Source organism: Cumulibacter soli, from assembly GCF_004382795.1.
Lineage (GTDB): Bacteria > Actinomycetota > Actinomycetes > Mycobacteriales > Antricoccaceae > Cumulibacter > Cumulibacter soli.
Map to the genome: position 1 here is coordinate 571,974 of NZ_SMSG01000001.1, position 57,393 is coordinate 629,366.

At 65.3% G+C, this 57,393-nt stretch carries 58 protein-coding genes, 1 tRNA gene and 1 riboswitch (2 of these 60 running past the window's edge); of the genes, 26 read left to right on the forward strand and 33 right to left on the reverse strand.

Annotation, left to right across the window (positions count from 1 at the left end):
• The 3 genes from E1H16_RS02760 to E1H16_RS02770 form a co-directional block, all read left to right on the forward strand.
• Positions 1–756, forward strand: partial view of a LysR family transcriptional regulator gene (locus tag E1H16_RS02760; RefSeq protein WP_134322139.1) — the 3' portion only. 123 nt of this gene lie to the left of the window's left edge; 756 of the gene's 879 nt are visible here — the last part of the coding sequence; the start codon falls outside the window, past its left edge; its stop codon occupies positions 754–756.
• A gap of 92 nt (positions 757–848) precedes the next feature.
• Complete coding sequence (locus E1H16_RS02765) at positions 849–1,706, forward strand: exodeoxyribonuclease III (protein ID WP_134322140.1); 858 nt, start codon at positions 849–851, stop codon at positions 1,704–1,706.
• 67 nt (positions 1,707–1,773) lie between these two features.
• Complete coding sequence (locus E1H16_RS02770) at positions 1,774–2,439, forward strand: NAD(P)H-binding protein (RefSeq protein WP_134322141.1); 666 nt, start codon at positions 1,774–1,776, stop codon at positions 2,437–2,439.
• A 35-nt stretch (positions 2,440–2,474) separates the two neighbouring features.
• Here E1H16_RS02770 and E1H16_RS02775 read toward each other — a convergent pair whose 3' ends face one another.
• On the reverse strand, positions 2,475–3,176 hold the full coding sequence (locus E1H16_RS02775; RefSeq protein ID WP_134322142.1) for a DUF998 domain-containing protein: 702 nt from the start codon (positions 3,174–3,176) through the stop codon (positions 2,475–2,477).
• A 41-nt stretch (positions 3,177–3,217) separates the two neighbouring features.
• Between E1H16_RS02775 and E1H16_RS02780 the strand changes: the two genes are divergently transcribed.
• Entirely contained in the window at positions 3,218–4,273 is a 1,056-nt protein-coding gene (locus tag E1H16_RS02780) for a sulfurtransferase (RefSeq protein ID WP_134322143.1), read from the forward strand.
• A gap of 561 nt (positions 4,274–4,834) precedes the next feature.
• Here E1H16_RS02780 and topA read toward each other — a convergent pair.
• Both topA and E1H16_RS02790 read right to left on the reverse strand, forming a co-directional pair.
• Positions 4,835–7,741, reverse strand: coding sequence for a type I DNA topoisomerase (gene topA, locus E1H16_RS02785; protein WP_424948520.1), 2,907 nt, complete (start codon positions 7,739–7,741; stop codon positions 4,835–4,837).
• Positions 7,742–7,880: 139 nt separating this feature from the next.
• A complete protein-coding gene (locus tag E1H16_RS02790) occupies positions 7,881–8,456 on the reverse strand; it encodes a hypothetical protein (RefSeq protein WP_134322145.1) in 576 nt (191 codons plus the stop codon).
• Between the two features lie 194 nt (positions 8,457–8,650).
• Here E1H16_RS02790 and E1H16_RS02795 point away from each other — a divergent pair, with 194 nt between their 5' ends.
• Both E1H16_RS02795 and E1H16_RS02800 read left to right on the forward strand, forming a co-directional pair.
• On the forward strand, positions 8,651–11,029 hold the full coding sequence (locus E1H16_RS02795; protein ID WP_243837590.1) for a DEAD/DEAH box helicase: 2,379 nt from the start codon (positions 8,651–8,653) through the stop codon (positions 11,027–11,029).
• A gap of 224 nt (positions 11,030–11,253) precedes the next feature.
• On the forward strand, positions 11,254–12,051 hold the full coding sequence (locus E1H16_RS02800) for an alpha/beta fold hydrolase (RefSeq protein WP_134322146.1): 798 nt from the start codon (positions 11,254–11,256) through the stop codon (positions 12,049–12,051).
• Between the two features lie 333 nt (positions 12,052–12,384).
• Here the strand turns inward: E1H16_RS02800 and E1H16_RS02805 are convergent, their stop codons facing one another.
• The 6 genes from E1H16_RS02805 to E1H16_RS02830 form a co-directional block, all read right to left on the reverse strand.
• Positions 12,385–13,254 carry an Rv3654c family TadE-like protein gene (locus E1H16_RS02805; protein WP_134322147.1) on the reverse strand — a complete coding sequence of 290 codons (870 nt, stop codon included), beginning with the start codon at positions 13,252–13,254 and terminating at the stop codon, positions 12,385–12,387.
• Positions 13,254–13,559 (reverse strand): DUF4244 domain-containing protein, encoded by a 306-nt coding sequence (locus E1H16_RS02810; protein ID WP_243837592.1) that lies wholly within the window; start codon positions 13,557–13,559, stop codon positions 13,254–13,256. The genes E1H16_RS02805 and E1H16_RS02810 overlap by 1 nt, the downstream gene beginning before the upstream one ends.
• A gap of 69 nt (positions 13,560–13,628) precedes the next feature.
• Positions 13,629–14,321 carry a type II secretion system F family protein gene (locus tag E1H16_RS02815; protein ID WP_134322148.1) on the reverse strand — a complete coding sequence of 231 codons (693 nt, stop codon included), beginning with the start codon at positions 14,319–14,321 and terminating at the stop codon, positions 13,629–13,631.
• Positions 14,318–15,130, reverse strand: a complete 813-nt coding sequence (locus tag E1H16_RS02820) for a type II secretion system F family protein (protein ID WP_134322149.1) — start codon at positions 15,128–15,130, stop codon at positions 14,318–14,320. Before E1H16_RS02820 ends, E1H16_RS02815 begins: the two co-directional genes overlap by 4 nt.
• Complete coding sequence (locus E1H16_RS02825; protein ID WP_166741596.1) at positions 15,127–16,275, reverse strand: TadA family conjugal transfer-associated ATPase; 1,149 nt, start codon at positions 16,273–16,275, stop codon at positions 15,127–15,129. Before E1H16_RS02825 ends, E1H16_RS02820 begins: the two co-directional genes overlap by 4 nt.
• Positions 16,272–17,393, reverse strand: a complete 1,122-nt coding sequence (locus E1H16_RS02830) for a CpaE-like family protein (RefSeq protein ID WP_134322151.1) — start codon at positions 17,391–17,393, stop codon at positions 16,272–16,274. Before E1H16_RS02830 ends, E1H16_RS02825 begins: the two co-directional genes overlap by 4 nt.
• A gap of 190 nt (positions 17,394–17,583) precedes the next feature.
• Here E1H16_RS02830 and E1H16_RS02835 point away from each other — a divergent pair, with 190 nt between their 5' ends.
• Positions 17,584–18,405, forward strand: a complete 822-nt coding sequence (locus E1H16_RS02835) for an HAD family hydrolase (RefSeq protein WP_243837593.1) — start codon at positions 17,584–17,586, stop codon at positions 18,403–18,405.
• Between the two features lie 68 nt (positions 18,406–18,473).
• Positions 18,474–19,232 carry a short-chain dehydrogenase/reductase gene (locus E1H16_RS02840; protein WP_134322153.1) on the forward strand — a complete coding sequence of 253 codons (759 nt, stop codon included), beginning with the start codon at positions 18,474–18,476 and terminating at the stop codon, positions 19,230–19,232.
• 135 nt (positions 19,233–19,367) lie between these two features.
• On the opposite strand, the gene mftD is transcribed toward E1H16_RS02840, so the two are convergent.
• Genes mftD through mftA form a run of 4 tightly spaced genes read right to left on the reverse strand, consistent with a single transcriptional unit; the run spans position 19,368 to position 22,238 of the window.
• A complete protein-coding gene (gene mftD, locus E1H16_RS02845) occupies positions 19,368–20,582 on the reverse strand; it encodes a pre-mycofactocin synthase MftD (protein WP_243837595.1) in 1,215 nt (404 codons plus the stop codon).
• 35 nt (positions 20,583–20,617) lie between these two features.
• Entirely contained in the window at positions 20,618–21,814 is a 1,197-nt protein-coding gene (gene mftC / locus E1H16_RS02850) for a mycofactocin radical SAM maturase (protein WP_134322154.1), read from the reverse strand.
• A complete protein-coding gene (mftB, locus tag E1H16_RS02855) occupies positions 21,811–22,107 on the reverse strand; it encodes a mycofactocin biosynthesis chaperone MftB (protein WP_134322155.1) in 297 nt (98 codons plus the stop codon). Before mftB ends, mftC begins: the two co-directional genes overlap by 4 nt.
• Before the next feature lie 17 nt (positions 22,108–22,124).
• Positions 22,125–22,238: a mycofactocin precursor MftA gene (gene mftA / locus E1H16_RS02860; protein WP_134322156.1), complete on the reverse strand. Its 114-nt coding sequence runs from the start codon at positions 22,236–22,238 to the stop codon at positions 22,125–22,127.
• 91 nt (positions 22,239–22,329) lie between these two features.
• On the opposite strand from mftA, the gene mftR reads away from it, so the two are divergent.
• The 5 genes from mftR to mftE are packed head-to-tail and all read left to right on the forward strand — an operon-like array spanning position 22,330 to position 27,817.
• Positions 22,330–22,971: a mycofactocin system transcriptional regulator gene (gene mftR / locus E1H16_RS02865; RefSeq protein WP_134322157.1), complete on the forward strand. Its 642-nt coding sequence runs from the start codon at positions 22,330–22,332 to the stop codon at positions 22,969–22,971.
• Positions 22,971–24,710, forward strand: a complete 1,740-nt coding sequence (locus tag E1H16_RS02870; protein ID WP_134322158.1) for a DUF6403 family protein — start codon at positions 22,971–22,973, stop codon at positions 24,708–24,710. Before mftR ends, E1H16_RS02870 begins: the two co-directional genes overlap by 1 nt.
• Complete coding sequence (locus E1H16_RS02875) at positions 24,707–25,615, forward strand: hypothetical protein (protein ID WP_134322159.1); 909 nt, start codon at positions 24,707–24,709, stop codon at positions 25,613–25,615. The genes E1H16_RS02870 and E1H16_RS02875 overlap by 4 nt, the downstream gene beginning before the upstream one ends.
• Complete coding sequence (locus tag E1H16_RS02880) at positions 25,612–27,165, forward strand: glycosyltransferase (RefSeq protein ID WP_134322160.1); 1,554 nt, start codon at positions 25,612–25,614, stop codon at positions 27,163–27,165. Before E1H16_RS02875 ends, E1H16_RS02880 begins: the two co-directional genes overlap by 4 nt.
• On the forward strand, positions 27,152–27,817 hold the full coding sequence (gene mftE, locus E1H16_RS02885) for a mycofactocin biosynthesis peptidyl-dipeptidase MftE (RefSeq protein WP_134322161.1): 666 nt from the start codon (positions 27,152–27,154) through the stop codon (positions 27,815–27,817). The genes E1H16_RS02880 and mftE overlap by 14 nt, the downstream gene beginning before the upstream one ends.
• A 113-nt stretch (positions 27,818–27,930) precedes the next feature.
• Here mftE and E1H16_RS02890 read toward each other — a convergent pair whose 3' ends face one another.
• From E1H16_RS02890 to E1H16_RS02905, 4 genes are all read right to left on the reverse strand, one after another.
• Complete coding sequence (locus E1H16_RS02890; protein ID WP_208378811.1) at positions 27,931–28,764, reverse strand: vWA domain-containing protein; 834 nt, start codon at positions 28,762–28,764, stop codon at positions 27,931–27,933.
• Between the two features lie 104 nt (positions 28,765–28,868).
• Positions 28,869–29,759 (reverse strand): AAA family ATPase, encoded by an 891-nt coding sequence (locus tag E1H16_RS02895; RefSeq protein ID WP_243837596.1) that lies wholly within the window; start codon positions 29,757–29,759, stop codon positions 28,869–28,871.
• A 204-nt stretch (positions 29,760–29,963) separates the two neighbouring features.
• Positions 29,964–31,046, reverse strand: a complete 1,083-nt coding sequence (locus E1H16_RS02900) for a metal ABC transporter substrate-binding protein (protein ID WP_134322163.1) — start codon at positions 31,044–31,046, stop codon at positions 29,964–29,966.
• Positions 31,047–31,248: 202 nt separating this feature from the next.
• Positions 31,249–31,632, reverse strand: coding sequence for an FKBP-type peptidyl-prolyl cis-trans isomerase (locus tag E1H16_RS02905; protein WP_134322164.1), 384 nt, complete (start codon positions 31,630–31,632; stop codon positions 31,249–31,251).
• A gap of 156 nt (positions 31,633–31,788) precedes the next feature.
• Between E1H16_RS02905 and E1H16_RS02910 the strand changes: the two genes are divergently transcribed.
• From E1H16_RS02910 to E1H16_RS02920, 3 genes are all read left to right on the forward strand, one after another.
• On the forward strand, positions 31,789–32,547 hold the full coding sequence (locus E1H16_RS02910; RefSeq protein WP_243837598.1) for a Fic family protein: 759 nt from the start codon (positions 31,789–31,791) through the stop codon (positions 32,545–32,547).
• 191 nt (positions 32,548–32,738) lie between these two features.
• The gene (locus E1H16_RS02915) at positions 32,739–33,089 is read left to right on the forward strand and encodes a YciI family protein (RefSeq protein WP_134322165.1); all 351 of its coding nucleotides are present in this window, start codon (positions 32,739–32,741) and stop codon (positions 33,087–33,089) included.
• 3 nt (positions 33,090–33,092) lie between these two features.
• Complete coding sequence (locus E1H16_RS02920) at positions 33,093–34,322, forward strand: RNA polymerase sigma factor (protein WP_208378812.1); 1,230 nt, start codon at positions 33,093–33,095, stop codon at positions 34,320–34,322.
• Between the two features lie 107 nt (positions 34,323–34,429).
• Here E1H16_RS02920 and E1H16_RS02925 read toward each other — a convergent pair whose 3' ends face one another.
• Both E1H16_RS02925 and E1H16_RS02930 read right to left on the reverse strand, forming a co-directional pair.
• Complete coding sequence (locus E1H16_RS02925) at positions 34,430–35,200, reverse strand: TIGR03943 family putative permease subunit (protein ID WP_134322166.1); 771 nt, start codon at positions 35,198–35,200, stop codon at positions 34,430–34,432.
• 22 nt (positions 35,201–35,222) lie between these two features.
• The gene (locus tag E1H16_RS02930) at positions 35,223–36,236 is read right to left on the reverse strand and encodes a permease (RefSeq protein WP_134322167.1); all 1,014 of its coding nucleotides are present in this window, start codon (positions 36,234–36,236) and stop codon (positions 35,223–35,225) included.
• A 145-nt stretch (positions 36,237–36,381) separates the two neighbouring features.
• Between E1H16_RS02930 and acs the strand changes: the two genes are divergently transcribed.
• The 3 genes from acs to E1H16_RS02945 all read left to right on the forward strand — a co-directional run bounded on the left by acs (position 36,382) and on the right by E1H16_RS02945 (position 39,921).
• Positions 36,382–38,349: an acetate--CoA ligase gene (gene acs / locus E1H16_RS02935; RefSeq protein ID WP_134322168.1), complete on the forward strand. Its 1,968-nt coding sequence runs from the start codon at positions 36,382–36,384 to the stop codon at positions 38,347–38,349.
• A gap of 191 nt (positions 38,350–38,540) precedes the next feature.
• The gene (locus E1H16_RS02940; protein WP_134322169.1) at positions 38,541–39,002 is read left to right on the forward strand and encodes a phage holin family protein; all 462 of its coding nucleotides are present in this window, start codon (positions 38,541–38,543) and stop codon (positions 39,000–39,002) included.
• 4 nt (positions 39,003–39,006) lie between these two features.
• Positions 39,007–39,921 carry an alpha/beta fold hydrolase gene (locus E1H16_RS02945; protein WP_243837600.1) on the forward strand — a complete coding sequence of 305 codons (915 nt, stop codon included), beginning with the start codon at positions 39,007–39,009 and terminating at the stop codon, positions 39,919–39,921.
• 156 nt (positions 39,922–40,077) lie between these two features.
• Here the strand turns inward: E1H16_RS02945 and E1H16_RS02950 are convergent, their stop codons facing one another.
• The 5 genes from E1H16_RS02950 to nth form a co-directional block, all read right to left on the reverse strand.
• A complete protein-coding gene (locus E1H16_RS02950) occupies positions 40,078–41,268 on the reverse strand; it encodes a MarP family serine protease (protein ID WP_134322171.1) in 1,191 nt (396 codons plus the stop codon).
• The gene (locus tag E1H16_RS02955) at positions 41,265–41,630 is read right to left on the reverse strand and encodes a cupredoxin domain-containing protein (protein ID WP_134322172.1); all 366 of its coding nucleotides are present in this window, start codon (positions 41,628–41,630) and stop codon (positions 41,265–41,267) included. Before E1H16_RS02955 ends, E1H16_RS02950 begins: the two co-directional genes overlap by 4 nt.
• Positions 41,631–41,728: 98 nt before the next feature.
• Positions 41,729–42,418, reverse strand: a complete 690-nt coding sequence (locus E1H16_RS02960) for an NUDIX hydrolase (protein WP_134322173.1) — start codon at positions 42,416–42,418, stop codon at positions 41,729–41,731.
• Positions 42,415–43,005, reverse strand: a complete 591-nt coding sequence (locus E1H16_RS02965; RefSeq protein ID WP_166741597.1) for a TlpA family protein disulfide reductase — start codon at positions 43,003–43,005, stop codon at positions 42,415–42,417. The genes E1H16_RS02960 and E1H16_RS02965 overlap by 4 nt, the downstream gene beginning before the upstream one ends.
• 195 nt (positions 43,006–43,200) lie before the next feature.
• A complete protein-coding gene (gene nth / locus E1H16_RS02970) occupies positions 43,201–43,986 on the reverse strand; it encodes an endonuclease III (protein ID WP_243837602.1) in 786 nt (261 codons plus the stop codon).
• Between the two features lie 240 nt (positions 43,987–44,226).
• Here nth and E1H16_RS02975 point away from each other — a divergent pair, with 240 nt between their 5' ends.
• Together E1H16_RS02975 and E1H16_RS02980 are read left to right on the forward strand one after the other, a co-directional pair.
• A complete protein-coding gene (locus E1H16_RS02975) occupies positions 44,227–44,460 on the forward strand; it encodes a hypothetical protein (protein WP_134322175.1) in 234 nt (77 codons plus the stop codon).
• A 49-nt stretch (positions 44,461–44,509) separates the two neighbouring features.
• On the forward strand, positions 44,510–45,184 hold the full coding sequence (locus E1H16_RS02980; RefSeq protein WP_134322176.1) for a Crp/Fnr family transcriptional regulator: 675 nt from the start codon (positions 44,510–44,512) through the stop codon (positions 45,182–45,184).
• Positions 45,185–45,273: 89 nt separating this feature from the next.
• On the opposite strand, the gene E1H16_RS02985 is transcribed toward E1H16_RS02980, so the two are convergent.
• The 7 genes from E1H16_RS02985 to sp36 form a co-directional block, all read right to left on the reverse strand.
• A complete protein-coding gene (locus E1H16_RS02985) occupies positions 45,274–45,789 on the reverse strand; it encodes an OsmC family protein (RefSeq protein WP_134322177.1) in 516 nt (171 codons plus the stop codon).
• Positions 45,786–46,898: a dimethylsulfone monooxygenase SfnG gene (gene sfnG, locus E1H16_RS02990; protein WP_134322178.1), complete on the reverse strand. Its 1,113-nt coding sequence runs from the start codon at positions 46,896–46,898 to the stop codon at positions 45,786–45,788. Before sfnG ends, E1H16_RS02985 begins: the two co-directional genes overlap by 4 nt.
• Positions 46,899–46,978: 80 nt before the next feature.
• Positions 46,979–47,494: a flavin reductase family protein gene (locus E1H16_RS02995; RefSeq protein ID WP_134322179.1), complete on the reverse strand. Its 516-nt coding sequence runs from the start codon at positions 47,492–47,494 to the stop codon at positions 46,979–46,981.
• A 306-nt stretch (positions 47,495–47,800) separates the two neighbouring features.
• Positions 47,801–47,892, reverse strand: a riboswitch (SAM riboswitch).
• Between the two features lie 129 nt (positions 47,893–48,021).
• A complete protein-coding gene (locus tag E1H16_RS03000; RefSeq protein WP_134322180.1) occupies positions 48,022–48,810 on the reverse strand; it encodes an MBL fold metallo-hydrolase in 789 nt (262 codons plus the stop codon).
• A gap of 89 nt (positions 48,811–48,899) precedes the next feature.
• On the reverse strand, positions 48,900–49,703 hold the full coding sequence (locus tag E1H16_RS03005) for an NUDIX hydrolase (RefSeq protein WP_134322181.1): 804 nt from the start codon (positions 49,701–49,703) through the stop codon (positions 48,900–48,902).
• 2 nt (positions 49,704–49,705) lie between these two features.
• Entirely contained in the window at positions 49,706–50,167 is a 462-nt protein-coding gene (locus tag E1H16_RS03010) for a RidA family protein (RefSeq protein WP_134322182.1), read from the reverse strand.
• 17 nt (positions 50,168–50,184) lie between these two features.
• A complete protein-coding gene (sp36, locus tag E1H16_RS03015; RefSeq protein ID WP_134322183.1) occupies positions 50,185–50,349 on the reverse strand; it encodes a Sp36 family protein in 165 nt (54 codons plus the stop codon).
• Positions 50,350–50,444: 95 nt separating this feature from the next.
• Between sp36 and bagA the strand changes: the two genes are divergently transcribed.
• On the forward strand, positions 50,445–51,446 hold the full coding sequence (gene bagA, locus E1H16_RS03020) for an ATPase BagA (protein ID WP_134322184.1): 1,002 nt from the start codon (positions 50,445–50,447) through the stop codon (positions 51,444–51,446).
• Complete coding sequence (bagB, locus tag E1H16_RS03025; protein ID WP_243837604.1) at positions 51,443–52,630, forward strand: ArsA family ATPase; 1,188 nt, start codon at positions 51,443–51,445, stop codon at positions 52,628–52,630. Before bagA ends, bagB begins: the two co-directional genes overlap by 4 nt.
• 200 nt (positions 52,631–52,830) lie before the next feature.
• On the opposite strand, the gene E1H16_RS03030 is transcribed toward bagB, so the two are convergent.
• Positions 52,831–53,193, reverse strand: a complete 363-nt coding sequence (locus E1H16_RS03030; RefSeq protein ID WP_134322185.1) for a WhiB family transcriptional regulator — start codon at positions 53,191–53,193, stop codon at positions 52,831–52,833.
• Positions 53,194–53,398: 205 nt separating this feature from the next.
• Between E1H16_RS03030 and E1H16_RS03035 the strand changes: the two genes are divergently transcribed.
• The 3 genes from E1H16_RS03035 (at position 53,399) to E1H16_RS03045 (ending at position 57,121) form a co-directional block, all read left to right on the forward strand.
• A complete protein-coding gene (locus tag E1H16_RS03035; protein WP_134322186.1) occupies positions 53,399–55,912 on the forward strand; it encodes a penicillin-binding protein in 2,514 nt (837 codons plus the stop codon).
• Positions 55,913–56,001: 89 nt separating this feature from the next.
• Entirely contained in the window at positions 56,002–56,886 is an 885-nt protein-coding gene (locus E1H16_RS03040) for a metallophosphoesterase (RefSeq protein WP_243837605.1), read from the forward strand.
• Between the two features lie 158 nt (positions 56,887–57,044).
• Positions 57,045–57,121, forward strand: a tRNA-Pro gene (locus E1H16_RS03045).
• A gap of 77 nt (positions 57,122–57,198) precedes the next feature.
• Here the strand turns inward: E1H16_RS03045 and E1H16_RS03050 are convergent.
• Positions 57,199–57,393, reverse strand: partial view of a PadR family transcriptional regulator gene (locus E1H16_RS03050; protein ID WP_134322187.1) — the end only. The gene runs 408 nt beyond the window's last position; only the last 195 of its 603 coding nucleotides appear in the window; its start codon lies beyond the right edge, outside the window; its stop codon occupies positions 57,199–57,201.

The window sequence follows — 57,393 nt, forward strand, 5'->3', positions numbered from 1 at the left end:
GCGCTTGAGCGACACCTAGGCGTCACCTTGCTGCGGCGTACACCTGCCGGCAGCCGGCTCACCGATGACGGCCGAGTGGTTGCCGAGTGGGCGACGGAGGTGCTGCGGGCGATGGATGATTTGACCCGCGGCGTGGAGGCGTTGCGGCAGCGCGGCCGCTCGCGGCTACGCCTGGCGGCCAGTCAAACCGTGGCCGAGTTCTTGGTGCCACGGTGGCTATCGGTGCTGCGCGCGGACCAGCCGGAGGCGAAGATCCGGTTGCATGTCGGCAATTCCGCGGAGGTCATCGCGCGACTGCGCCGCCGCGAAGCAGACCTCGGCTTCGTCGAGAGCCCCCGCACGCCCGATGATCTGCACTCGATCAACGTCGGCGAGGACGAACTCGTTCTCGTTGGGCCCGCCGGTACGCCGTCGACGACCTTAAGCGCCGAGGACCTACTAACACTGCGGTTAATCACCCGCGAAGTCGGCTCGGGCACCCGCGACACCCTCGAACGCGCGATCGGACGCCTCAGCCCGCAGGCGATCGAACGCGCCAGCAACTCCGAAGTGAAACTCGCCGTCATGTCCGGCGCCGGTCATGCGGTGCTGTCTCGGTTGGCGGTCGGCGCCGAAATAGCCGATGGCCGCCTGGTGCACGTGCCGTTGCGGAATATCGACCTGCGCCGTGCGCTGCGTGCGCTGGTGCCGCCGGAGGCCGCCGCCAATGATCTGGTACGTGATCGGTTGATCCAGATCGCCGCGCAGCCACACTGAGCGCTGCCCCCGGTCCGGGCTCGCCGCACGCGGCGCAACTACCATGACCTGCGCCTGGTACACGCGCACTCGCCAGGCGGAGGAGATTTGTCTTGGCCTACACCATCACCACAGTCAACGTCAACGGCATCCGTGCCGCCGTACGCCGCGGCGGGATCGAGTGGCTCACCGCCGCCGAACCGGACGTCATCACGATGCAGGAGGTCCGCGGATCGGATGCGCATCTGGACGCCGCATTAGCCGGCACCGCATTCGAAGGGTGGCACCGGGCGCACGCCGTCTCGGACGCCGCCGGGCGGGCCGGTGTAGCTGTGTTATCTCGCGTTGAGCCGGACGCCCTTCGGGTCGGACTCGACGACTTCACCACCGACGGACGCTGGATCGAGGTCGACCTGCCGTCACCGCAACATGGCGTACTGACCGTGGTGTCGGCGTACGTGCACACCGGCGAGGCCGACACCGATAAACAGGTCGAGAAGATGCGATTCATGGACGCGATGAAGCAGCGTTTCGCCGAATTCGCGGCACGATCTGCTGCCGACGAGGGCGAAGCGTTGATCACCGGCGACCTGAACGTGGCGCACCGCGATGTGGACATCAAGAACTGGAAAGGCAACGTCAAGAAGTCGGGGTTCCTTCCGCAGGAGCGGGCCTACTTCGACGAGTGGCTCGGACACGGCTGGGACCGCGACGCGGCCGACCCATCACCGATTTCTCACGACGGCGACTGGGTCGACCTCGGTCGCAAGTTCGGCGGAGACGGGCCGGGCCCGTACACCTGGTGGTCCTGGCGCGGTAAAGCGTTCGATAACGACTCGGGTTGGCGAATTGATTATCAGCTCGCGACCCGACGGCTCGCCGAACGGGCCGACTCAGCGCTCGTCGGACGGGCCCCGACGTACGCCGAACGGTGGAGCGATCACGCACCCCTGACGGTCACCTTCAGCTAAGCGGCCAGGGCCGCTCGTGACCCGAAGGCCCCCGGCGGCGGGCGCACGAGGCGGGTAGGTTCGGGATATGGCGAAAGTACTGGTTATTGGTGGACACGGGAAAATCGCACTACTCACAGAGCCGATGCTCGTCGCTGGCGGGCACGATACGACGGCCGTAGTTCGTAATCGCGATCATGTATCGGATGTCGAATCCACTGGCGCTAGGGCGAGGGTGGCCGACATCGAAATGCTCGATCAACCACCACAGGTCGACGAAATGGTCGCCGGTTACGACGTGGTGGTGTGGTCCGCAGGTGCCGGCGGTGGAAATCCTGCGCGTACCAAAGCCGTTGATCAGGACGCGGCGCTGCGCGTGTTGGACGCCGTCGTCCGGTCCGGAGCACGGTTCATCATGGTCTCCTACTTCGGCTCGACTCGCACGCACGGTGTGCCAGCAGACAACGGCTTCTACGCGTACGCCGAAGCGAAGTCGATCGTTGACGAAGCGATCCGCGACAGCGTCGCCGATTGGGTGATCCTGGCCCCCTCGGGGCTCACTCTCGAGAGTGAGGGCGGTATCGAACTGGATCCGTCCACCGGCGCCGAGGCCAGCGGCTCTGTGGCTGCAGGCCAGATTCCGCGCGCGACGGTAGCCCGATTGATCGCTGAAGTCGTCGACCGAGGCGATCTGAACAGTGTGACGCTGCGCTGCAATGGCGGTGACAAGCCGATCGCCGACGCACTCGCGTAGCAGTCCGGCACTACACCGATCGCCGAGGCGCTCGGCTAGCGGTGCGGTGGCGTGATCAGGCGCCGCCGCGACAGGCCGAACGCGAGCATCGCCAACGCCAGCACCTCCAGTACCAGCAGCACCCGCTCGCTCAACCCGAGTGGAACGGCGCGATACCAGGGCACGCCGTCCCGCTCGGCGATCATGATCTGCACACCGAGATAGCCCAGATAGGCGTACGCCGCGACGGCGAAACCTAGCGCCGCGTGCGCGACCCAGCCCATCCCGCGTCGGCGCGCCCCCCGCACCAACAGCGCCACCGCCAGTGGCAGCGCGAAGAACGCGATGAGGCTACCCGCTCGATGCAGGTGGCCGCTGAGCGACGGGCCGACGGACCAATTGTGCTTCGGGAACACCGCCACCATGGCCATTCCGATGATCCACAGAATCATCAGCCAGGCACCGGTATGCCTGATGCTCGTCATGCCGCGACGTAACATCCCCATGAGCACTGCGATCGAGCCGATGATGAGCGCGATCACCGCCGTGGTGAACGTGATGGGATGCGTGAAGACGTACCCGGAGATGGTGCTGCCATGGATCCCTTCACCCACGACGAGATCCAGCCAGGCGCACAGCACCGCTGCCGCCATCACGCCAATCAGGCCGACTACGCCGGTGACCCGGTCGGCGGTAGGTGTCGGGTTCCTGTCACCGTCTGACAGTGCCAGCCCACTCGTCGCGTCGGTCAGGGTCATCGTGATTCCTCATATCATCGGCTCAGATGACCATCTAGATTATGCGCGCGGCGACGAATGGCGGTTACGAGATGACGGAATCATTCCCACTACTGGTGTCGGCCGCCTGGCTGAACGAGCACCTCGACTCTGTGAAAGTCCTGGACTGCACGACGCACATGGTCCCGCAGCCGGTCGGACCGTCGAAGATTTCCTCCGGTCGGCCCGATTTCGATCGTGGTCATATTCCCGGCGCCGATCACGTGGACATGGTCGAAGACCTGTCTGATCCGGACGGTGAATTCCCGTATACCCTGCCCGGCAGCGGGCAGATCGAGCAGCTACTCGGCTCGCTCGCGATTCAAGCTGGCGACCACATCGTGCTGTACACGACAGGGCAACTGATGGTCGCCACTCGCGCCTGGTATGTGCTGCGGGCGATGGGGCATGAGCGGGTATCGATCCTCAACGGCGGTCTGCAGGCGTGGACCGATGCCGGGTACCCCGTCGAGACGTCCGGGCCAGGCGAATCAACGTCCAGCGACAGCCAGCCAACTGGTGGTTCCGAGACGAGCGCGTCAGCAGGCGGCACCGATGAGTCGGCGGGCGCCGGCCTCACTTCCGCGCTCGGTGCGATTGCTACGGGGACTGCCGCACTCGGCGATCGGACATCGGTAGTTTCGGTGGACCTCCCGCAGCGACCACCCTCGACGTACTCGGCATCGCCGGATCAGTCTCGGTACGCGGGCAAGGCGGATGTCGCCGCCGCCGCTGATGGGACCGTGATCGTAAACGCGCTGTCGGCCGAGCAGTACGCCGGGACGGGCGGTGCTCACTACGGCCGACCGGGCCGGATCCCAGGAAGCGTCAGCGTGCCGACGGCGTCCATCCTGACCGATGACGGCCGCGCCTTTGCTCCTGTGGAGACGATCCGCGCCAGGTTCGCCGAACAAGGAGTCGGCACCGATACACCAGTCATCACCTACTGCGGCGGCGGGATCGCCGCGACCGTGGATGCCTTCGCGCTCGCGCTCATCGGGAATGATCACTGGTCCGTGTATGACAACTCACTGCTCGAGTGGTCCACGGACCCAGCCTGCCCCATGGAAACCGACTAGTTCCGCGGCCCCGCTCTCGAGGCCGATACCGACCTCGCGGGCGGGTATCCCCTCGCGAGCGGGTAGATCCCGCAGACACGCGACAGATCGGCGAACGCGGGGATCGGCCGCGGACACTGGGATAAGCCGCGCGAGCGGGCCGCGGGGTCGGCTGCGCGAGCCGCCATCGGCACCGAGCGCGGGGAAAGTTCCCCACTGTCGATACGCGAAACCTACTTCCGAGCGACAACCCCACCGCCGACGCCACTAGGAGGAACCGACGAGCGCGGGAATCGGCATCGAGCGCTCGTCCGTGTCGAGCGCAGGATCGACACGGAGCGCTGGGGTCGGTACCGAGCGCGGGGAAAGTTCCCCACTGTCGATACGCGAATCCCACGTTCGCGCGACAACCCCGCCGCCGATGGACGCCGACCTCCGCACCCATCCACGGATACTTGCGCGTAGCGCGGTCGCGCCTCGAGACGCCACCGGACGCCGCGGGACGCCGCGAGACGCCGTGGGACCCGTGGGACGCCGACGTCCCTACCCATCCACGGACATCAGCGCGGGAGTTACCACTCGCTAGTCGGACGGAGCAGTCTTCTTCGCAGCTGTCTTCTTCGCCGCCGCCTTCTTCACGGTCGCCGTCTTAGCCGTAGTTTTCTTCACGGTCGCCGTCTTAGCCGTAGTTTTCTTCGCGGCCGTCTTCTTAGCCGCAGTCGTCTTCTTGGCCGTCGTTTTCTTAGCAGCCGTCTTCTTCGCAGTCGTTTTCTTTGCGGCTGCCTTCTTCGTCGTCTTCTTGGCTTTTTTGGCCGGTCCGCGAGCGCGCCGGTCCGCGAGTAACTCCGCGGCCCGCTCATCCGTGAGTTCCTCGACCGAGTCGTCTTTGCGCAGCGAAGCGTTGTACTCGCCATCGGTGACGTACGGCCCGAAACGACCGTCCTTGACGATCATCTTCTTACCGCTGGCCGGATCCTCACCCAGTTCCTTCAGCGGCGGCTTTGCGGCTGCGCGGCCCCGCTGTTTCGGCTGCGCCAGGATCGCCAGCGCCTCCTCCAACGTGAGGGTGAGCAACTGTTCTTCGGACTCGATTGATCGAGTGTCCGTGCCCTTCTTGATGTACGGGCCGTAGCGGCCGTTCAGCGCAAGGATCTCGTTGCCTTCGGCGTCCGCGCCGACGCTGCGCGGCAACTGCAACAGCCGCAGCGCATCGTCGATCGTGATCTCCTCGAGTGACATCGACTTAAACAGTGAGGCTGTCCGCGCCGGGGTCTTCGAGTCTTCTGGCGGCACGGTGGAGACGTATGGTCCGTAGCGTCCCGACTTCGCCACGACGGGGAAACCCGACTCGGGATCCGTGCCGAGTTCCCGATCTCCCGACGGGGCCGATAGGAGTTCTTCGATCTTCTCGGGCGTCAATTCATCCGGCGCCAGGTTGTCGGGCAAGGAAGCGCGCTGCTCGGAGTCCGGTCCACCCTTCTGCAGGTACGGACCATAACGTCCGACGCGGACGACGACGTCCTCGCCGACCGGGATGGAGTTGATACCGCGGGCGTCAATTTCGCCGAGGTTATCGGCGACGAGTTTCTTCAGGCCGCCGATCGCGCCGATTCCGGCGGTATTACCGCCGTCGCCGCCGAAGTAGAAACGGGTGAGCCAGTCGACCCGGCTACGGGCGCCCTCGGCGATGCGGTCCAGATCCTCCTCAACCTCAGCGGTGAACTGGTAGTCGATCAGTCGGGTGAAGTGTTTCTCCATCAGCCCCACGACAGCGAATGCGGTGAAGGACGGCACCAGCGCGGAGCCCCTTTTCCATACATATCCGCGATCCTGAATCGTCTGAATAATCGCGGCGTACGTCGCCGGACGACCGATTCCGAGTTCTTCCAGCGCCTGGACCAGCGTGGGCTCGGTATAGCGAGACGGCGGTGTCGTCGTGTGGCCCTTGGCGTCGAACGACTCCCCACTCACCTGCTGACCGCGCTCGACGCGCGGCATCCGACGCTCTTCGTCGTCACCTCCGGCCTGCTCATCGTCACGACCTTCGACGTACGCGCGCAGGAACCCCGGGAAGGTAATTGTCGTACCACTCGCACCGAACTCGGCCGTCTCACCACTGGAGGACGTGCCGGTGAGCCGGATCGACACCGTCTGCCCGACAGCATCGGCCATCTGGGAAGCGATCGTGCGCATCCAGATCAGTTCGTACAGCCTGAACTCATCCGAGGACATCGAGCGCGCGACCTGGCCCGGCGTACGGAATTCGTCGCCGGCCGGCCGGATTGCCTCGTGTGCCTCCTGCGCGTTCTTCACCTTGCGCTGGTAGCGCCGCGGCTCGGTCGGAACGTATGCGTCGCCGTACAACTCGCGCGCCTGAGTTCGGGCGGCGCTCAGCGCCGTGTCCGAAAGCGTGGTCGAGTCGGTACGCATGTACGTGATGAAGCCGTTTTCGTACAGCCGCTGGGCGGTACGCATGGTCTGCTGCGAGGTCCAGCGCAACTTGCGGCCTGCCTCCTGCTGCAGGGTCGAGGTCATGAACGGCGCCGCAGGGCGGCGACGGTACGGCTTCTCATCGACGCGAGCAATCTTGAAATCTGCGCCGTCGAGGCGTGCGATCAGGCCCCGCGCACCGGCCTCATCGAGGTGCAGTACGTCGGTGCGAGCGAGCCCGGTGTCTGGGTTGAAGTCACGCCCAATCGCCACGCGAACGTCGTCCACCGACTGCAGTGTCGCCTTGAATGAGGTCGGTTCACTGGGGTCTTCGGGCTTCAGGCCGGTGCCGAATACGCCGGATACGGACCAATAGTCGGCGGCTTTGAACTTCATCCGAAGGCGCTCGCGCTCGACCACGATCCGAGTGGCTACGGATTGCACCCGGCCGGCAGACAGCCCCTGGCCAACCTTGCGCCACAGCACCGGTGAGACTTCGTAGCCGTAGAGCCGGTCCAAGATGCGGCGGGTCTCCTGCGCCTCGACCATGTCGTAGTTCAGTTCGCGGGTGTTCTCGATCGCCTCACGGATCGCCTGCGGGGTGATCTCGTGGAACACCATGCGGTGCACGGGAACCTTCGGCTTCAGCAACTCGATCAGGTGCCACGCGATGGCCTCGCCTTCGCGGTCCTCATCCGTGGCGAGGTACAGGGTGTCGGCCTGCTTCAACAGGTTTTTCAGCTTGGCGACCTGCGCCTTTTTGTCCGGGCCGACTGTATAGATCGGGGTGAAGTCGTTGTCGGTGTCGACGCCCAGGCGGGCGTGCGGAAGCGACTTGAGCTTCTCCGGAAGCGGGTTGCGCTTGCTGGGTAGATCACGGACGTGGCCGAAGCTGGCTTCGACGTCGTACTGGGATCCGAGGTACCCCGAGATCATCTGCGCCTTTTTGGGCGACTCGACGATGACGAGTTTGCGGCCGCCGTTGGCCGCTGGTGTGTCCGCCAGCTCCTCGGATTCGTCGAGGTCGGTGCTGGTTGCGGATGTCGTGGAAATAGAGATCTCCCCGCTTCTTCTTTATATGTGAGCGTGTTTCGCTGGCTATAGGGTGCACTCTGCGTGCGCCTGGCGCAACGAGCGCCACGTCACGCAGGTTCCCGGAGCCTGGACGCCGTGGGCGAATGTTAAGCGTTCTGCGCTGTTATGGCCAGACATATTCCGGGGCCATATCGGGGCGCGGCCCGGTCAGCGCGGCCAGTCGCGCGAGTCGTTTGGCCGAGGTCACTCGATAGGCCGGGCCCCCTCCGCGCGGGCCGACCAGGGTTGCGGTGAGGCCTACCTCGGCGAGCGCCGCACCGGCCGGCGCCCAGCGAATTTCCTCTGACGGCGCGAGCCCGAGCAGGTAGCCGGCCTCGGTCCGGCGCCCCGCGCACAGTACCCAGAGCCGTAGCGCGGCACCTGTGAGTTTGATCGTTCTTCCGGTGCGGCGGCGACCGAGTTGCCAGCGGTCCGCGATCGGGTTCAGGCGATCGGTGAGAGCCGAGCGAACCAGCAACGCCGAACCCTCGTCGCGATTGATTTCGTAGGTCGTGTCGAGGCCGCGCGCGTCGAATTCGGCGCAGAGCGCCTCTGCCCGCCATACCTCATCCACGAGGACCGACACCCGAGCTTGGCCGTCCCGGCGCACGACATGGCCGGTGCCCAGCAACACTCCGTCGAGGTCGTCGACGGACAACTCGGCACCGTCGGACTCGAAGAGTGGGAGCTGACCTGGCACGCCACCAAGCGTAGTTGGCCATGCCGACAGCTCCGGTCGGCTCGCGGGCAGGTGGCTAGTGAGTTCGACCCCACAGACCGCTGAAGACGCAGTCCAGGAGCGTCTTTGTCGATGTATGGCGGTCGACGCCTCGCACAGACTGCGTTTTGCGCAGCATCGGCGGAGGTGTCGCCGGGTCGTGGCACCCTGAGTGGGTGCGTACGAACGAGTGGACCGGACCTTTTCTGGCTTCGGTGACGGCGGCTGACGACTCGCCGATCACGCACATCGAGCCGTTACCGGCGCACCCCGGCGCGAACAGCGATTGGCCGTCGTGGGTCCGCCCCGACGTCCGCACCGCGTACGGCGCGCTCGGCGTACAGCAACCGTGGCAGCATCAGATCGAAGCGGCCGAGCACGCGTGGCGAGGGCAATCGGTGGTGCTGGCGACCGGTACGGCAACCGGTAAGTCGTTGGGGTATCAGTTGCCCGTGCTGTGCGCGCTGCTGAACGATCGACGCGCCAGAGCGCTGTACATCTCACCGACGAAAGCACTCGCGCACGATCAACTGCGGGCGATCGACGAGTTGGATATCGATCCTGGCGGCGCGAGCGGGATCCGGGCCTCGGCGTACGACGGTGATCTGGTTCCGGACGAGCGGGACTGGGTGCGCGAGCACGCGCGTTGGATCTTCACCAACCCGGACATGCTCAGCCGCTCGGTGTTGCTGCGACACAGTCAATGGCAGATGTTCTTCCGGCGGCTGCGGTACGTCGTGATCGACGAATGTCATATCTACCGGGGCCTGTTCGGCTCCCACACCGCGCATGTGCTGCGTCGGTTACGCCGCATCTGCGCGAAGTACGGCGCGTACCCGACCTTCGTGCTCGCGTCGGCTACGTCGCGCAATCCCGCTGAGACGGCTTCGCAACTGGTCGGTATCGACTGCCTAGCGGTAACTGAGAGCACGGCACCAACGGGCGGACGGACATTCGCGCTGTGGGAACCACCGCTGACCGAGTTAACCGGTGAGCGCGGCGCGCCAATCCGGCGCAGCGCCACCGCAGAAGCGGCACGGTTGCTGGCCGACCTGGTGATCACCGGACGCCGCACGCTGGTCTTCGTACGGTCCCGACGGGCAGCCGAGATCGTAACGCTCACCGCGCGACAACATCTACGTGATGCCGGCGCAACGGAGCTGACCGACCGGGTGGCGGCGTACCGCTCGGGCTACCTGCCCTCGGAGCGGCGGGCACTGGAAGCCGCCCTGTCGAGTGGCGAACTGCTGGGCGCGGCGGCGACGACCGCATTGGAACTCGGAATAGATGTGGCGGGTCTGGACGCGGTAATCGTTGCGGGCTTCCCGGGAACGATCGCATCGATCTGGCAGCAGGTAGGCCGAGCGGGTCGACGCGCAAACGAGGCGTTGGCGGTGTTTATCGCGCGCGACGAGCCATTGGACACGTATCTGGTGCACCATCCGGAGGCCTTGTTTGATCGGCCGGTTGAGGCCACGGTGCTGGACCCCACCAATCCGCACGTCCTCGCGCCGCAACTTGCGTGTGCGGCGTACGAGTTGCCCATTACCCGCGCCGAAACCGACGAACTGTTCGGCGGCGAGGTCGCGCGCGAAGTGCTTGCACAACTGGAAAGTGATCACGTGCTGCGGCGTCGTCCGACCGGATGGTTCTATAACGCGTTGGACCGCCCGCTGGTCGATATCCGTGGTGCCGGTGCCACTGTCGCGCTCGTGGACGCCGCGTCCGGCGCAATGGTGGGCACCATCGATTCAGCGGCGGCCGACGGCACCGTGCACCCGGGTGCGGTGTATTTGCATCGCGGAGATACTTGGATCGTCGACGAACTGGACTTGGACGAGCATGTCGCGTTGATGCATCCGGAGAATCCGCCGTACTCGACGTACTCACAGGATCACAGTGATATCCGGCTTCTGGAAGTCGTCCGGTCGGTGAGCGCGGGCCCGGTCGACCTGCATCTGGTGGATGTCGAGGTCTCAAATCAGGTGGTCTCCTTTCAGAGGCGGAAAACGTCGACAAACGAAGTGTTGGATCAGACTGTGCTCGACCTGCCGGTACATCACCTGCGCACCCGAGCGGTGCTGTGGACTCTGTCCGAGGAGGCGGTCGCATCGCTGGGGCCAGTCGGCGATGTTTCAGCGATCCTTCCTGGGGCGCTGCATGCCGCCGAACATGCCTCGATCGGCATACTGCCGTTGATCGCGACCTGCGATCGATCCGATATCGGCGGTGTGTCGACCGCTATGCATCCAGACACCTTGCGTCCCAGCGTGTTCGTGTACGACGGACACGCCGGCGGCGCGGGGTTCGCCGCTCAGGGGTTCATGCGCGCGCCGCAGTGGCTCGGCGCGACGCTGCAGGCGATCGAGGCGTGCGAATGCCGCTCCGGATGCCCCAGCTGCATACAGTCTCCGAAATGCGGCAACGGGAACGATCCGTTGAGCAAAGACGGGGCCATTGCCGTACTGCGTGGTGTCCTCGATGCGCTGCGTCAGGTCGATCCGGCCGCGTTCACCGTCGAGTCGACTCCACGGTTGATCCGTTCGACGGGCTGAACCGCTCGACGGGTTGATCGCTCGGCGGGTTGATCTGCTCGACGGGATGATGGCCTCGACCGTGGGCGATTGCCGCGAGATCACGCGGACACAGTCGCGGGGTCACGTTCGATCCTCACGTGGTCAGATAGAAGCGTCATAAGTTCATGAGAACGAAGTCGCGAGTCACTCGGGAGCGCACCCCGCGTGTACATACCTCACCGCGGTACGCGCAGGATGACATCATGTCGTTCCCTCTGTTCCCCGAGATGCCGCAGCCGAAGTACGTGATGTCGCAGGAAGGTCTGCGAATCGCGACGTACACCTGGGGTGACGAAGATGCGCCCACAGTGATGGCGGTACATGGCTTCGCGTCGAACTGCCGCGACAACTGGGTCAACACAGGGTGGGTATCGCGGCTCGTTCGGTCCGGCCTCCGCGTGATGGGCGTCGACCAACGCGGGCACGGCCTGAGCGATAAACCGTACGACGCCGAGGCCTACACGATGCCCGCGCTGATCGCGGACGTCGAAGCGGTTCTCGACGTCTATCTCGTCGATCCGGTTCGCTACCTCGGGTACTCACTCGGCGCGCGGGTCGGCTGGCACGTATCAACCGAACTACAAGGCCGAGTCGAGCGCGCCGTACTAGGCGGGATTCCTGACGGACGCCCGCTCGGACGACTCGACCTCGAGCAGGCAAACGCGTACATCGCCGATGGAACACCAGTAACGGATCCAGCGACGCAGAATTACGTACGACTCGCCGAACGTGTGCCCGACAACGACCTTCGCGCGCTTGTTGCACTCGCCGGGGGAATGCGTTTCGGTGACGAGAACCCCGACATGGGCGACGCGCCGCGACAACCGACTCTCGTCGCTGCAGGCACCGTCGACTCCATCTTCGAAGACGCCAAGCACCTCGCATCTCTGCTTCCCAACGGAGCGTTCGTCGAGATTCCCGGCCGCCACCATTTCAACGCTCCAGGCGCTCGCCAGTTCAAAGACGCGGGAATTGACTTCTTGACCGCAGGCCTCACCTGAGCCGATCGCTGGGCGCTTGGACCCGCCTTCGCGCGCACGGGCCGGTCCTCCGCGAGGCGCGACCCATCGCTTCATGTGAGGCCCGCGTCGCGCATAGGCCGGTCTCGTCGCTGAGCCTCGACAGGAGGGTGGCAGCGACGATCCCGTACAGGAGGTCCACTCGGTAACGACGGTGCCCGCCCAACTTCCGGGGACAGGTCACCGCTGAACTTGCCTACGGACGCTCCAGCCCAGATCGATTCCTAAGGCTGAAGTTCGCTCGGTAGCGCGGCAAACCATTCGTCTTCCTGTCCGGGCACAACGTCGCCGAGTACTGATGTCCGCTCCGCACCCTCACCCGACCCCTACGGGCCCGGCCCGCGCGCGTGCAGTCGCCTCCCGAACCCCGAAGCCGCCCAGATCAACGGCTACGGTGCTCGTGATCAGCACCGTCTGGCCCTCGATGACACAATCAGCGAGATCCGCGCCATTGCGCTGCACGATCTCACCGGCCGCCGCGCACGGGTCGCCGTCCCCGTCAACCAGAGCTCGCGCACCGGCGAGCGCTCCCAGATCAGCTGCTGCGGCGGCGCGTTGATGCGCTACGAACGCCTTGGCCACGAACGCGGCCCCGCCGGCGACGACCCCGAGGACGACCAGCAGCGCCACCGCATACACAGTTCCGCTACCTCGATCACCCGCTCCACTACGCCGCCGGCGGCGTCTGCTCGACTCCGAAGATCGTGTACGTCGTGGACCGTCACGCATCCGCAATCGCCACGCGAGCACCGGAAGCCACGGACCAAGGATCGCCATCGATGTTCCGGGTCTAACGGACTCGGGTTCACGCAGTGCCGTTGCCTCCCCGCTGACCTCGATCTCCGCCACGGACCCACCGAGTGGGCGCACACTCACCGTGACGACGACCGTGACCGTGTCAGCCGCCGAACTCACGTCAACCACGGCGCCATCCGGCGCTGCGCGAACCGTCAATTGCTGCACCACCTCAGCGGACTCACCGCGGGCGGCGGCTCGCGCCCCTTCCCGCGCCGCCGCGACGCAACGCAGTTGACCGGCGACCGCAGCTATGACCGAGATCAATGCGGCCACAACGATGACCAACGCCGGCAGCGCGAGCGCAACCTCCGCCGTGACCATTCCGCCGTCGGGCGGCCTGCCGCGCCCCCGCCACCTCCGCAGCAACAGGCGCTTGAGGTGTCTCATCAGAGCGACGACAAAGCCTTGGTGATGAGGTCGCTGAGCGCTGAAATGATGGAGTCACCGGTCACCACTTGGTACAGGATCGCCGCGAATCCGCAGGCGGCGATGGTCCCGACGGCGTATTCGGCCGTTGTCATTCCGGCATCGGTAGCCCGCGCACGTACCGGGCCGAGCAGTCGATCCACCAGCCATAACAGCACTGCCGCGAACCCACCACGCATCTTCAGAATGCTTGAATACAACAGTTCCCGCCCCTGTCTGGTCCGGTCTGCAGTGCGGCCGGAGTGTCCTTTAGCCGTGTCGAACATCGTTTCCTCCTTCGTACTGGCAGGTGCCTCCTGCCAGTTCCTGTGGTTTCCTCGTAGCCGTTCGTCTGGCTAGAGGATGTCGCTGGCGAGACCGATCACCATCGGCACGACGCCGAGGCAGATGAATGACGGCAGGAAGCACAGCCCCAGCGGTGCCAGCACCCGTACGCCGACTTTTCGGGCACGAACCTCTGCTGCCAGTCGCCGGTCAGCGCGCAGTTGAACACCGATGGACGACCACGCATTCGCCAGCGCTGCCCCGCTGTCACTGGTTCGGATCGCCGCTCGACCAACCGCCGACAGGTCGGGTACGTCGGCTACGCCACCCCACGCATCGGCAGGCGTCTCACCTACCGCAAGGCGTCGTTCAATCTGGTCACACCGTGATCGCGACTCACTGCCGCAACTGCGAGCGGCCGAAGCCAGCGCGGAGCCCGGCGGCGCTCCCGACCGTAATAACAAGCCGGCAACCGTCAACACAAGCGGAAGCGCAGGGTCGACAACGCTCGGCTTGACCCGCGCACGCAACCTGCGAAGCGCCAGGTAGGTACCGAAAGCGGAAGCGACTCCCATGCTGATCCCCGCTATAGTCGGCTTCCACGCCACGAAGAGCAAGAACATCAGCGCAGCGAGCAGTACCGGCATGTGCCTGTCTAGGCGAGTCCCAGCAGCACCCACCCGCCGTCTGCGCACAGCCACATACGTCGTCTCCAGCGGCCAACACAGCACCGCGAACGCACCCATCAACAACACAAAACTCATCGCTGCACTCCGTTGACCATGGCGTTCGTCCACCACACTCCGGCAGCGGCGAGCACGGTTCCGGCGAGCATCGCAATCGCACCCGCACTCGTATGCATCAGCACTCGCCACGGGTCCGCTCCGATCGTTTGGCCCATTACGATCCCGAACGCAGGCAACATCGTGAGCAACACGGCCGTCGCTCGTGGACCGGCGAGCAGGCTGGTCACATCGCGACGTACGTGCGCCTGCGTCATCGCATCGTCAGCGAGAACCTCGACGGCCTCGGCCAGCGCGATTCCGGCTGAACCGCTCAGTCGCACCAACCCGGCGAGTCGGTGTACGCCGGGTACAGCGGTACGCTCCAATGCCGCGGCGGGATCATCTCCCATCTGAATGGCCTGTGCCGCGCGGGTCAGTGCCGCACACATCCGGGTATCTGCGACGGTTCCTGCAGAACGCAACGCTGCCGCAAGATCGTTGCCTGCGCGCAACTCGGCGCCGATTGCCTGCAGGGTCTCGACATCTCGGCTCAGCACGAGCGAATCCGCCCGCCGCCGCCTGCCCTGCGCCCACGATGATGCCGCGATTGCGGAGAGCACACCGGCACTGATGGCGGCATGCCACGGTGCGATGAATGCGACGGAGGCCGCGCAGATCGCCGCTACTCCGACGATCCACCGTCCCGGATGCTCGGGCACGTCCAGCGCAGCGAGCCGCTCGCGCAAGCCCACGCGAGCTGCGTCACGCTCGATCGGGTGCGCGTGACTCGGCCACAGCAGGACCGCCATCGCCAGCACCCCGAGTGCTGCTGCCGTCGCGTGCGTCATCGCCGACCCTCAAGTACGTCGGCGAGGAGGGCGACGTCCTTGGTGAATCCGCTCTCGCGGCCCCACACGGTCGTCGCTACTGGCGCGTGTTCCGTCGCTTCAAGGACGGCGATCTGATGTACGCCACGGATCCCGGCTTGATCACGACCGACATGCACGAGCACGTCGACAGCCGATGTCAGTTGCGCGTCGATAGCCTCGGCCGAAATGTCTGCGAGCATGCCCAATGCCCGGATGCGTGCCGGGACGTCCGCGACACTGTTCGCGTGCACAGTTCCCGCACCGCCTTGATGGCCGGTGTTCAGCGCCATCAACAGTTCGATCACTTCAGCGCCTCGCACCTCACCGACGACGATCCGGTCGGGACGCATACGTAGTGCCTGGCGCACGAGCATGCGCAGCGTCAACTCCCCGCTACCTTCGATATTCGACGGCCGCGACAGGATCTTGACCGTGTGCGGGTGGTGCGGGCGCAGTTCGTCGGCGTCCTCGGCGATCACGACTCGTTCGGTCGGATCAACGTGCTCCAGCAGCATCGACAAGAGCGTGGTCTTGCCCGATCCGGTGCCACCGCTGACGAGGAAAGACAGCCGTGCCCGCACGATTTCGACGAGCAAGTCAGCCACCGCGGGGTCGAGGCCATCCGCCAGGAGGTCACTCAGCGACAGCGTGCGTCGGCGCATGGTGCGCACGCTTAGCAGCGCGCAATCGGCCGCGATCGGCGGGATCACAGCGTGTAGTCGGCAGCCGTCCGGCAGTGTCGCGTCGACCCACGGGTGTGCTGCGTCCAGTCGGCGACCGGCTCGTGCCGCCAGCCGTTTAGCTAGGTCGGTGACCTCCTCGGGCCCGCCGAGTCTGATCGCGGTACGACGGAGCCCGCCGCCCTGATCCACCCAGACATCGTTGGGGCCGTTGACCAGTACGTCCGTAACATCCCACGTGTTCAGCAGAGCTTCGAGCGGTCCGGCGCCTAAGACTTCGGCTTCAGCTTCGGTCAGGACCTCAAGTAACTCACGATCACTGATCAGCCCATTGGCCTCTTCGCGGATCAGCGCGGCCAGTCGTACCGTATCGACAACATCATCGGCATCGGCGCATCTGCGTCGTACGGCCGCAATCAGCGCATCGCGGCGGGTGCCGCTCACCGAGCACTCACCAGGTCTCGGCATCGTTGCAGCAGTGCCGCGCAGTCCATGACGAACCGCTCGCTGCCCACCAGTCCGGCTCGTCCTTTGGCCACGCGCCGATCGATACCGCTGGACTCTCGGAGCCAGAAGACGTCGTCCGCGAGGTCAGTGAGTTCGGCGAACGTCGCATCCGGCAGCGCGGCGCCTCGCACGGTGCGAGCCGCCACAACGATCGGAGCTCCACTGCGCCCCGGGATGCCCCGCTCCGGCACGCTGCGCTCCGACGCTCCACCCGCTGGTTCACCGCGCAGGGCCTCCAGCGCGGCCCGGGTTGCCAACCCGCCACGCACATCAGAGACCGTGACCAGCACCGTCACATCACTCAGCTGTGCCGCCGTGTCGATCAGCCCGCTCGCAATATGCTCATCGACGATCACCAGCGACCCAAGCCCCGACGCGGCCAGCACTGCCGAACGAAGAGCGTCGGCAGGCAGCTCACGCTGCGGGTGCTCACGGTTAGCGGCGATCAGCGAGATGCCGTCGCGACTGGGTATCGAGGACGTCAGCGCCTGACCGCTGACCCGACCACGCAGATTGCTCAGTTCGGCCCAGCCGAGCCCGTCCGGGTCGAGACCGAGCAGCAGGTCGTCCCACCCCGAGCGCAGGTTGGTGTCGAGCAGGACAGCTCCATCATCACCGCCTGCCAGCGCGAGGCCGGCGGCGGTCACCGATGCGCCGCACCCTCCGGTCGATCCCATGACTCGGACCGTCAGGCCCGCGTCCGAATCCGTTGATCGCAGAGTGAGGCGCTCGGTCAGCCAGCCTTCCGACTCCACGAACGTCACCGCGTCACTGACGCCAAGGCTCACGCAATCGCGCCACGCGCCAGTCGGGATTTCCTCAGTCGCGACGACGTACACGCTGTCGCGACGCGGCGGATCCTCCCGCAGTACCCCATCGAGCGCGTCCACGCCGACGAGCACTGCATCACTCTCGCGCCAACGCGATACGGCACCGGCCGGCGCACGGACGACGGGATTCATTCCCGCCGCAGCGATGACCCGCTGCGATCGTCGGGTGATGTCGTCATCCGTCGTCACCACGAGCACATCACGCAGTTCCCTCGCCGTTGTCATGGCGCAGATACTTCGCTGTATCCGCCGCTGCGGCGAGACCATCGGCGGTAGGTGTGGAAACGCGCCCGCGCTGTGGAAAACCCGCTTGGTCGAGCCGTCGCTGTCGGCGCGATGTGCTGAATCGTGTGGGTCTACGCGGCTGAGAACCTGGTTGACCGGTCCCGCCCACCGGAGCGCCTACACTGATGGCGTGACGCCTCACCCGCGCCAGGCCGCCTTCTTCGACCTCGACAAGACCATCATCGCCAAATCAAGCGTGCTCGTTTTCGGCAAGCAGTTCTTCGCCGGGGGTCTGATAAATCGCCGCGCCGTCCTCAAAGCGACCTATGCCCAACTGGTGTTCATGGCCGGCGCGGACGATAACCAGATCGACAGCATTCGGCGACATCTGACCAAGATGATCGCTGGTTGGGACGTCGCGCAGGTGCGCTCGATCGTCGCCGAAACCTTGCACGAAGTCGTCACGCCGTTGGTGTACGACGAGGCCGCCAAGCTGATCGAGGATCACCGTGCCGCGGGCCGCGACATCGTGATCGTGTCGGCCAGTGGCGCTGAGATGGTGGAGCCGATCGGGCAGATGCTTGGCGCCGACCACGTCATCGCTACAACCATGGTCGTCGAGGACGACACGTACACCGGCGAGATCGAGTTCTACGCGTACGGACAGGCCAAGTCCGACGCGATCACTGCCTTGGCCAAGACACGCGGGTACGACCTGGATCAGTGCTACGCATATAGCGATTCGGCGTCCGACCTCCCGATGCTTTCGCTCGTCGGACATCCGTCAGTGGTCAACCCCGACAAGGCGCTGCGGGCGGCCGCGCTCGAGCGTGAGTGGCCGGTACTTCGCTTCAGCAACAGCGTGTCACTCAAGGAACGTCTCGATCGACTCGGCAAGCCGTCGACGCCGACGATAGCCAGCGGCGCAGCCGTCACCACCGCCGCAGCGATCGCCGGTATCGCGTGGTTCGAGCACCGTCGTCGTAAGCGACGCTCCAGCCGCGCGATCTAGCATTCACGTGCCTGGGCCGATCGACGGATAGCGGGCCGCGCGCATAGGCAGTCACGGGAGGACGAATCATGGATCTGGAGCTAGCAGGGAAACGGGCGCTCATCACCGGCGCTTCGCAGGGGATCGGGCGGCAAGTCGCCGAGACGTTAGCCCGAGAGGGCTGCGACGTCCTGCTCACCGCGCGTCACGCCGAGCGCCTCACCGAAACTTGCGAGCAGATCGGCCGCACGACCGGGCGTTCCGCAACCAGCCTGGCGATCGACCTCACTGCCGAGCAAGCGATCGCAAAGGTCGCCGACTTCGCTGGAGGCATCGACATCCTGGTGAATAACGCAGGCGCGATTCCGCCCGGCACGCTCGGTGACGTGGACGGCGACACCTGGCGAAAGGCGTGGGATCTGAAGGTATTCGGATTCATCGATCTGACCCGGGCGCTGTACCCGAAGCTCGCCGAGGCCAGCGGCGCGGTAGTCAACGTGATCGGTTACGCCGGAGAGTCTTTCCCGCCGGCCTACATCGCCGGGGCAGCAGGAAATGCGTCGCTAATGGCGTTCACCAAAGCCCTCGCCAAACAGGCGCACACCGATGGCGTGCGGGTCAACGCGATCAATCCGGGACCAATCGCGACCGAACGCAACACCATGCTGCTACGCGCCCGCGCCGAAGCCGAGTTGGGCGACGCCGACCGCTACGCGGAACTCACCGCGGGTATGCCGTACGGGCGTGCCGGAACAGTCGACGAGATCGCCGATGCTGTTGCGTTCCTGGCATCACCTCGATCGGCGTACACCAACGGCGCGATTCTCGCGATCACCGGCGGCGTGTAACCACCCGGGAAAACGATTCTGCGGTGGTTAAGGGCTGGATAGTCGCACGACCACCAGCCCTAACCGCCGCAGAACCCAAAGACACCGTAGAACCCAGACAACCGCAGAACGCTAGACCCCTGCGGAACTCGGAATCTAGTCAACGATGGCGGTGGCCAACGGTTTGAAGTTGGTCTCGAAACCGTCAGGAATGACCAAGTCATCTGGCGTGAGCTGGTGGATGGATTCCTTACCCAACGCCAAAAGCGCCGCGTCGGTACCACTACGCAGCAGGTCGAGCACGTTCTCGACACCGGCCTGCCCGTTCGCGCCGAGACCCCACAGGTACGCGCGGCCGATCATGACTGCCTTGGCTCCCAGCGCGAGCGCCTTCACAACGTCCGAGCCTCGCCGGATGCCGCCATCGAGCAGCACTTCGACATCGGCTCCGACAGCCTGAGCGATCGGCGGCAGCAAACGGATCGACGCAGGAGTTCCGTCCAGGTTGTTCCCGCCATGGTTCGACACCGAGATCGCGGTCATGCCAGCGTCAACGGCCCGCTTCGCGTCATCGACGCGGCCGATCCCCTTGAGCATCACGGGGCCGCCCCACTCCTTAGCCACCCACGCCACGTCGTCCCAGGTGGGCGGCGGAGTCTGCGACCACTCACCGTAGGCGCCGAAGAACGTCGGAGCCTCCTGCCCGGGTTCGGCAATGTTCGGAACCTTTAGATCGGGAAGTTCGCCGCCCTTAACCCACTCCAGCAGCCACTTCGGGCGCATCGCTCCCGCCGGAGCGTTGCGCACCAGGGCCCTGAGGTCGATCTTCTCGGGGATCTCCGGGCTTCCCCAGTCGCGGCCGAAACCGAAGGAGAAATCCAGGGTCAGGATCAGACCCTTCGCGCCGGCGGCACGCGCACGCGCCATCCGGCGCGACATCGACTCTTTGCCGCCCTGCCAGTAGATCTGAAAGAACACCTTGTCGTGAACTGCGCACACTTCTTCGATCGGCTTGCTCGCGAACGAACTCAGCCCCATCCCGGTCCCGCGAGCGTTCGCCGCGCGCGCGACCTCGACCTCACCGTCGGGGCTCACTGCCTGTACGCCAGTCGGGGAAATCAGCACCGGAAGCGAGATGTCCTGCCCGAGCACGTTGGTGGCTTGATCGCGAGTAGCCGACAGACCAGCGACGTGTGGCCTGAAGCCGAGTTCGGCAAATGCCGCCATATTGTCGCGGTATGTCACGCTGCGTTCGCTACCACCGAGCAAGGCCTTGTAAACCGGCTTTGGCAAGTGCCGCTTAGCTCGACGCTGCGCCTCGGCAACGGATTCGAACCAAGGGTTTCGCGCCCAGGGGTTCTTCAACTCCACCTGTTCCTACTTTCTTATTACTACGAGGATCTGAACTAGACCGGAGCGGGAGCTTGGAACCCGGCGAGCGGATCCTCAGCGCACGCACTCACCGGTGGACGGCGTCCGATGGTTACCGGAACCGGGCCGCGCGCAGCGGCCGGGCGCTTGCTCTTCTTGGAATGGTCCACACTGGGCTTGGGCAGTACGCCGTCACGTTCGGCCAGCAGAGATTCGCCATAGCCCTGAACGCACTCTGGGTCAGGGCCATCCAGCGGTAGACCCGTGAAGAACTTCGCAGCCATGCAACCGCCGCGGCAGGAGTCGAAAAACTCGCACGACGAGCACGCACCACCGCTCTGCGGCTCACGCAGTTCGGCGAACAACTCGGCCTCGCGCCACACCTTGGTGAACCCGCCCTCGGAACGGACGTTGCCGGCCAAGAAGTTGTCATGAATCGCAAACGGGCAGGCATATACGTCGCCGACCGGATCGATGAGGCAAACTACGCGACCCGCGCCGCACAGGTTCAGACCCGGCAGCGATTCGCCGTACGCCGCGAGGTGGAAGAAAGAGTCGCCGGTGAGTACGTCCTCCCCGTGCGCCATCAGCCAGTCGTACAGTTCCCGCTGTTGGTGCGGTAGCGGGTGAAGGTCATCCCAACTGTCGGCGCCGCGGCCACTAGGACGCAGCCGCGTCAGGCGCAGCTGGGCCCCGTATTCGTCGGCGATCGCCTTGAATTCGTCCAACTGCGGAATGTTGTGCCGGGTGCACACCACCGACAGTTTGAAGTCCTTGAACCCCGCGTCCTTGAGGTTCTGCATCGCGCGAATCGCGGTCTCGTATGAGCCGGCGCCGCGGACATGGTCGTTGATACCTGCATCGGCGCCATCGAGCGAGATCTGCACGTCGACGTAATCGGACGCGGCGATGCGGCGCGCCACCTCCGGCGTAATGCGGTAGCCGTTGGTGGAGAACTTGACGCCGACCTGGTGGCTGGTGGCGTAGTCGACGAGTTCCCAGAAATCGTTACGGATCGTCGGTTCACCGCCGCCGATGTTGACGTAGAAGACCTGCATGCGCTGCAGTTCGTCGATGACGGCCTTCGCTTCGTCGGTGGTCAGCTCTCGGGGGTCTCGCTTACCGGAACTGGAAAGGCAGTGCACGCATGCGAGGTTGCACGCGTAGGTCAACTCCCAGGTCAGGCAAATCGGCGCATCGAGGCCGGTTTCGAACTGTTTGACCAGGCTCATGCGGTCTCCTCCGGTTCGTTCTGCGTCTGTTCGCGCGGTACGACGATCTCGCTGCTCACGAGCGTCTGCACCGCGGTGCGGTATCGGGGTATCTGATCCTTGGGGACGCCGCACGTCTGAAAGGCGGCGTCCAACGACGGCTGTTCGTCGATCGCGCGTACGACGTCCAGCAGCAGTCGATCCTTCAAGAACGACAGCTTGCGGTTGCCGAAGTGGTACAGCAACGCGCCGAAAGGCTCAGGCCGCACGGACACCGCGGGATGCAGTGCCCATGCGGCTGATGTGTCGAGCATTGTCTGGTGGGGCGGTTCTAGTAGACGCCGCACATGCCGTCGATGGAGACCTCTTCGACGAGGGTGTCCTCTTCGACGAGCTCGGCGACGGTGGCGTCACGATCGGTCGTCTGGGTGGTCTGCTCGGCCATGGCATCCTCATTCCTGTTGAGTTCAGTGCGTCATACGGTACGCGGGTTATGATCCGCACCATACTGGCACCTGGTGTCGAAAGGAAACACTTTGCCCCATCTCACGGCGCAGGCTGCCGCCGGACGCCCCGGCCGGCGTCCGGCTACCAGTCATGAGCAGATCGCCCAGGTGGGGATCCGGCTTTTCGCTGAGCGTGGTTTCGATGCCGTGTCGGTCGATGACATCGCTGCCGCGGCCGGGGTCGGGCGGCGAACCTTGTTCCGGTACTACCCCTCCAAGAACGACATCGTGTGGGGCACGTTCGACGAGCACCTCGCATCCTGGGAGCGGTGGATCGCGGCGAATACCCGTGACCTGGATCTGCTCCCGGCGATCCGGGCGGCAGTCGTGCACTTCAACGATTTCGATGAGCAGGTCATGCCCGAGCACCGCGTGCGGATGGCACTCATCCTCAGCAATCCGGCGCTGCAAGCGCACGCGACGCTGCGCTACGAGCGGTGGCGTGCCGTTATCGCGCGCATGATCGCGGCACGCCTGAAGTGCCCTGCCGACGACCCGCGGCCTACGGTGCTAGCCCACCTCACGCTCGGCGCGGCGATTTCGACGTACGAGCAGTGGCTGCGCGATTCGCGCGCCGACCTCATCGACCTGATGCATCGCAGTTTTGAGATCCTTGCCGATCCCGCCAGCGTCGCGCCCTCAGCGGCCATCGAGTCGGACGACGTGCGTTGATGCGGGATATCACGCTGATCCTCAGCGGAATCGTCGCGCTTTTCCTGGCCGGTTACGCCGTTACGGCGTACCTACGTCGAGCAACACGGATCGACGACCTCGGCGACGAATCACGACGCGCCCGGACGGCCATCGAAGTGGCCGAAGCGTCCCGCGATGCCGCCGAGGACCCGAATCCGCAGGCTGAGGCGGCCCTGGCGCGCGCCCGCGGGCTGATGTCGGGAACACCGAATGCAACGGCTGCCCGCCGCGCCGCGGGGCTTGCTCGCCGAGCGGACGAATTGTGGCGCAAGGGCACAGGAGGCACGTCGAGCCGATCGAAGCCATCGACGAAGAACCGCGTCGATCCGTATGCGGCCGCCGCCGCCAAAGACCCGCTGATCGCGGGAGGACGCGATAACGCCAATATTGCGAAGATTGCCGCGATACTGGTGCTGGCCTTCATCGGCATCGTCTTCATCGGAATTCAAACTCAGCAGCCGGACACGCAGTACAAGCCCCGCGACTCCGCCCAGACGGAGGACGAATCCGACGAGCCAACACCTGCGCCGCAACCGTCGTACAACGACATCGCCGCCGAGTACGGCGAAGACCCGATCATCACCGTCGACGGGTCCCCGGCGAGCGTGCAGGAGGACGTCGTCCTGAAGTGGATGGAGCAGGCTAACGTCACGCAGGTCGTGCTCGCACCGCCACTGGACCCCTCGGCCAAACTCGATGCGTCCATCGATGTGCCGGACGACGTACTGCTCGTCACCGGCCTTGAACCATCGCTGTCGCCGTACGCATCGCAACCGTCAACTCCGCAGGGCATGGCGCGGGTCTATGGAACCGGCGACGTGACCGAGGGCGTCACTCATCTCCTAGCCTTGCGCGCCGAAGCCGAAGATGACGACGAGGAATTGGGGATCGATACCCGCGAGCCGACCCCCGAGGAGCTGGCGCCTGTCCTGAGCGATCTCGCCGCTGACGACATCGCGTTTACCGCTGATGCGCCCACTTTCGAGTATCCGGCGGTCGCTACCGAGGCATACCCGGAGGGCGATCGGCCGCTGATCGTTGTGTCTCCGCAGGCGCCCGGTGGCGGTCCAATCGTTGATTACGCGACTGCGGTCGCTGAGGCGTTTCCGGACCGCTCAGTGGTCGCGATGACTGGCAAGTGGATCGAGTACGCGGGCACGTACGCCGACGAGTTCGAACGGCCGCTCACCGCGAGCCTGTACGGGCGCTTCGGCGAACGGATCGGAAACTTCGACTACTCGCAGGAAGCGGTCTTGCGGCTTGCGCTTAACGAAGTCGCGAGCTATCGCCACAGCGGCATCTTCGGCAAGCCCTTGCCCTACGAGCCCGTGGATCCGGTTGATGTCGCTCTGCCGTTCCTACCATGGCTCATCGCTGGCCTCGGCGTCGTGGGGATCGCGGCCGCGATCGTGCAAGTTCGCCGATCCAGACCGAAGGATGTCGAACACGTCACCGATCGTGAACTCGCGCGGCTGGCCGGTCTGAGTGAGCTCGCCGTCGAAGTCAGCCCGCTCACCAACGGCCGGTCGGCAGCGGCGCTGGTGCGCGCAACACGGGCGCTGAGCGAGGCTAAGGAAGTGTGCGATGGCGATGACGACGACCTCGGGTTGGTTACCGAACTTCTCGATCGCGCCGAGCGTGAGTTGAGTTCGGTGGCCGATCACCTCGACCGAGCGGACTACCAGCCAAGCAACTTCCTGGAAGGACGATGGGTATGAGTGCGCGCTCGGGCGGCGGTAGCCGCAAGGTCGACCTCGCGCTGCTGGTCGTGCTCCTGGGCGTCGTCGCGCTATGTTTGTGGGGCGCCGGCACCTTCGACTCAAAGATCAACGCAGAGCTTCGCGTCAGCAATCTGTATGCCGCTGACGGGGTCGACATCGACGAGACAGAAGCTGAGCGCGACATCGGCAATCGCCAACTCGTCGTCGCGATGCTGGACTCGCCACTCGGTGAGCAAGGCGGCGATATCTGCGAGGACGCGAAATCGGTTGCCGACGGCGCGGTCGTGGTGATTATCGGCAGCGACATGTCGACCTACGGATGCGCGCTCATTGCTGGGTACGACGACGGCGAGTTCGGCAAGGCATTCGTCATCGAATCGCGCATCGGCATGGGACTCGAAGGGCTCGCTGACAGCCCACAGGACGCGGTGAAGGCGGTCGTGGTGAACTACGACCAACTCGTAGATGCCGGCCTCGCACCGCAAGATGCCCGATCGATCGATCCGCCGTACGCCCGCTATATCCTCGCCACGATCGCGTTGTCGGTGATTCTGCTCGGTGCAGCCGTTATCTTCTGGCGAGGTCGGCTGCTTGCGAAGTGGCAGGCCGACGCCATCGAGGGGCGCGCGAAGGCACGCGGAAAACTCGCAGAACGCGATAGCGCGCTGGCGTCTGCAGGCGTACACATCCTGGCACTCGACGAGCGGTATCAGCGAGTCGTGGCCACGGCGGAGAACAAGCGCAGCGCCGCTGACAAGACGTTCGTGCGGCGCTATACCGACCATCTGCGCACCTACACCCGGCTGAACACCGAAGCCACCAACCATGAACCGGACGCCGAGGGACTGCCCGATCAGATCGCCGCGGCCGAGGCGCTGACGCAGAAACTCGCCCGGCTATGACCCATCACGACTGGGCATTGTCGCCCGGGACATTCTGGGCGGACACGCGGACACTCGTCGGTGGCGACCCATTTCGCTCCGTACGGCTCACCGAGCGCGGTGCCGCCTTCGTCCGAAGCGCCGTACGCCAGGGCGTCAAGACGCAGTACGGCGCTGCTGAGGAAGCGTTGTTGCGGCGCTTGGCGCGCTCCAACCTCCTGCTTGCGCCGCTCAACCCTCCCGGCGTCACTGCGAACGTGACGCTGGTGATTCCCGCGAAAACGACGGCTGCCGCGGTGCAATGCGTACTCGACCTCGCCCCTGGCATTCCAGCGATCGTTGTCGACGACGCGTCCTCTGTCGCACTCGAGGGTCAGCTGGTACACGACGCTGACCTGACGGTGCTGCGTAACGCCACGTCGCTGGGTCCGGCGGCCGCCAGGAACCTCGGCGCACAGCGAGCCACCACCCGGTACGTCGCGTTCTGCGACGCCGACATCGACGCAGTCGCGACACAAGCTCCCGCCAGCACCCCGGCCGACCGAGGGTCGCGGAACGGCTGGATTGGCGCGCTGTTGGCGAATATCGGTGATGCTGTCGCGATCGGGCCACGCGTGGTGACCTCACCTGGGACTGGCGCCGCGGCCGCGTTCGAGCGCGCCGTGTGCGCGCTGGACATGGGCACCCGCCCTGGTTACGTCTCACCTACCGGCGTCCTGTCGTACCTGCCCAGCGCCGCGCTGCTGGTGCATCGTGACCGCTTCCTTTCCCTGGGTGGATTCGACGAATCACTGCACACCGGCGAGGACGTGGATTTTTGTTGGCGTGCGGCCGAGGACGGCGTCTATTACGAGCCGCGGGTAGTCCTGCACCACCGGCCACGCGCCCGGCTGGGTGATGCACTGGCGCGACGCGCGACGTACGGAGAAAGCGCTGCCGCGCTCGCCTCCGCGCATCCGCAATTCATGCGCCATGGCTCGTTCCCGCTAGCCACCGTTCTGCCGTGGCTACTGGCGATGGCGGGTCGTACACGACTTGCTGCTGCGGCCTCGCTGGCGCATATCGCGGTGGCGCCACGCAGCATGAAGCAATTACCGGCGTCGGCGGCGCGGCGAGCCGCATTGCGGGGGCAGTGGCATTCCTCGCGAGCGCTGAGCCGGATGTTGGTGCGCCCACTGCTTCCGGTGACCGGCCTCGTTTCACTGACACATACGGGCTTCCGGAAGCGCGCCGCTCTCGCGTACCTGCTGACGAACACCATCGACGCGTCGATACGCCAACACGCCCCGAGCCACCTACCCGATAGCAGCGGCTCAGCCCGCACCGGGCCAACGAGGACAACGCAACGCGGCGGCGCCACGTCGAGTGGCGTTCCGGCGCGCGTGGGCTGGCAACTCCTCGACGATGCGGCGTACACGGTAGGCGCATGGCGTGGATCGTTACGATCAGGCCGGTTTGGACTTTTGTTCCCGCACGTGCGACTGGGAAAGCCAGGTGGCTCAATACGCTCGACCAGGTTCGGGATCCTCTTCCCGGATCGACGGCACCGGAGGCGGCATGGAACTGCGTAACGCGACCTCGCTACAGGTACGCGACCTTACTGCCGGCAGCCTCGTCGTACCGCTCGGCGCAACTGAACAGCATGGCCCGCATCTGCCGTTGGGAACAGACACCATCGTCGCCGAGTATGTCGCGCGGCGACTCGTTGACAATCGGGCCGGACTGGTTCTTGCACCGGCAATCGCGATCGGCGCGAGCGGTGAGCACGCCGGGTTCGCGGGGACGTTGTCCATCGGTAGCGAGGCGTTGACCGCCGTACTCGTGGAGATCGTCCGCGATGCGACCCGCGACTACCGACGAGTCATCCTGGTGAACGCGCACGGCGGCAACGCGGCAGCGATCGCCGCTGCACAACGAGTCTGTGATTACGAGAAGCGGCCACTCACGGCGCTGTACTGCGCGTTCCCAGGCGCCGACGCACATGCAGGACGGACCGAGACCTCAGTAATGTTGGCGATCAATCCCGACTTGGTAGACATTTCCGTTGCAGAGCAGGGAAACACGACCCCGGTGCGGGAGCTGCTGCCGGCAATGCGGTCCGGCGGCGTACGCGCGGTCAGCCCGAACGGGATCCTCGGCGACCCGACCGGCGCCACCGCCGAGGAAGGGAAAGACCTGCTCGACGGATTGCTCGACAGGCTCAATCGCGAGCTCCCCCACTAGCTGCCAACGCCGCCGTCCCGCGACGCCAGCATCTGCAACCCTGCTACCCGCGACAAGCGCCGCAACGTGGACGGCCACCTAAGGACGCCGTGACCGACGACGACGCATGGCGGTTAGCCGAGCAGGTCGTTGATGAGTTGAGGTGCCGCGGTGGGGCCTGGCAGATACCGCCACTTGCCGTTAGCCTCCGCCGCCAACTCCTCTGCGGCTTCCGTGTCGTCGTCCGGCGTGAGGATCAGCAGTTCGTCAATCCGTTTAGCAAACGGGATCGGGTCCTCGTCGTCGGTCGCGCGGCAATCAGACAGCAGCAGTACGACGCGGCGACTCGCCCGCGCTCGACCCAACTCATCGGCTGCCGCCTTCAGCGCACCGGCCAGTCCGGTCACCCCGTGCCCGCGTAGCCCCAGCACCTCACCGACCAGCGCTCCGGAGGATTTGCCGCCCTCGATCGGCCTGATAACGGTGACTTCCTTCGCGAACTGCAACACGGACAACTCGCCTGGAGCCCGCCACGCACACGCTGCTGCGCTGAGGGCCGATGCGGTCAACCGATCACCGCTCATCGAGCCCGACGTGTCGAGTACGACGCAGATCGCCAGATCAGTTCTCGCCCAGTCCCGCGCCCAAATCTCATCCAGCGATGCGTCGCGTCCACCAGCGCGGGCCTCGATAATCGCATCCATCGACGCGTCGAGATCAATGTCGCCGCCATAGTCGGCCGGGACGCGCCGCATACGCGCGGTGCCGCGTCCGCCGGGCTGACCGATCCGCGCTCGATCGAGCACGAGACGAGCGGCGAGTTCCTTGGCCTTGCGGCGCAGTTCCTCGTCGGTGGCCTGCACCATGTCGCCCAGCAGCGCCATGAGATCGTCTGGGCTGGAGGCCATAGCCTCGTCGACAGCCGCCTCATCTATCTCGCCGACCTCCGGCGAGATGTCCTCGAACATGGGGTTCGCGCCTAGTTCATTGCGCCCCTTGGTGCGTTGCTTCGGACCCGACTGACCTCGTCCCGGCGGCGGTGGCGCCCCCTGAGACCCTTGGTCAGGCGGGTCTACGCTTCCCCCGACGAATCGCCGTCGTCTTCCTTGGGTTCGCGGCCGAAGATACCTTCGTAGAGTTCACGCACAACCTCTTCCGGCGTCCGTGAGCATGATTCGTGCAGTCGGATCCGGCCCGACAGTGCGACCGTCGCCGCATCGAGCCCCAGGTGCCAATCGGTGATGTCCGCCGACCGCGCAGCTGCCAACTGCGACGCGACACCGAGAAGGTCGATGACACCGCGCACCGACGACCCGACGCGTACGTCGGAATGTTCACGGGTGCTGCGGATCAGTTCCACCACCTGCGCACGCCACTGCTCGGGAACTGTCGGTCCACGCAAAGCACTGATCCGGTCTTCGGCTTCGGACGTCTGGTATCCCATCGCGATCCGACAGGTACGGTCGTAAATCGCGCCGGAGATGCGCGCCGTACCGACCGAGTCGTAGGGGTTCATTGCCGCCACAAAAGAGAAACCCGGCGCTGCCTTAACCGCCCCGAGCCGCGGCACATGTACCTCGCCCTCGGACATCGAGGTGAGCAGCACGTTCAGCGTCTCCTCGGGCACACGGTTGAGTTCCTCGATGTACAGCATGCCGCCGGTACGCATCGCCTGAATCAGCGGTCCATCGACGAAAATCTCCGGTTTGTAGCCCTGGGAGAGAACCTGCGCGGGGTCGAAGTGTCCAACCAGCCGACCGGGTGTCAGTTCCGCATTACCTTCTACGAACAGGAAGGGCACGTGTTGACGGCCAGCGACCGCACGCAAGAGCGTCGACTTTCCGGTCCCCGGCGGTCCTTCGAGCACCACGTGGGCACCGGCACCGAGCGCAGCGAGCAGCAATTCGATCTCGCGTTCACGCCCGACGACCTCCTCACCCAGGTCTGCATAGGTCGTGGCCAAGTCAGCTCTCCTCAGTAGGTCGGAATCGAAGCCCCCGCGGACCGGTTCACCACATCGGCAACCGATCCACATGTGACTGCGACCACCTGTCTACCGGAGTGACTGCGGGCACGCAAACGGAATCCGACATCCGGTGCGGATTTGCCCGACGCTGACTGGGAGAGCCCCCGGAGAGTGCGGCTACGGGACAGATGTCGGCGGTACCTAGGAGCAGTTCAGCGCCTTCTGCAGCGCCGCGAGATTGTCTTGCATCGCACTGATGTAATCACCGCTCTCCGGCGCTGTTTCCAACGGAAGAAGTACGGCCGTCTCGGCGCCGGTGGCATCGGCGACCGTCTGTGCGTAGTCATCGCTGACGCCAGACTCGAAGAAGATCGTGGTGACACCGTGATCGTCGACGTAATGCTGGACCTCATCAAGCTTCTGCGGCGACGGTTCCTCGGCAGCGAGCCCCAGGATGCCCACCTGCTCCAGCCCGTACGCCTTCGCCAGGTACCCGAATGCGGTGTGCGTGGTCACGAACTCTTTGCTATCGCACTGCGCGAGCCCCGCGGTGAACTGCTCGTCGAGTTCGGTCAGTTCGGCAGCCAACTTTTCGTAGTTCTCTTCGAAAACCTCGGCGTTGTCCGGATCGATGTCGACCAGGTCGTCCTTTATCGCCTCGCCCATCTGCTGCATCTGGCTCGGATCGAGCCAAATATGCGGGTCGAGCCCACCGTGGTCATGATCGTGGCCCTCTTCGCCTTCATCCGCGTGGTCCTCGCCTTCATCCGCATGGTCCTCGCCCTCATGCGCGTGGTCCTCGCCGTCCGCTGCGGGGTCCTCACCCTCGTGATCATGATCATGATCGTGATCGGCGCCATCCTCGTGATCATGATCCTCACCAGTATCGCCGTCGGCACCGTGGTCGTGACCGTCGTCCTCGGCGGACTCCCTCAACTCGACCACGGACGCCACGTCAAGGGTGCGCCCGGGCTCTTGGGTGTCGACCGCATCGTCCACGGCCGGCTGCATCCCGCGCTGGTACACCACGAGGGAGGCGGTCGACAGCGCACCTACCTGCTTGGTGGTCAACTCCATGTCATGCGGCTCTGCTCCGGGCTGCGCGAGGCTCTGCACCTCGATCGCGTCACCACCGATCGTCTCGGCCAAGAACTCCAACGGATAGAAGCCGACGACCACGTCGCCGTCGGCGGAATCCGAGGTGCAAGCAGAAAGAGACATGGCAACGGCGACGGCGCTCGCGATAGCCAAGCCACGAAACGCAGGGGTGCGACGGTTGATCATGAGACGAGAAAACGCCCCAGTGATACTGATTGTCAAAGTCGCATAAGTGAATAGCTCGCGCCCCACCAAGGCGTATTTTGTTGATATATCTAAGAAGCCGCCCAGCGGCAGCGCTGGGCGGCTTGTGACGATCGTCCCAGCGATTGGCGCCCCTACCGCGGTCTGAGCACCGCGACGGGCGAGCGCATCGCCGGCGTGAGGACTAGCGAACGCCGACCAAGTCCACGACGAAGACCAGCGTTTCGTTCGGCGCGATCGCTCCGGGGGCGCCGTACTCGCCATAGCCGAGGTGCGGCGGAATCGTGATCTTGCGGCGGCCGCCGACCTTCATCCCGAGTAGGCCTTTGTCCCAGCCCTCGATGACGCGTCCCGCGCCAACCGGGAAGGACAGCGGCTGACCTCGGTCCCAGGACGCATCGAACTGCTGACCGTTCGACCACGCCTTGCCGACGTAGTGGGCGTCAATAGTGGCACCGGCCGTCGCCTCGGCGCCGGTACCGATAACGATGTCCTCCAGGATCAGTTCGACCGGCGCGTTCTCGCTCGGAATCTCGAACTCGGGCTTCTTGCTCGTATCGTTGCTCATCCTCACAACCGTACCGGCCCTTGCGCACCGGCACGCGCCCTCCCGAGAACTCGGCAGGCGTCCGCCCACGGCTCGGCGGTCTACCCAATAACGCGGTCTCCGGCAAGAACTCTGCCGGACGTAGCCACCGCGAGTTACGGAACTAGGCTGTACGTCGTGCCTTCTGCCACCGCTGACCCGCTCTTGCCACTGATCGACCTGCCTGGCGTCGCCGACGCTTGCACCAGGGCTCGAGAGGACGTCGACCGGTTACTGCGACACCGCGTGCTACGCAAACAATCCGCTGCGGTCAGCGGCGAGTCCCTGCTGCGCGCCGCGCGCGCGTCGGCCGAATTAGAGAACCACGGGTACCAGCTGGAGGCGATCCGGGCCGGCCAGATCGACGATCCGGTCGTGACCGGTTGCCTGCGGGTTTCCGGTGAGTTGGGACGGATCACCGAGGTCTGGGAGAAAGCGCCGCTTCAAGCGATCGCGGCACTGCACGTGCAGGCCGCCAGCGGCTCATTGCACCGAGACGATCTCGGCCGTCCCGTCGGCGGTCCGGAGGTGTCCGTCAGGCTGCAGCAGCTCACGGACACGTTGCGCGCGCCCCGCTCCCGCGACGTACCTGGGGTCGTCGTCGCCGCGATCGTGCACGGCGAACTACTCGCACTCAAACCTTTCGCTGGGCTCAACGGCGTAGTCGCCCGCGGTGCCGCGCGAGTCGCCCTGATCTCGACCGGCGTTGACCCCAAAGCGCTCGCCGCACCGGAAGTCGGTCACGTTTCCGAACAACGTGACTACGAACAGTCCATCGCGGCGTACCGCACGGGTTCTGCCGACGGCGTCGCGCAGTGGATCGTGCACTGCGCAGGAGCCCTGTCCGCCGGTGCGGTCGAGGGACTAGCCATCTGCGAGGCCGTACTACGCGGTTAGTGCTGCCGGAGGCCGCTGCGGCACTTCACCACACGCTCTCGCTCAGTGATCCCGCCACGCGTCACCGCGGCGAGACATAGTCGGCCGGGAATTTATTGGGAAACTTGGTTGCGGGTGTCGAATCCCGTGGCGCCCGTTCGTCATCATGCCGAGGCCGCCACCACGACGGCCCGCAACCCGAAGGGGACGACATGAAGTACTTGGTGCTGTTGATGGGGTACGGCGAGGGCAAGAGCTGGGACGATCAGTCCGAGCAGGAGCAGGCCGACGAGATGCGACAACACGCGGAATTCGATGAAGCTTGTGCGGCGCACGACGGAGTACAGATCCTCGCTGGTGAGGCGCTCGCTCCCGATATGGTCACCACGGTTCGCACTCGCTCCGGCAATCGGATGATCACCGACGGACCGTACGCCGAGGCCGTTGAACAACTCGGCGGGTTCTACCTGCTCGAAGCTCCAGATCTGGACGTCGTACTCGAGCTGCTGTCTGTGATGCCGCGCTACGACATCCAGATCACTCCCGCTGTGGACGTGCCGTAGCCAGTGAGCGGGGTGCTCGCGCGGGTGGTGCGCGAGGAGTGGGGTCGACTCGTCGCCCTGCTCCTCGCACGCTATGGCCGCCTGGATCTCGTCGAGGATGCGATTGCCGACGCGGTGGAGTCGGCGGTCCGGCGATGGCCGATTGACGGCGCGCCGGCTAACCCGGCAGCCTGGCTGCACACTGCGGCACGCCGTCGGCTATTGGATCGGTTGCGCGCCGAGGCCATCGCCAATCGTAAGGCACCGCAGCTCGTTGCGAGTCGTGATCGCGACGGCCCGCGCGTGATGGCCGATCCGGGTGGATTGATCGACGACGACGTGCTGCGGTTGGTGCTGATGTGCGCGCATCCCGCGATCGCGCCCGAGACTGCGAGCGCTCTCGCCCTCCGGCTGGTGCTGGGCGTGAAGACACCCGAGATCGCCCGCCTATTTCTCGTTTCGGAAACAACGATGGCGGCTCGACTGACCCGAGCCAAGAAGAAGATCGTGGCTGCCGGAATTCCGTTCGCCATACCTGATGCCGCGGTACTTCCGCAGCGCTTGGAGCTCGTTGCGCAGACTGCGTACCTCGCATTCACGGCTGGGTACGCGCCAGGAAGCGGGCCTGATCCGGTGCGGGTAGATCTCGCCGGGGAGGCTATACGACTGGTGCGAGTGGTGCGATCGTTCGCCCCGCACGACCCATCACTGACCGCGCTGCTGGCGTTACAACTGCTCCAGCATTCTCGTCGGGATGCACGCGTCAGCGACGACGGCCAACTGGTGTTACTGCCCGAGCAGAACCGAGCACATTGGCACCGCGACGAGATCGATGAGGCCCTCGGGCTGTTGCGCTCGGCCGAACTCGCCGTGCCAGTTTCAGCAGGCACAGCCGCACGCCTACTGCAGGCCCACATCGCCGCGGAGCACGCGATCGCGCCGGAACCGGCGCAGACACGCTGGGACCGAATCGTGGCGCGGTACGACGAACTCCTGCGGCTGGATCCCAGCCCGAGTGCCGAGCTTGCACGTTCTGTGGCCGTCGCGGAGTACCGCGGCGCAGCGGCCGGCCTACGAGCGCTGGAATCGGTGGACCTGCCGGGTAGTCACCGGCCACCCGCCGTACGGGCCGAACTTCTCGCTCGCTCCGGAGACGCTGTCGCGGCGCGGACGGCGTACGCCGAGGCCATCCGGTTATGCGGTAACGATGCCGAGCGCGCCCATCTCCGGCGGCGGCTAGCCGAATTGGACTGAGCGGCGGCCTATCTGATTCCGACCTAGAGCGCCGCGCGAGTCGATCCCGGACACCTGCGCGGCGATCTCCAGTGGAGGCATCGACATCTACCTGGTCGCGCAGAAACCTACTGCTCGTAGGGGGAGTCCGGCGCCGCTGTTGCGGTCACCGTTTCGGCTTCGATACTGGCGATCTCATAACTGTCGGTCTCGTCCATGACGGGCTCACCCGGCGTACCGGTGACCGTCACCCAATTGCCTTCGGCCGGGGCCTGCCCGTCCGTGGCGACCCACACCTTGATCGGCAATGCATCGGCAGCACAGCACGCAATCGCCAACCGTGTCACGTAGAACCCGTCGGGCGCCGGCGTCACGAAACCGACTAATTCAAGCGTCCTGCCGTCCATCGTGTCGCCGGTGAGCGCTCGTCCGGTGTACTCCCGCATCGGCAAAGCGACGACGTCGCCGTCCGGCAGGGCGTCGTAGTTAGCGGCCACCGGAGGCGGTGGACCGGCCGCGCGCGCCGCCGAATATGCGCCAAGCGGCTTCGGCACGATCAGCACGAAGGCGAACAGCGGCACCAGCAGCAGCCATCCGACGTACGACCGATGGCCGTGCCCCGCATCAGCGTCGCCGGATTCCGCGCTCTCACCAGGTCCCGTGGTCGCGTCAGATTCCTCGAAACCATGGTCATGTTCAACGGAACGCCCACGCAGGGTGAACACCAGACCGCTCAGTGCGGCCACCACCAACAATCCGCCAGCGACTCCCAGCCACGGTCCGAACGAGTCCTTGACGTAGACCTTGTATTCACCGGTCAACGCGAGCCGGATGATCCACGCGCCGACCAGCAGCAGCGCAAGGCTGGGCGTCTCGCGGCGCATCAACAGTGCCTTCATCGCGGGCTCCAATCGAGGCGGATCACAACAGCCACCATCCAACGAGTACGGCGCACGCGATCGCCAGCACGAACGTCGTCGAGGCGAATCGCAAGGCAAATCCCCGCCCGAACGCCGAGGACTGCAACGCGATGAGTTTCAGGTCGACCGCCGGGCCGACAACCAGGAACGCCAGCCGCGCGGTCAACGGGAACTGCACCAGCGCGGCTGCCACGAAGGCATCCGCTTCCGAACAAATGGACAGCACGACCGCGAGCACCGCGAGCACGAGCACCGAGAGCCAGAAACTCGACGCGACGCTGTTCATGATCGACGCCGGAACGACCACCTGCAAGGTGGCGGCCGCGGCCGCACCCAGCACGAGGTATCCGCCGGTGTGCAAGAAATCGTGCGTGGCCGTGCCGACGAACGTCTGCCACTTGTTCCCGTGCACGGCGATGGTCCGGCTCGGGCGGCGCACCCAGTCGGCGCGCCCCAGCCACGCCCACAGGTACCCCATCACTACTGCCAGCATCAGGCTCGCGGTGAACCGGCCGAGCACCATTTCCGGCGTCCCCGGGAACGCGACGGCGGTGGCCACCAGGACCACCGGGTTGATCGCGGGTGCTGACAACATGAATGCGAGGGCCGCCGACAGCGGCACGCCCTTGTTGAACAGGCCCTTGGCAATCGGTACCGAACCGCACTCGCACCCTGGCAGCGCCACGCCCGCTGCGCCGGCCGCCGGCACCGCCAGCGCCGGACGTTTCGGCAGCGCCTTCTGAAAGAAAGACTCTGGGACGAACGCGGCCACCGCCGCGCTGATCGCGACACCGAGCACCAGGAATGGCGTGGCCTGTACGAACATCGCGGTGAAGATGGTCGACCACGCCGAGATCCCCTCGCCCAGCAGTGACGAGCCGAGCACCGGCCGCAGTAGCGCAATCAGCACGAGAGCGGCGATCAACAGCAACGTCGACGGACTCAACGGTCGCTGAGCGGTACGCGTCCTGGACGCGCCCCCCGGATCCGTCACGGTGCTCTGCTCGGTAGCCATCGCGCCCGATTATTCCCGGCGTACCGCCGCGCACAGCGCGGCACGCCCGCACTCGAGCCGAGGAATGACCCGCACCACCGATGCGGCCACCGATCGGCGGCGATAGATTGGGATGCGAGTCACGTTCCGCTATCTGGAGGCATGTATGTCTGACGAGACGCCAACCATCGACAACCTGCTACATGAGACGCGGACCTTCCCGCCGACTGCTGAGTTCGCCGCGCAGGCCAACCTCAAGGCAGAGGCGTACGACGAGGCCGCGGCCGACTACGAGGCCTACTGGGGCAAACTGGCCGACCAACTGCTGACATGGGACACCAAACCCACCCAAACCCTGGACTGGAGCAACCCACCGTTCGCCAAGTGGTTCGTGGGAGGCAAACTCAACGCCGCATACAACTGCGTCGACCGACACGTTGAGGCCGGTAACGGCGACCGCGTCGCCTACCACTTCGAAGGTGAGCCCGGAGATACCCGCACCATCACCTACGCCAACCTCAAGGACGAGATCAGCCGCGGCGCGAACGCGCTACTTCAACTCGGCGTAAAGAGCGGCGACACCGTCGCGATCTACATGCCGATGATCCCCGAAACAATCTTCGCGATGCTCTCCTGCGCACGGATCGGCGCAGCACATACCGTCGTATTCGGCGGGTTCGCTGCCGATTCACTGGCCTCACGCATCCAGGATTGCGGCGCGAAGGTCGTCATCACCGCCGACGGCGGCTACCGCCGCGGCAAACCGGCCGGGCTGAAAGACACCGTCGACCGCGCCGTGGAGAAATGCCCCGACGTACACAGCGTGATCGTGGCAAAACGCACCGGCCAAGACACCCCGATGACCGAGGGCCGCGATCACTGGTGGGCCGACCTGGTCGATACCCAGTCGGCCGAGCACACCCCAGAAGCCTTCGACGCCGAGCATCCGCTGTACGTGATGTACACCTCGGGAACCACCGGGAAGCCCAAGGGAATCCTGCACACCACGGGTGGCTACCTGACCGGGTGCGCGTACACGCATTCGACGCTGTTCGACCTCAAACCCGAAACCGACGTGTTCTGGACCGCGGCGGACGTCGGCTGGGTGACGGGCCACTCCTACATCGTGTACGGGCCCTTGGCCAACGGGGCGACGTCCGTGCTGTACGAAGGCACCCCCGACACCCCGCATCAGGGCCGCTGGTGGGAAATCATCGACAAGTACAAGGTGTCGATCCTCTACTGCGCGCCCACCGTGATCCGGATGTTCATGAAGTGGGGCGAGGAGATCCCGGGCAAGTACGACCTGAGCACCCTGCGGCTGATGGGCTCGGTCGGCGAGCCGATCAACCCCGAAGCGTACGTCTGGTACCGCCGCGTGATCGGCCATGACAATGTGCCCGTCGTCGATACCTGGTGGCAGACCGAAACCGGTTCGGTGATGATTTCACCGCTCCCGGGCGTCACCGCCGCTAAGCCCGGTTCGGCAATGCGGCCGATTCCCGGAATCTTTGCGGACGTCGTGGACAACCACGGCAAGCCCGTGGAAAACGGCCAGGGCGGCTACCTCGTGATCACGAAGCCCTGGCCGTCGATGCTGCGCACGGTGTGGGGCGATGACGATCGGTACGTCGATACATACTGGTCCCGGTTCGAGGGTGTGTACTTCGCGGGGGACGGCGCGAAGAAGGACGAAGACGGCGACATTTGGGTGCTCGGCCGAGTGGACGACGTGATGAACGTGTCCGGTCACCGGATGTCGACGACGGAGATCGAATCGGCGCTCGTCTCGCATCCCAAGGTCGCTGAGGCTGCCGTCGTCGGTGCGTCCGACGAAACTACCGGTCAAGCGGTGGTCGCGTTCGTGATCCTGCGCGGTGGAGTCGAGGACTCCGGCGACGCCGTCGTTCAAGAACTGCGCAATCACGTGTCGTCGGAGATCTCGCCGATCGCGAAGCCGCGCCAGATCATGGTGGTGCCGGAATTGCCCAAGACTCGCTCCGGCAAGATCATGCGTCGCCTGCTGCGCGATGTGGCCGAGAAGCGGGAAGTTGGCGATGTCACCACGCTCGCCGACAGCACGGTGATGGATCAGATCCAGGCCAAGCTCTCCGGCCATACCGCCGACGAGTAGGCGCAAGCCGGTCAGTGACCGGCGATGAGCAGCGGCAGCCCCGGCCGACGGCCACTGGTTAGATGTCAACGGCCAGGCGAGTTCGGTCGGGGTAATCGCCCCACGGGTCCCGCGAGTTCCCTAAACTCACGTTCACGGACCATTCAGTGCAAGCCTGACGGCCTACCGACCGGGAACCAGGAGATAAAAGCATGGCTGTACCGCAGCGCGAGCCCGTCAATGTCGATCTCGACGTCGCGCAACCGAGTGTGGGCACGCTCGTCAAGGAAGCCTCGACGCATTTCTCCACCCTGCTGCGTTCGGAGATTGAACTCGCTAAGTCCGAGGTCAAGAGCGAGGTCAAGAAGGGTGTCGCCGGCTCGGGCATGCTCGCTGCCGCGGGCGTCATCGTGGCACTGGCGTTGCCGTTCTTATTCGTCGCTATCGCCGAGCTGCTCGCCGGTCCGATCGGGCTGCCGCGGTGGCTGAGCTTCCTGATCATCTTCGTGGTGTTTCTGCTGGTGGCCGGCGCCTTGGCACTGCTCGGAATTCGCAAGTTCAAGAAACTGCGCGCCCCAGAGCGGACCATCGGCTCACTGAAGGCCAACAAGGCCCTGGTGGACGCGGTGAAGGGTGGCGATGCGGCGGCGCCGTCCGCCACCCCGAGTCGCTAATTTAGTGGGGCTCACCGAACAAAACGATCTGCTGCTGCCCGGTCCGTGGACGCACCGCGACATCACTGCGAACGGCGTACGGCTGCACATCGCCGAAGCCGGCAGCGGTCCCCTCGTCGTCCTGCTGCCCGGATTTCCGGAGATCTGGTGGGCGTGGCGGCATCAAATCCCCGCGCTCGCGGGCGCCGGTTATCGCGTTGTCGCTGTCGATCTGCGCGGCACCGGCTCCAGCGATAAGCCGCCGCGCCCGTACGACCCAGTCACGACCGCCGGCGATATCGCGGGTTTGGTGCGTGCGTTGGGTCAGTCCCACGCGTTCCTCGTCGGGCAAGATCTCGGCGGCATGATCGCGTGGACGACCGCGGCACTACACCCCGGCATCGTCGATGGCCTCGCGGTGCTAGGCGCGGCGCATCCACGACGCTGGCGCCGGGAAATCGTTCGCTCGCAGGCGCAGCGACGCGGCTCGGCGCACGTATTCAACAGCCAGTTGCCGCGACTGCCCGAGGCACGACTGACCCGCGATGACGCCGCCGAGGTACGGCGCTTGATGCGCTCATGGAGCGGGCCGTGGCGCGACACCGACGACTTTCGGGCCGCAACTGCGATCTACCGCAGCGCGATGCAGGTGCCGCAGGCGGCGTACGGCTGTGCGGAGTACTCGCGCTGGCAGGTTCGTTCCCTGCTGCGCCCGGATGGTTACGCGTTCCAGCAGTCGATGGCGCGGCAGTTGCAGTGCCCGGTTCTGCAGATTCACGGCGACGCGGACACCTGTGTCTTGCCCCAGACGGCGCACGGTTCCGAGGCGTACGTCGCCGGCAGGTACGAGTGGCTGTTGGTGGAGGGTTGCGGGCACTTTCCCGCCGAGGAGCACCCCGATCTGGTAACCGCCGCGCTGCTGAACTTCCTCGCCGGCTGACTCCCCGGCCCGCACACGTCCAAGCCGGTCCGCCGATGACCAAGGGGCCGCCGATGACCGAAGGGGCGGTGCCGTCGATGACCAAGAGGCGGACGCCGTGGTGGGCGACTGACCGGACGGTAGCCGTCGATGACCAAACCGGCGGTGCTTGGCCAGTTACTCGTAGCAGTCGCCGGTGACGACGTTCGTGTCCTTATTCTCGCCAGCCGCGAGCGCCTCGTCGATCTGATCGACGCTCAGCGCGTAGCCGACGTCGGCCTCGTCTACGGCCGCGGCGAACACCAACCCGACGACTTCTCCGTCCAGATCCAGCAGCGGACCGCCCGAGTTCCCGCCGACGACTGTGCCGCGCAACGCCACCACTTCCCGAGTGATCGTCGAGGTGTTCCGGAAGTTCGGACCAGAGATATCCCCGGTGGTGCGTACCTTCGCGGCGCCGAGCGTCATCGGGCCTCCTCCCGGGTATCCGGCAACAACGACATCGGCACCAGAATCCGGCGCTACCGCGTCCACCGGTAGTGCCGGCAACCCCAGCCCATCGACCTTCAAGATCGCAACGTCGATCCCTTCGTCGGCGTACACGACGCTCGCGTCGTACGTCTGCGAAGCGGTCTGAATCGACATGGACGACGTACCAGCGACGACGTGCGCGTTCGTCACCACGCGATCGGCGGCGTACACGAAGCCCGACCCGTTGATCTGTCGACTGCATTGCGGCGCATCCCCGATCACCTTGACCACCGAGCCACTCGCGGTCAGTACCTCCGGATCCTGAATGGCTCCGGTGTTCGGCGCACCGACGTCGGCGACGTCGGTCTGCTGCAGCGGGGCGAGTACGTCGGGCAGTCCCTGGTCGGCGAGCGCAGCCTCGATCGCGTCGTACGCCGTGCGTGCACCATCGGGCATGATCGAGTCGATGACCGGCAGGATCGATGATCCTCGTACGGTCTTGGCGACGCCCGGCAACGCTGACGCGGCCAACGGCAAGGCGAGGGTCCACACGAACAGGATGGCGACGAGCGCTGACACGACACCGCCGGCAGCGCGGTCGACGCCGATCGCGGCGCGCTTTCGGACCCGTTTACGTAGCCGCTCGCCGATCAGCATGCCGCTGACGTATCCCACGTTCGCCAACAGCACGATCAGCCCCACCACTACCGCGATACGTGGACCGGAGTCTGCAATCTGCTTGCCCAGGTACGAGACGATCGGGATAGAGACGGCGATGCCGAGCACGAGACCCACGAGCGAGGACCCCGCCTTCAACAGCCCACTGCGAAAGCCCACGGCCGTCATCGCGACGATGATCACGACGATCGCGATATCGACGAGCACGCTGACGTTCACGGCGCCTCGACCGTCAGCGTCCCTCGCTGGCCAAGCTGTTCGTGGAACGTGCAGAAGAACTGGTATTCGCCGGGATTCGCGATCGAGAATGCAATCGACTTGGTCTCCCCTGGGTTGATGAAGGGGATCTCCTCGTCGGGGCCGTCGGGCTTGAATGCGAGGCTGTGCGTGACTGCCTGCGACGTGTTCGTCATATCGATCCGGATTTTGCCGGTGTGCACGTGCGGGGATTCCGGGTTGAAGCGGTAGTCCTCGGTTTCGCGCAGATCGACGACCTGAGTGCCGTCCTCCTCGACGGTGACTGCGTCGGACGGCGCGGACTCATCGGGTTCTTCGGCGCTGTCGCTACAGGCCGCCACCATCAGGAGCACGGCACACCCGGCCGCCACCGTCCGCGTGGCCCGCCGCGCCGGAACGACACGGCTCGCGACAGCGCGGCTCGCGACAGCGCGTCGAGCCCTCACCGCCGGAACCGATCCGGCAACGGAATGGTGCGGCGTTTGTCCCACTCACGGGAGAAGCCACCGAGTCGCAGCACACTGTCGATCACGTTCGCGGTGAATCCCCACACGAACAGCCCATCGACGATGAACGCCGGCCCTCGGTAACCGTTCGGGGCGGTCACGGTGTACCGCAGGTCAGGATCGGCGAGGGTCGGCAGCGGAACTCGGGCGGCTCGCTCGACTTCGGCGTCGCTGAGCTGCCCTAGTTGGTAATCGTCGGCAGCCGTGCCGATGATCGGCGCCACCGCAAACTGCCGCGCCGGGATGTACAGGTCGGGCATCCGGCCGTGGATCGAAATGGTCGCTGGATCGATCCCCACCTCTTCGTGGGTCTCGCGCAGCGCAGCGGCGTACTCGTTAGCGTCGTCCGGATCGATCGACCCGCCCGGAAACGACACCTGGCCAGGTTGGCTACGCATCGTGGCGGACCGCTCGGTCAACAGCACGTCGGGCCCGTCGACCCCGCGAGCCATCAGGATCAGGACGGCGGAGCGCCGAACTTCAGTGCCGGGCGGCGGCTGAAAGCGATGAATGTCGTCGGCAGTGGCACGGTCGATCCGCAGCAGCAGTTCGCGCAGGTAGTCGGGCGGCGGATCGAAACCGACGTCGCCCGGAATCACCACATGTTCGCGCGCGTGGCCGCTCACAGCGACACCGCCAGGTACTTCTCGACGTCCGCCGCGAGATCTTCGACGCTCTTGTACGGACCGATATGCCGATACGCGATGGTCCCCTCATCGTCGAGCAGGATCGTCGCAGGCAAGGCCACGAATCCCTCTGCGGTAAGCACTTGACCCTCGAAATCGACCACGCTGGGGAACGTCACATTCATCTCGGCGGCGTACGCCGTGGCCTGACTCCGGGCGTTCTGCGTGACGACACCGAGCACATCTACCTCCCCGTCCCCCAACGCTGCGAACTCATCCAGGATCGGCATCTCTTCAAGGCACGGGCCACACCAGGACGCCCACAAGTTGACGACGGTCGGACGCGGCGGGACGCCGGCGATCGCAACGGGCTCGCCCCCCGATCCCAGGCACTCGAGCGTGACGTCCGGCAACTTGTCATCGGTTGCCTCGCCCGATGGCGCTTCGAATGTCGGGCAGTCAACGGTGAAATCGGACTGTGGTGCCGTGCCAGCCGTTGCCTTGGCTTCATCGGCGTCAGGACTCCCTGATCCACAGGCGGTCAATAGAACGAGCCCCACGCTGGCGCTCAGCCGTCGAATCCACACCCGACCAAGGTTACCCGCGCCGCGGGTTCTCGCCGGAGCGCGCATACCAAGCCGCGAATTGACGCCCAATCTGAGGCAGAGCGTGCGCCTGAAGCAGCGCGGACCCGGCAGACGAGGGGTGCGCGCCTGCGCAACACGCAGCGTGAGCGGTCACTTGTCCACGTATGGACGACAACATGTCGCTGGCGCTGCGTTTTAGCGGAAGTCAGCCGCCGTCTTCACCAACTTCTCCGCCTCGTCGAACCCGGTCGGGCCAGCGCCGTACGCCGGACACAACGCGGCGATTCCGCAGGCGCCGCAGGCTGGCTTACGCGCATGGCAGACCCGCCGGCCATGGAAAATCACCCGGTGGCTGTACATAGTCCACTCTTTCTTAGGGATCAGCTCGCCGATCGCGTGCTCAACCTTCACCGGGTCTTCCAGATCGGTCAGGCCCCAACGCCGCACCAGCCGCCCGAAATGCGTATCGACCGTCAGCCCGGGAACCCCGAACGCATTGCCGAGGACGACGTTTGCGGTCTTGCGGCCCATGCCGGGCAGTTTCACCAGGTCCTCCAGTCGCCGCGGCACCTCACCGTCGTGCCGTTCCAGTAGCTCCTGGCCGAGCCCGATCAGCGAGTTGGTCTTGTTGCGGAAGAATCCGGTGCTGCGGATCATCTCTTGGAGTTCGGTGGGATCAGCGCCGGCGTACGCCGCAGCGTCGGGGTATTTCGCGAACAGCGCGGGCGTCACCTGATTAACCCGCTTGTCGGTGCACTGCGCCGACAAGATCGTGGCGACCGACAGTTCCAGCGGCGTGCGGAAGTCCAGTTCGCAGTGCGCGTCGGGATAGATCTCGGCAAGTTCGCGGTTGATCGTGCGGGCGCGTCGCGTGCGCCCACGTGGTGTTTCGGCGGCCCATTGCTTCGCGCTTTTACGGCGCGGTGCGGCAGGCCGCACGACGGGCTGATCGACGGGCTGGGTGTCCTCGGGCGCAGTCACACCGCTCAGCCTAGAACCTGGCACTGACGCTTACCCGCCGTTGACATCAGGTACCCAAAGAGTAAAATTCAACGGTTGATCGGCGAACCTCGGTGCACTAGCGTACGCGCGGCGCACGAATCGCTTGGTCTGCCTGCTGTGTGAACGACTGCACATGCGGCAAAATGATGGATACAGTTGATCAGGTATCACTGTTCGGCCGACCGCTCGAGGCTGGACAGTCAGGTTGAGGAGGTCCAGGTGGCGGCGCTGCTCGTCGTACTGTTCCCGTTCGGCCTGCTTGTGTTCTTGCTTTTCATGGAGAAGGTCGAAGCGCCACTGCGGCGTTCGAATGATCCGCAAGAGGTCGAGAGGTTCCTCGACCACGCGAAGCAAGAGGATGTAGACAACATCATCGCGGGCGGACTGCGAAAGGCGATGGACCGCTGGCGCGGTCGCGTCGCACGACGCAAGTCCCAACCGGACAACGAATAGTCGATATGGCATACGCGGGCACCGAGCCCGCAGCGAATCAGGAGGACACGTGGACGAGGTACTGGCCCGCGCAGGCTTGTTCCAGGGCGTTGACGAAGAGGCCCAGGAAGCACTTGCGCGATCATTCGAGTTCCTCGATATGGCCCGTGGATCGGTCATCTTCAAAGAGGGCGAACAGGGCGACAGCTTGTACATCGTGCTCGCTGGCAAGGTGAAAATCGGGCGCAAGTCGGCGGACGGCCGCGAAAACTTGCTGGCAGTCATGGGACCGTCCGACCAGTTCGGCGAATTGTCGCTGTTCGATCCAGGCCCGCGCACCTCCACGGCGTCCGCGCTGACCGACGTCCGCGTCGCACGGCTGCCCAAGGCAGCGCTGCGCCCGTGGCTGACTGATCGCCCCGACCTCGCCGAGCGCCTGCTGCGCGTTATCGCGCGTCGCCTGCGCCGCACGAACAACATCGTCGCCGACCTCATCTTCACCGATGTCCCGGGCCGCGTCGCGAAGGCCCTGCTGAACCTGTCGAAGCAGTTCGGACAGGCCGAAGGCGACAACCTGCGCGTGACTCACGACCTCACCCAGGAAGAGCTCGCTCAGCTGGTCGGCGCATCGCGCGAGACCGTGAACAAGGCGCTCGCCGACTTCGCTCAGCGTTCCTGGCTGCGCCTGGAAGGCAAGAGCGTGATCATCCTCGATCGCGAACGCCTGGCCCGTCGCGCCCGCTAAGTACTCGAAAGACCGGCGGCGTACTCCATGTGGGAGTACGCCGCCGGGCTTCTTTTCGCTGCACTTAGGCCCGCGTCATTCTGCTGGACTTAGGCCCGCGCAAATGTCACCTCGGGCGCGGCGGCGAGCGTCTGCGCTATCACGCAGTAGCGTTCGGTGAGTTCCAGCAGCTTCGTCACTGTCGCATCGTCGGCGTCCGTCGCGAGATCGAATGACAATGCGATGTCGGTGAGGCCGACCGGCGCGTCCTTGGCGACGCCGAGGGTGCCGCGGGCGTCCCAGGTCCCGGTGACCGTCACCTCTGCCTTGTCGAAGGTGACCCCGAGCGCCGTGGCAACCGAACGTAACGTGACGCCCGCGCAGGCGGCGAGCGCGTTCAGCAGTAGGTCCGCGGAGCACGCTTCGCTGCCATCGCCGCCGGTCGCGGGATGCAGTCCCGCCTGCACGTCGCCGGCCCACGTCGGTACGACGGCCGAGATGGAGTCCTCGAGCAGCGTCGCGGTCACTGAGTTGGTCACCAACGCGGTGGCGGGATCCTCCTTGTAACGCTCCTTCAGCGGGCGTTGCAACGCTCGTAGCGCGGCCGCATCAAGGGGTTCGGTCATCCGGTTACCTCCACCAGGTCGTCGTCACGGCCGGCCTTCGCAGCCAGGTCCGCCTCTAGTTCGCGCACCAGCGGAATCACCTGCTGCCCAAACCGCTCGACCTCCTCGCGAATATGCAGGAAGCCGAGCAGCAACAGGTTAACGCCAGCCTTCTTGTACTCGACAATCCGGCGAGCGACTTGCTCGGGAGTACCGATCAGGCCCGTGCGGAACCCGTCGTTGTACTGCACCAGATCGCGGAACTCCGAGTTCGCCCACATTCCCTTCTTATCGCGCGTCGCTTGCCCGGCCTGTTTGACGGACTCGCCGAACCCGTGCACCTTCTCGACGTCCGCCTTGGCGATGATCTCCTCGACGACGGCTTGCGCTTCGGCCTCGCTGTCCCGGACGACGGCGAAGCCGTTCAACGCGAACCGGACGTCGTGTGCGTGCGTGATCGCTTGGGCCGCGACATCGGCGATCTGCTCGTTCACTCCGTCAAGTGTGTTGCCGTTCATGAAGTACCAGTCGCTCAATCGTGCGGCCATCGCCCGCGCGGACGTCGAGTTCCCGCCCTGGAAGATCTCCGGTTGCAACGTCGGTTGCGGGCGGAAGGTGACATCGCGGGTTCGATAGAAGTCGCCGCGGTAGGTGAACCCCTCCTCAGCCCACAGACCGCGCAGCACCTCGATGAATTCCTCGCTGCGGCGGTAACGCTCCTCGTGCTCGAGCCAGTCGAGACCGAGGTTGGTGTATTCCTGCTTGAACCAGCCCGAGACGACGTTCAACGCGAGCCGGTTACCGGTCGTCGCCTGCGCGGTCGCGGCGAGTTTGGCGAGGATGTGCGGCGGCCACTGCCCGGGGTGTACCGCGGCGATCACCTTCAGTCGTTCGGTCGCCGCCAGCAGCGCGAGCGAAAAGCTGACCGATTCGTGCTGGGCGTCGGCGCCGTACGAGGCGAGGTAGCGCACTTGCGTCAGCGCATAGTCGAATCCGACATGCTCAGCGGCCTGGGCGAGGTCAATGTTGTATTCGGGACTGTGGTTGGTGCGTTGCTCGATCGTGGAGACAACAAGTCCACCCGAAACGTTAGGTACCCAGTAGGCGAACTTCAGTGGCTCAGTGGTCATGCTCGTTTCCCTTTGCTGATATGTATGGTTTGTACGATTGATACGGCGGGTCGTGTGACAGCGTCGGCGATCGTGTGACCTCAGGCGAGCGCGGCAATGAATCCGCCGCGGTGATGTAAGAGCGGCCGCGAGGAGCCGATCGCGCCGTCGCGCACGTCCGCGAGCGCGACGACGGATTCGCCGGCATCAAAGAAATCCCGGATCGACAGCACCAGGCGGGCGCACGCGCCATTGAGGTTCGGCAGGCCACGATCGTCGTAGCGCCAGTCGTCGTTACCGTCGATAGCCGAGGACCCAGACCGCCGGAATTCGGCGGCAACGGCGCCTTGGCTGGCATCGAGCAGGTGCGCGGCCGCCCAACGGTGCTCCCGCAGCACGGCGAGCGCTGCTGAGTCGGCCGGCAGGTTGAAACTCACGATCGCCGGCGTGGTCGATACCGACACCAGCGAAGTCACGGTGAGCCCGATCGGGCCGTGCTCACCGAGCCCGGCGATGACCCACGTCGACGTGGCGGCGCGACGGAAAATGGACTGGACGTGCGCGGCCTTGACGTCGCCCGAGCGAACGTCGGAGGCAGAGCTGCAGGAAAAGCACATGGTACGAAAGCCTTGTCTCGGTCAAAAGGCGGTTCGCCAAACGATGAACCGCCGTACGACGGCCCGATGAATCGTTGACGTGAGTGATGGCCCGCTGCCAGGACGGTGATGCGGTCCCAGCGGGCCGGCGAAGCCGCAACGATGCGGCGAAAACGTGCGCTGTTGCCGAAACTAGCCGTTGGGGCTGATAACTCGGCTTACGGGAACGGTGTCAGCAACAACAGGCGCCGACACCGCGGCGCATGAGGTCGATACACCGCCGCGCGTGCAGGCGGTACGACCGGTTCGTGTTGCTGTGCATGGACTCCTCCATCGGTCCTGGCGTGAGCACCTACCCGCGAGGCGGGCGGTTGCTGCGGCGTCCTCGAGCCAGGTCTCTCGGCCGCTCTGGATGGTGCAGAGATTTCAGCACACATCGCCGTACGCCGTCAAGGAATGCGACGTACGGCGCATTCCTTGGCGTGCGAGACACCGCAGGGGCGGTTGCGTCACGCAACCGCCCTGCCGGGAATCGATGCCTACGGGATTCAGTGGGTACGCAGGTACTCCAGTTGCGACTTCACCGACTGCTCCGCGGCCGGCCAGTTCGACTCCGGTACGTCGGTGTAGACATGCTCGACGACCTGCCGCGCGGTCGCGTCGTCCCCGAGTACCCCGAGCGCGTCGCGGACCTGCTGCAGTCGTTGCGCGCGGTGCTGCTGATAGAACTCCGCCGCGCGGCCGGCCGACTCCAGTTCCGGACCGTGCCCCGGCAGCACGGTCGCGTCGCCGTACGCCCTGAGCCGTTCCAGCGAGGACAGGTAGTCAGCGAGGTTGCCGTCGGGGTAGGCGATCACCGTGGTGCCGCGGCCGAGGATCGTGTCCCCGGTCATCACCGCGGCGGGGTTGACGCCGTCGTCCACGATGAATGACAGCGAGTCGCTGGTGTGGCCCGGTGTCGCGATGACCTTGACTTCGACGCCGGCCGCCGAGATCACGTCGCCCTCGCCGAGGCCTTCGCCGCCGTACTGGTGTTTGGGGTCGAGGGCGCGCACTCGCGCGCCGGTCATCTCATGGAAAGTCTTCGCGGACTCGGAATGGTCCCAGTGTCCGTGGGTCAACAGCACCTCGACGACGGTGCCGGCCTCGGCCGCGACGACCTTGAGGTGCTCGAGGTCTTCCGGGCCTGGGTCGACGACGATCGCTTCACGGCGTCCATCGGCGCGCAACAGCCAGGTGTTGGTGCCATCCAGGGTCATCACGTTCGGATTGTTGGCGAGTACGACAGACGCGTACGGCGTGACGTCGCGGCGTACTTCATACAGCGGGTGCGTCATCTGCAGACCTCCATATCCGGGAACTGCGGTGGTGTCGCGCACGCTATCGGGCCGACAGCGTGCGCGAAACCACCGCAGATCAACAGATCCTAATTGACCACGGACCGGCCGGGACCGATCTTGATCGACGGTTTGATCATGGTGCCGTCCGGCAACTTCACATAGTTCACGCCGTCCTGCTGCACGAGTTCGGGCATGATCGGCACGATCCTCGTCGGCGGCGCGGAGACCATCGCCTCCTCTGCCGTCTGGAATGCAGTCAACGCCGTCAGCGTCGCGGTGGTCGGCGGCAGCATCGGGCGCGTGCCGTTGTCGGACTCTTCCACCGCCCGGGCCGCAGGCACCCACTCGGCGTGGTCGTGCTCAGTGGAAATCTCCCGCGGTTCGACACCGTCGGGCAGTTTCATCAAGAAGAAGCGGGTGTCGTACCGCTTGGACTCCGCCTTCGGGGTGATCCAGTGCGCCCACGGGCGGATCAGGTCCGCGCGCACCGACATCCCGCGACGGTTCAGCATCTCCGAAAGGGACTGTTCACGATTCAGCAGCGCGAGACGCTCGGTCTCCCACTCCTCATTGTCGGTGTCGCTCACGGGGGACTCGCCCACCGTGGCCAACAGGATCCCGGCCTCCTCGAAGGTCTCGCGGACTGCCGCAGCCACCAGTGCCTTGGCGCGGCGCTCATCACACGAGAACGCGTCGGCCCAATACCCAGGGTCAGGTCCGATCCAGCCGAATTCGGCGTCCGAGTCGCGCGGGTCCACCCCACCACCGGGATACGCCGTCATCCCACCGGCGAAAGCCATCTGACGGGCGCGGCGAATCAGGTAGACCTCGACGCCTTCGGCGCCGTCCCTGATGAATAGGACCGTCGACGCATCCTTCGGCTCTGGCATACTCACTCGCTTACCTCCACAATGACCTCCACCTCGACGGGGGTGTCGAGGGGCAACACGGCGACGCCGACCGCGGAACGAGCGTGCTTACCCGCATCGCCGAAGACCTCACCCAACAGCTCGGACGCGCCGTTGATGACCAGCGGCTGTTTGGTGAAGGCCGGGTCACTAGCAACGAACCCGACGACCTTCACGATCCGAGTTACCTGATCTAGACCTACCAGATCATCGATTGCGGCGAGCGCGTTGAGTGCCGCCTGGCGCGCATCGTCGTGCGCCTCCTCCAACGACACGCTCGCACCGACCTTGCCGGCACGACGGAGTTTTCCGGCGACCAGCGGCAGTTGTCCGGAGGTGTAGACGAGGTTTCCGCTGCGTAGCGCGGGCACGTAGGCGCCCGCCGGTGTGGCCACCGGCGGCAGCTCGATTCCGAGTTCGGTCAGTCGGGAGGCGATCTCTGCCATGGGGTACCTCTCGAGGTCTAGCCGCGCGGGCGTTTCATGAAGGCAACCAGTTGCTCACCGGTCGGGCCGGGGGTGACGGATACGAGTTCCCAGCCGTCTTCGCCCCAGGTGTCGAGGATCTGCTTGGTGTTGTGGGTCAGCAGCGGAACGGTCACGTACTCCCACGATGTCTTCTCAGCCATGAGCAACACTCTAGGCTGCGGTATTCGGCGCGCTCACCCACGTCTCATAGGCCGGGCACGACGCGACGCGGCGGCACCTCATCTACGCTGAGAGGGTGGACGCACCAGAGACCCCCAGCTGGTGGAGTGACGCGCGGTTGCACGTCGTATCCGGCAAGGGCGGCACCGGCAAGACGACCGTCGCGGCCGCGCTCGCGATCGCGCTCGCCGCGGGCGGACGCCGAACGCTGCTGGTCGAGGTTGAAGACCGTCAGGGCATTGCTCAACTCTTCGGAATTCCGCCATTGCCGTACGGCGAACGTCCCATCGCTGCCGCGCCCGGCGGCGGAGTCCTCGAGGCGCTCGCGGTTGAAGCGGACGCCGCACTCGTGGACTACCTCGACATGTTCTACGGCCTCAAACGCGCCGGCGGGATGTTGCGCAAGGTCGGCGCGATCGATTTCGCGACTGCGGTGGCGCCAGGACTCCGCGACGTACTACTGACCGGCAAGGTCAAAGAAGCGACAACCCGGGTGAAGGACGGGCAGCGGGTGTACGACGCGGTCGTCCTGGACGCTCCCCCGACCGGACGAATCGGCCGGTTCTTGAATGTCACCGGTGAGGTCGCCCAATTAACGAAGGTCGGTCCGATCAAGAAACAGTCCGACGGCGTCATGGCGCTGCTGCGCTCCTCGACGACGGCGATCCACCTGGTCACGCTGCTGGAAGAGATGCCGGTTCAGGAGACGATCGACGCCGCCGCCGAACTGGCCTCCAGCGGGTTGGACGTGTCCTCGGTGATCATCAACATGGCGACCGAGCCACATCTATCAGCGGGCGAACTAGACGAACTCGCCAGCGGGGTCGACGTCCACGCACGTCTCGCGGCGGGCCTGGCGCAGTCCGACGCCGACCCGTCGTACGCCGACGCGTTGGCCAGCGAAATGCAGCAGTACGCCCAACGGTTCACCCAGGAACAGCGCGCCCGCGCCGTACTGCCCACGCTAGGGGTTGACCTGACGGAGTTGCCTCGACTGCACGGGCAGATCACCAAAGAGGGGCTGTACGACCTGGCCGAGCTATTGCGCGAGCAGGCCGGCGCCGAGGTGATCGCGTGAGCAAACCCATGGCCGCGCCTCGGGAGCGGCTGCGCCCCGATGACGCGCCGCACCTGGATATCGACGAACTGATCGAATCCGCGCAAACCCGGGTGATCGTGTGCTGCGGCGCGGGCGGGGTCGGCAAGACAACGACGTCCGCCTCGATTGCGCTGCGCGCCGCGGAGGCCGGACGCCGCGTCGTGGTGCTCACCATCGATCCGGCAAAGCGGCTCGCCCAGTCGCTGGGAATCGAGGAACTCGACAACACCCCGCGCGAGGTCGCAGGAGTTGCAGGCGGATCCGGTGGCGAGCTGTTCGCGATGATGCTCGACATGAAGAGCACCTTCGATGAGATCGTGCTCGAACACACGACGCCGGAGAAAGCTCAGCAGATCTTCGACAACCCCTTCTATCAGACGTTGTCGAGTTCGTTCGCCGGTACGCAGGAGTACATGGCGATGGAGAAGTTGGGCCAACTCGTCGCCAAAGACGAATGGGATCTGGTCGTCGTCGACACCCCGCCGAGCCGATCGGCAATGGACTTCTTGGACGCTCCCGAACGGATGGCCAGGTTCCTGGACGGCAAGGTTCTCAAGGTGTTGCTGGCCCCGGCTCGTTCCGGCGGCCGCGGCGCGTTGAAGTTGGTCAGCGCCGGGATGGGCATGTTCTCCCGGGTGCTGACAAAGATCATCGGCGGCGAAGTGCTGCGCGATATATCCGCGTTCGTGGGCGCGTTGGACACGATGTTCGGCGGGTTTCGGGCGCGGGCCGAAGCGACGTACAACCTATTGCGCCAACCCGGCACGTCGTTCGTCGTGGTCGCGACGGCGGAGCCGGACGCGTTGCGCGAGGCGTCGTACTTCGTCGAGCGACTCGTCGGCGAACACATGCCGTTGTCGGGAGTGGTGATGAACCGCGCGCACTATTCGCACGCCCCCGAGCTGAGCGCGCGCCGGGCGCGCAAGTACGCCGATCAATTGTGGCCCGAAGACGTCGAGCCGACCGAGGACGGCGCGCTGGCTGCCGCCGCGCTGCGGGTACACGCCGAACGGGTTGAGTTGACGATGCGCGAGCAGAAACTCACCGACCGTTTCGTGAAGGCGCACCCGGAGGTCGCGCTCGGTGAGGTTGAGGCGCTGCCGCGCGACGCTTATGACCTAGCGGACCTCCGCGAAATCGGCGACCGTCTCGCCACGCCCTAGACGCTGCCGCCCCGGGCCCGGCGCCTCGGCGCACGCAAAAAAGGCGGCGGCGCAAAAAACGCAGCCGAAAAGCCGGGGCATCGCGCTAGAGACGATGCCCACCCGATTCTGCTGCGTAATTTGCGACCCGACCCGTCCCAAGGCCAAGGCCCCAGCGCGACCCAATCCGACCTACCGGCGCGCCCACGGGCTCGGCTCGATTAGCCAACGCGGCGGGCACGCCCGGTGTCGGAAGGCGCTCGGTGCAACCGTTCACCGGATTCGGTATTAGCCAGAGCGCCGAGGCGCTGGCGCCAGTTGGTGACGTCCGGATGACGTCGTAGCAGCGCGCGGCGTTCACGCTCGGTCATTCCGCCCCACACACCAAACTCGGTTCGGTTGTCGAGGGCGTCAGCAAGACATTCGGTCTGTACCGGACAGCCGCTGCAGATCTTCTTCGCCTGGTGCTGCGCCGCTCCCTGCACGAACAGTGCCTCCGGATCGGAGCCTATGCAGCGGGCCTCGGCAGTCCAGTCGGCCATGGGAGTACGCGCAGCTTCGGTGAAGACGATTGTGCTCGACATAGTGTTCACTCCTGTTGGTCACGGGTGCCATTTCTGGCCTTGCGTGGAGTGAGACCTACTCGCCAGTAAGTTATGACGCGATTTCGGGAAAATGTTTCCTACGACACACAGAAATCCTGTTTGAGGCCGACTGGCTGGGCAAATTGGGATAGGTGATCGTTCACGATTTACCCGACAGTGACCTAGTCCTGCGTACGCTATCGGGGTGTCTAGCACCGTTTTCAGCAAACTGACGGCCGTCGTCAAGCTCGTCGCAGCGATCTGCGCGGGCGGTCTCGTGCTTGCCGCGATGCTCTTCCCCGTCCTCGGTGGAGCAGGCGCAGCGACGAAAACCGCATCGCAGCTGGTCCAGGACGTCGATACCGAGTTCAATGCCGCCGAGCCGGCGTTGATCTCGCGGGTACGTGCCGCGGATGATTCGCCGCTGGTCTACTACTACAACTACTACCGGCTGCCGACCACGCTGGACAAGATGGGCGAATGGGCGCCGAAGGCGATCGTGGCGATCGAGGACCGGCGGTTCTATCAGCACAACGGTGTTGACCTAGAGGGCATGTTCCGCGCCTTGGTGAAGAACACGATCAGCGGCGACACCGACGAGGGCGCCTCGACGCTGACCCAGCAGTTGGTGAAGAACGTGCTCTTCTACCAGGCCACGACACAAAAAGAGCGCGACGAGGCCACTGAAAGCAGCTACGCACGCAAGCTGCGCGAGGCGAAGATCGCCGTCAACCTCGAGAAGACCATCTCCAAGGACGAGATTCTTGAGCGCTACCTGAATCTGATGAACATGGGCGGCGGCGCATACGGCATTCGCGCGGCATCGAAGATGTACTTCGGTATCGAACCCGCCGATCTGAGTATCGCGCAAGCGGCGATGATCGCCGGCATCGTGCAGTCGCCGACTCATTGGGACCCGCTGAACAATCCGCAGGCCACCAAAGAGCGCCGCGACCTGGTAATTGACGCGATGGCCGACACCAACGCCATCACCGAAGACCAGGCTACAGAGGCCAAGAAGAAGCCATTGGGCTTGAAGAACGACGGCGGTGCGAAGCCAAACCGCGCCTGCGCAGAGGCACCGAACAACGGCGGCTTCTATTGCGATTACGTGACGTCGTACCTGACGAAGAACCTCGGTATTCCGGAGAAGGTTCTTAAAGAGGGTGGGCTGACGATCAAGACCTCGTTGCAGCCGAATTACCAGAACGCCGCGACGAACGCGATCTTGAGCGCCGCTCCCGTGCTGTATCAGGACCCGTCGACGTTCGGCCTGTCCGATACCCGACTGGCGACGATGCCGATCATGGATCCGAAGACCGGTCAGGTGCAGGCGCTCGCGGTCAACAAGAAGTACGGCAACGATCCCAACGACCCGACACAGACCGTTAACAACTACCCGATCTTGCCGAACGGTGACGGCGCCGGGTCCACCTACAAGTTGTTCACCACGATTGCCGCGCTACGCGAGGGCACCGGCATCAACTTCCAGTTGAACGCGCCACCGCCGTACACCTCGAAGATCATGGCGGCAATGGGCATCGACTACTCGGTGGAGAACGCCACGGCGGGCTATCCGAGCCGGATGCCGCTGTGGCAGGCGCTGTACATGTCCTCCAACACCTACTTCGTGGCCCTCGAGGATTACCTGGGCTCGATCACCCCGGTCGTTGAGGCCGCGCAAGACACCGGGCTGTGGGCGCCCGGAGACACCGAGATCGCCGACACGATCAAGGCTGAACAGCGCGCCTCGTTCACGCTCGGTCCAGAGTCGACCAGCCCGCTGCGGCTCGCCACCGCCTACGCCACCATCGCGAACAGCGGTACCCGCTGCGAGCCGACACCGATCGTGAGCATCACCGGCCCGGATGGCAAGCCGGCGATCAACCCGGAGACGAAGAAGCCCTGGTACACGCCGGACACGAACTGCACGAAGGACGCAGTGTCCCCGGGCGTCGCCAACACGATCAACCAGATCCTGCTCAAGGACGTCATGCCGGGCAACAGTGGCCAGACCGGAGCGAACGCATACGTTCCTGGTTACCAGATCGCTGGTAAGACGGGTACGGCGGAAACCAACCGCGCGTACTCCTTTGTCGGCTACACGCCGGACATCGTGGCCGCGGTACTCGCCTTCGATCCGACCAACAACAACCCGCTACCCGGTAGCGGTGGCGAGCAGGGCTTCGGTGGCGGCTTCCCTGCGACGATCTGGCGCCTGGCGATGGAACAGATCCTGCCCAGCGTCGGCGTGAGCGAATTCCCGCCGGGCGATCCCGAGGTTGAGGCCGGCAAGTCGACCACGATGAGCGTCGACTGCGTCGGTCAGTCACCGTCCAACTGCCAGGCCATGGCGCAGAATGCGGGCTTCTTCGCCGTCGACAGCGGTAACCCCGTCGACTCCACACTTCCCGCGGGTGTGGTGGCCAGCCAGTCCCCAGCACCCGGCTCGACGGTGCCGCTGTCGGCCACGATTACCTACTCGGTCTCCAGCGGTAAAGCCCCGGCCGGCCAGCCGTGCCAGCCTGGACAGGACCCGAAGACGGGCTGCAAGTCCGACAAGGAAGACGAAGAGAAGAAGGACGAGGACAAGCAAGACGAGGAAAAGCAGGATGAGGAGAAGGACGAAGACAAGCCGTCGGACGCGAAACCGTCCGACGACAAGCCGCCAAGCAACTCATCTTCGAGCAACAACAACAATGACGAGGACGACAACTGACCGGTCTCCGGCCGACCACTGAGCAGCCGCGCGTCGCCGCGGCGCACCCCACTGCCCCGTCGCCGCCATGGCGACGACGAGCTGGCGTCGTGGCCGCAGCGTTCGCCGCAGTTGGCACGATGACGGCGGCGTACGCCACGCTCGTCGAGCGCAACAATTTCGCGTTGCGGCGGTTTACGGTTCCGGTGCTGCCGCCGGGATCGCCGGACATACGCGTGTTGCAGTTGTCCGACCTACACGTGAGGGCGCAGCAGCGATGGAAGGTCGCGTGGGTCCGGCGCCTGGCTCGATTCAACCCGGATCTGGTGATCTCTACAGGCGATCACATCGGGGGCGATGAGCACGCGTTCGAGAACTCGCTGCGTGCGCACGAGCCTTTTTTGGGTCTGCCGGGCGCGTTCATCTGGGGCAACAACGACCACTTCGCGCCCGTGCCGAAAAGTCCGATTCACTACTTCACCGGCGGTGGGCCGCACCGGCGCGGTGCACGTATCGATCTACGGTCGCTTCGCGAACAGCTGGCCTCCGGTGGCTGGCTCGACTTGAACAACTCCGTAGGCACGCTCGACGTTGCCGGGGTACGGATCGGATTCGGCGGCACCGACGATCCGCACACACGCCGCGACAGGTATGCCGAGATCGCTGGGCGAGTCGCCGCGGATGCCGATGTGCGCATCGGGCTCACTCATTCCCCCGAGCCGCGCGTATTGGACTGGTTCTCCGACGACGGGTACGACGTGGTGTTGGCCGGACACACCCACGGTGGGCAAGTACGGATTCCGATCTACGGCGCACCCACCACGAATTGCGGAATTGACCGCTCCCGCGTTCGGTGGCTGTCCTCGTGGACGTCGCCGGCCGGTAACGACACCACGCTGCACGTCAGCGCCGGCCTGGGAACGTCGCCGTACGCTCCGATTCGGTTCTGCTGCCGTCCCGAAGCCACCCTGCTCACCCTCACCGCGCGCCGCTAACCTCGGCGCCAACTCCAGTGGCCACCGCGCACCAGTGGGTCGGGCGGGGCGCGTTGCTGGGTGAGTCGCAAGCGCGTCAGCGGTGCGCGGTCACCCTCCTCACACCCGCTCGCATTTGTACTGGGGCATCGAGTAAAGTATCCCTTCGGTGCTTTCACCGGGGTGTGGCGCAGCTTGGTAGCGCGCTTCGTTCGGGACGAAGAGGTCGTGAGTTCGAATCTCGCCACCCCGACCAAGAAACACCGACTGAGGCCCTGCTCGAGAAACTCGAGTAGGGCCTCAGCGCATTACGGGCGACTCGCGGCCGGCCGTTCAGAAATCACCGGGCAGCGCACCGTCGGGAATCCAGCCGAGGTCGCCGGACTCGATACGCGCGATAATGTCGCTGAACCATGTTCGTTCGGCGCTCAACTGGTCACGCTCGTACGCCGCCTCGACCAGCAAGATTTCGGGCACCTCGGCTGCCGATTCCAGATCTGAGGTGGCTAGCGCGACCGCCGAGTCGAG

Coding starts and splice junctions, on each gene's coding strand:
- E1H16_RS02780 (WP_134322143.1), top strand. CDS start 3,218: ATGCGCGCGGCGACGAATGGCGGTTACGAGATGACGGAATCATTCCCA.
- E1H16_RS03030 (WP_134322185.1), bottom strand. CDS start 53,193: ATGTCGAGCACAATCGTCTTCACCGAAGCTGCGCGTACTCCCATGGCC.
- mftA (WP_134322156.1), bottom strand. CDS start 22,238: ATGGCCGAGCAGACCACCCAGACGACCGATCGTGACGCCACCGTCGCC.
- E1H16_RS02800 (WP_134322146.1), top strand. CDS start 11,254: ATGTCGTTCCCTCTGTTCCCCGAGATGCCGCAGCCGAAGTACGTGATG.
- E1H16_RS02815 (WP_134322148.1), bottom strand. CDS start 14,321: ATGAGTTTTGTGTTGTTGATGGGTGCGTTCGCGGTGCTGTGTTGGCCG.
- E1H16_RS02775 (WP_134322142.1), bottom strand. CDS start 3,176: ATGACCCTGACCGACGCGACGAGTGGGCTGGCACTGTCAGACGGTGAC.
- E1H16_RS02810 (WP_243837592.1), bottom strand. CDS start 13,559: ATGTTCGACACGGCTAAAGGACACTCCGGCCGCACTGCAGACCGGACC.
- E1H16_RS02995 (WP_134322179.1), bottom strand. CDS start 47,494: ATGTGCTTTTCCTGCAGCTCTGCCTCCGACGTTCGCTCGGGCGACGTC.
- E1H16_RS03000 (WP_134322180.1), bottom strand. CDS start 48,810: ATGACGCACCCGCTGTATGAAGTACGCCGCGACGTCACGCCGTACGCG.
- E1H16_RS02930 (WP_134322167.1), bottom strand. CDS start 36,236: ATGGCTACCGAGCAGAGCACCGTGACGGATCCGGGGGGCGCGTCCAGG.
- E1H16_RS02805 (WP_134322147.1), bottom strand. CDS start 13,254: ATGAGACACCTCAAGCGCCTGTTGCTGCGGAGGTGGCGGGGGCGCGGC.
- E1H16_RS02890 (WP_208378811.1), bottom strand. CDS start 28,764: ATGTTCGAGGACATCTCGCCGGAGGTCGGCGAGATAGATGAGGCGGCT.
- mftC (WP_134322154.1), bottom strand. CDS start 21,814: ATGAGCCTGGTCAAACAGTTCGAAACCGGCCTCGATGCGCCGATTTGC.
- E1H16_RS02830 (WP_134322151.1), bottom strand. CDS start 17,393: ATGACAACGGCGAGGGAACTGCGTGATGTGCTCGTGGTGACGACGGAT.
- E1H16_RS02875 (WP_134322159.1), top strand. CDS start 24,707: ATGAGTGCGCGCTCGGGCGGCGGTAGCCGCAAGGTCGACCTCGCGCTG.
- E1H16_RS02985 (WP_134322177.1), bottom strand. CDS start 45,789: ATGACCGAACCCCTTGATGCGGCCGCGCTACGAGCGTTGCAACGCCCG.
- E1H16_RS02905 (WP_134322164.1), bottom strand. CDS start 31,632: ATGAGCAACGATACGAGCAAGAAGCCCGAGTTCGAGATTCCGAGCGAG.
- E1H16_RS02840 (WP_134322153.1), top strand. CDS start 18,474: ATGGATCTGGAGCTAGCAGGGAAACGGGCGCTCATCACCGGCGCTTCG.
- sp36 (WP_134322183.1), bottom strand. CDS start 50,349: ATGGCTGAGAAGACATCGTGGGAGTACGTGACCGTTCCGCTGCTGACC.
- acs (WP_134322168.1), top strand. CDS start 36,382: ATGTCTGACGAGACGCCAACCATCGACAACCTGCTACATGAGACGCGG.
- E1H16_RS02770 (WP_134322141.1), top strand. CDS start 1,774: ATGGCGAAAGTACTGGTTATTGGTGGACACGGGAAAATCGCACTACTC.
- E1H16_RS02820 (WP_134322149.1), bottom strand. CDS start 15,130: ATGACGCACGCGACGGCAGCAGCACTCGGGGTGCTGGCGATGGCGGTC.
- E1H16_RS03010 (WP_134322182.1), bottom strand. CDS start 50,167: ATGGCAGAGATCGCCTCCCGACTGACCGAACTCGGAATCGAGCTGCCG.
- E1H16_RS02955 (WP_134322172.1), bottom strand. CDS start 41,630: ATGGTGGCGGCCTGTAGCGACAGCGCCGAAGAACCCGATGAGTCCGCG.
- E1H16_RS02925 (WP_134322166.1), bottom strand. CDS start 35,200: ATGAAGGCACTGTTGATGCGCCGCGAGACGCCCAGCCTTGCGCTGCTG.
- mftB (WP_134322155.1), bottom strand. CDS start 22,107: ATGCTCGACACATCAGCCGCATGGGCACTGCATCCCGCGGTGTCCGTG.
- E1H16_RS02880 (WP_134322160.1), top strand. CDS start 25,612: ATGACCCATCACGACTGGGCATTGTCGCCCGGGACATTCTGGGCGGAC.
- E1H16_RS02940 (WP_134322169.1), top strand. CDS start 38,541: ATGGCTGTACCGCAGCGCGAGCCCGTCAATGTCGATCTCGACGTCGCG.
- E1H16_RS02900 (WP_134322163.1), bottom strand. CDS start 31,046: ATGATCAACCGTCGCACCCCTGCGTTTCGTGGCTTGGCTATCGCGAGC.
- E1H16_RS02915 (WP_134322165.1), top strand. CDS start 32,739: ATGAAGTACTTGGTGCTGTTGATGGGGTACGGCGAGGGCAAGAGCTGG.
- E1H16_RS02870 (WP_134322158.1), top strand. CDS start 22,971: ATGCGGGATATCACGCTGATCCTCAGCGGAATCGTCGCGCTTTTCCTG.
- sfnG (WP_134322178.1), bottom strand. CDS start 46,898: ATGACCACTGAGCCACTGAAGTTCGCCTACTGGGTACCTAACGTTTCG.
- mftE (WP_134322161.1), top strand. CDS start 27,152: ATGGAACTGCGTAACGCGACCTCGCTACAGGTACGCGACCTTACTGCC.
- E1H16_RS03005 (WP_134322181.1), bottom strand. CDS start 49,703: ATGCCAGAGCCGAAGGATGCGTCGACGGTCCTATTCATCAGGGACGGC.